This is a genomic window from Streptomyces sp. TP-A0356, from assembly GCF_001417775.1.
Lineage (GTDB): Bacteria > Actinomycetota > Actinomycetes > Streptomycetales > Streptomycetaceae > Streptomyces.
Genome location: NZ_BBZJ01000017.1, coordinates 1 through 55610, shown reverse-complemented (window position 1 = coordinate 55610; position 55610 = coordinate 1). Strand labels below are relative to the sequence as shown.

The window sequence follows — 55610 nt, the reverse complement described above, 5'->3', positions numbered from 1 at the left end:
GGTTCCAGCTCGCCCTCGCCTGTGACCTGCGGGTCGTCGCGGACGACGTGCAGTTCGCCATGCGCGAGACCGCCCTGGGGCTGGTACCGGATCTCACGGGCACGCATCCGCTGGTGGCGCTGGTCGGATACGCCCGCGCGCTGGAGATCTGCGCGACGGGCCGTTTCGTCCTGGCCGAGGAGGCCGTGACCACCGGGCTCGCCAACATCGCCGTGCCCGCCGGGCAACTCGACGACACGGTACGGGACCTGGCGTCCGCCCTGCTCGCGGCGCCCCGGGACGCCGTGGTCGAGACCAAGGCGCTGTTGCGCGGGGCGCAGGAGCGGTCGTACGAGGAGCAGCGCGCCGCGGAGCGGGCCGCGCAGGCCCGACGGCTGCGCGACCTGGCCGGGGTCGGCGACTGAGGGGCGTTCCGTAGGCGTGTCCCCGAGGGATCCGGAGGCGTGTTCCAGCGGGTTCCAGAGGCGTGTTCCAGCGGGGTTGCAGAGACGTGTTCCCTCGGGGGCGGGCACGACGGCCGTCACCGGCACGGCGACCGACGGGCGGTCCGGCACGGCCTGCGCCACCTCCGCCACCTACGCCGAGCCGCACCCCGGCGAGTCCGTCCGCGGCCCGCAGCAGTGCCGAGCGGGCCGCCTCCTCCGCGATCCGCGTCCTCGCGCGGGCCGCCCAGCGGCAGCGGTCGCCCCAGCCGGACCTGTTCTCGTGCCGTCCGCGTCCACCGCTGCGACGTCATTCCACCAGCCTGCCGCATCCCCGGCGCGCGACCGTGGAAGCGCCCTTACGGTGGGTGAGGGAGGACGACCGGAAGGGACGCACGGCGATGACCGACATGACGGGGCGGAACGGGCCGGAGACGACCTCCGAGGGAACACGGGAGACGACGATCCCGGAGGGAGCCGAAGCAGCGCAGAGACGCAAGCCCACCCGGCGGGGCGGCGGCGCCCCCGGGACGCGGGGACGAACGAGCATCTCCGACGGTGTGGTGGAGAAGATCGCCGCGGTGGCGGCGCGCGATGTGCCCGGTGTCTACGCCCTGGGCAGCGCCCGCACCCTGGGTGCCGTGCGCGACCGGGTGCCCGGCGGTTCCAAGGCCGCCACCCGCGGGGTGAAGGTCGAGGTCGGTGAGGTCCAGACCGCGATCGACCTGGAGATCATCGTCGAGTACGGCGTGAACATCGCCGAGGTCGCACACGCCGTGCGCGAGAACGTCATCGCGGCCATCGAGCGTATGACCGGACTCGAGGTCGTCGAGGTCAATGTCTCCGTCGTCGACGTCAAGCTGCCGGAGGACGAGGCCGAGGAGCAGGAGTCGCGGCTGCAGTAGCCGGGGCCGCGAGCTGAGGAGCGCAGCATGAGCTTGCCCGTGATCGGCATGATCGCCGGGATGGCGCTGGGCTTCGCCGGGTACTTCGGCGGATTCGGCGCATTCCTGCTGGTGGCCGCCCTCGGCGCCGTCGGCCTGGTCGTCGGCCGCTTCCTGGAGGGGGATCTGGACCTGGGGGACTTCTTCCGCACCCGAGACGACCGGCGGCGATGACGCATGGCCGGCCCGACCAGCGAGCGTGAGCAGCGCGGCGAGCTCCGGCCGAACCCGGTCGTGGTGGCGCCGGGCGAGCGCGGCGCCACCCGGATCGCCGACCGGGTCGTCGGGAAGATCGCCGCACAGGCGGCGCGCGAGGCGCTCGGTCCGCTGCCGCCGGACGCCGTGCCGCCGTATGCCACGGTCGTCGTCCTTCAGGCTCCCGGCTCCGCGCGGGCCGGGGGGACACCGACCGGCACCGCGTGCGTGCGCGTCAGCGTCGAACTCGGCTACCCCTGCGACATCGGTGGCCAGTGCCGTGCGGTGCGTCGCCGGGTCGCCGAGCGGGTAGGCGCATTGACGGGGATGGACGTCCCCGAGGTCGCCGTCCAGGTGGAGCGGCTGCATCCGGTCCCGGCACACGGGAGGGCGCAATGAGCGAGTCCCAGGGCTACGAGAGCACCCGGAGACTCCCCGTCATCGAGAAGGCGGACGGCGGACTCGGGCAGTCCTCGTCCGCGGCGGCGTACGAGCCGGTCCACGGTGCGGACGGCGCGGGCCGCCGCTTCTGGTCGGTGCGCCGCGTCCCCGCCGGCATCGTCGCCGTGCTCCTGCTGATCGGCGCGGGCCTGTTCCTCTACGACATCGTGGCCGTCCGGGCCCATCGGCCCGCCATGCACTGGCGCAGGGCCCTGGCCCGCCAACTCGCCGAGCGGCCCCTCGACGACACCTGGGTGCTGGTCGGCGCCGCGGTGGTGGCGCTCCTCGGCGTCTGGCTGTTGCTGCTCGCCGGGACCCCCGGACTGCGGGACGTGCTGCGGATGCGCCCGGCGCACACCGACGTACGGGCCGGGCTGCACCGGGGCGCCGCCGCGACGGTGCTGCGCGACCGGGCGATGGAGGTCGCCGGGGTGCGGTCCGTACGCGTCCGCCTGGGACGCAGGAGGGCGGACGTGCGGGCGGTGTCGCACTTCCGTGAACTCGACGACGTACGCGCCGATCTGGACACGGTGCTCGGCGACGCCATCCGGGGCCTCGGACTGGTCCGGCCGCCCTCGCTGTCCGTGCATGTGCGGCGGCCCGGACGGAAGGGGTGAGGCGGATGCTGCGGATCGTCAACCGCGTGCTGATCGGGCTCGTCGGCCTGCTCCTGGTCGTCCTCGGCGGCTCCGTGCTGGCCGTCGGCCTGGGCATGACCCCGCCCTCGTGGTGGATCCACCAGGGCCCGCACGACGTCCTGCTCGGCAACGCCGAGCGGACCCGGTGGCGGGACCACGGCTGGTGGTGGCCGACCGTCCTCGCCGTGCTCGCCGTTCTCGTGCTGCTCGCCCTGTGGTGGCTGTCGGCGGTGCTGCGTCGGCGCCGGCTCGCGGAGGTGCTCGTCGACACCGGCGACGGCGAGGGTGCCTTGCTGCGCGGACCGGCCCTGGAGGGTGTACTCGCCGACGAGGCGGGGCGGTTGGACGGCGTCGAGCGGGCACAGGTGCTGCTGACCGGGCGGCGCGGCGCGCCCGAGGCACGGGTGCAGCTCCTGCTGGCACCGCACGTGGACCCGCGGGACGCGCTGGACCGCCTCACCACCGGGGCGCTGACCCAGGCCCGCGACTCCGCGGGACTCGCGGCGCTGCCCGCGGAGGTACGGCTGCGCGGGGTCAGGCACCGGCCGGAACGCGTGAGCTGACGGCCGGACGGGACCGGGGATCGGTTCCGTCCGGCCAGGAATCGTCCCTCACCCCTGGAACCCGTGACCCCTGGAACCCGCGCCGTGCGCCTAGAACCCGTGCCGTGCGCCGCCGTCCACCGGCAGCATGATGCCCGTCAGATACGACGCCGCGGGCGACAGCACGAACGCGGCGGTACGGCCGAACTCCTCCGGCGTCCCGTAGCGGCGCAGCGGGATGCGGGCCTCGTTCGCCGCGCGCGTCGCCTCCGGGTCGGCGGACAGGCCGTCCAGTTCGCGCACCCGGTCCGTGTCGATGCGGGCCGGGAGCAGGCCCACGACGCGGATGCCGCGCGGGCCCAGCTCGTCCGCGATGGACTTGGCGAAGCCCGCGAGGCCGGGGCGCAGACCGTTGGAGATGGTCAGGCCCGGAATCGGCTCGTGCACGGAAGCGGACAGCACGAACCCGATGACGCCGCCCTCGGCCAGTTCCGCGGCGGCCGCGCGGGCCAGTCGCACCGCGCCCAGGAACACCGACTCGAACGCGGTCCCCCACTGTTCGTCCGTGTTGTCCGCGAGATAGCCGGGGGGTGGGCCGCCGACGCTGATGAGGATGCCGTCGAAGCCGCCGAAGTGCTCGTGCGCCGCCGCGATCAGCCGGGCCGGTGCCCCGGGGTCCGCGTTGTCGACGGCCACGCCCACCGCGTTGTCACCCAGCTCGGCCGCGGCCTCGGTGGCACGCCGCTCGTCGCGGCCCGTGAGGACCACCTTCGCTCCGTCGGCGACGAGTTCCCGCGCGGCCGCGTTGCCCAGCCCGCGCGTGGCGCCGGTGACGACGTACACACGGTCCTTCAGTCCAAGATCCATGGCCCCTATCTTGCCGTCTCGGTCCCGTAGAGGACCAGGGCGGTCCCCACCAGGCCGAGATGGCTGAAGGCCTGCGGGAAGTTCCCGAGCAGGGTGCCGGTCTCCGGGTCGTACTCCTCGGCGAGCAGGCCGACGTCGTTGCAGAGACCCACCAGCCGTTCGAACAGCTCGCGGGCCTCCTCCGTCCGGCCGGTGAGATGCAGGGCCTGAGCGAGCCAGAACGAACAGACCAGGAAGGCGCCCTCGCTGCCCGGCAGCGGGTCCACGTCGGAACCGTCCGTGGAGTACCGCCGCAGGAAGCCGTCGTACGCCAGCTCCTCGCGCACCGCGTCGATCGTGCCGGTCACCCGTGGGTCGTCCGGCGGCAGGAAGCCCACCCGGGGGATCAGCAGCAGCGACGCGTCGAGCGTCCGCGAGCCGTAGTACTGGGTGAAGGTGTTCCGCTCGGCGTCGTAGCCGCGCTCGCACACCTCCCGGTGGACCTCGTCGCGCATGGCACGCCAGCCTTCGAGATTCCCTTCGAGGCCCGGGTCGCTCTCCAGGACGCGGACGGCACGATCGGCCGCCACCCACGCCATCACCTTCGAGTACACGAAGTGGCGGCGCTGGCCGCGCACCTCCCACAGCCCGGCGTCCGGCTGCCGCCAGGCCGACCGCAGGAATTCCATCAGCGCGCACTGCACCCGCCACATGTGTGGCCTGACCGGCAGGCCCGAACGGCGTGCCAGTGACAGCGAGTCGATGACTTCGCCGTACACGTCCAGCTGGAGCTGCTTCACCGCCTCGTTGCCGATGCGGACCGGCGCCGAGCCCTGGAAGCCAGGCAGCCAGGGCACCTCGTACTCGGGCAGTCGCCGCTCGCCCGACAGGCCGTACATGATCTGCAGGTCCGCCGGGTCACCGGCGACCGCGCGCAGCAGCCAGTCGCGCCAGGCCTCGGCCTCCTCGTGGTACCCGACCGCCAGCAGGGCCTCCAGGGTGAGCGTCGAGTCGCGCAGCCAGCTGTAGCGGTAGTCCCAGTTCCGGACGCCGCCCAGCTTCTCCGGCAGTGAGGTGGTGGGGGCGGCGACGATGCCGCCGGTGGGCGCGTAGGTGAGGGCCTTCAGGGTGATCAGGGAGCGGACGACGGCGTCACGGTAAGGCCCCTGGTAACGGCACTGCGCGGCCCATGCGCGCCAGTCCTCCACGCTGGTTTCCAGTGCCTGGAAGGGATCGCCGAACGGGGGATGGGGCCGGTGCGAGGGATGCCAGGTCAGGACGAAGCCGACCTTCTCGCCCTTGCCGACCGTGAACTCGGAGTGGGTGGCGAAGTCCTTGCCCCAGGTGCGCACCTGGGGGTGGCTGCGCAGCCAGGCCGCGTCGGGTCCCGCGACGGCCACGCGGTGGCTCTCGGTCCGCCGCATCCACGGCACGATCGAGCCGTAGTCGAAGCGGAGCCGGAGCTCGCCGCGCATGGTGACGCGGCCGTCGAGGCCCTCGATGACGCGTACGAGGTCGGGAGCGCGGTCGCGCTGGGGCATGAAGTCGGTGACGCGGACCGTGCCGTCCGGGGTGTCCCACTCGGAATCGAGGACGAGGGTGTCGGGGCGGTAGGCACGGCGGGTGCACAGATGCGCGCCCTTCGGCGCGATCCGCCAGTGACCGTGGTCCTCCGTGCCCAGCAGCTTGGCGAAGCAGGAGGGCGAGTCGAAGCGGGGCAGGCACAGCCAGTCGACGGAGCCGTCCCGGCCGACCAGGGCGGCGGTCTGCTCGTCGCCGATGAGCGCGTAGTCCTCGATGCGCGGGTGCACGGAGATCCCGGTTCCCGGTGGGCGGACGAGGCAATCAGGGGCGCGGCCGGGGGAGTGACGGTCGCCCGCCCACGCCGCTGCCCGAGATCGTGGCGCCGGTGCCCGAGAAGATCACCCCGGGCCCGACGGGGTCTGGATGAGGACCCGCCTGCCGATCGGCGCGGCCAGGGCGAAGACGACCGCGACCGGCACGGCGAGCACGACCGCGCGCGCCGGCGTCGCTGAACCAGGCCTACGTCAGGCCGCGGCCGGTGCCGGTTCCTGGCTCGGCTGCTCCGCGGCCTTCGCGCGGTCCCGTGCCTCCCGGCGGGCCAGGATCACCCAGCCGACCGGGACGCCCGCGGAGAACAGCCACCACTGGATCGCGTATGCCATGTGGGGCCCGATGTCGCTGTGCTCGGGGGCCGCGATCAGCTGGGGGGAGTCGCCCTTGGGGGCGGGGGCGGTCAGCTCTATGTAGCCGCCCAGAACCTGCTCGCCGAGGCTCTTCGCCTGCTGCCCGCTGCTGATCAGCATGATCTGGCGGGGCGGCAGTCCCCGGACGTTCTTGATGCCGCTCTCGGCGGTCGTCTCGTCCGGCATCAGCCGCCCGGTGACCGTGATCTCACCGCCCGAGGGAGCCGGGATCCTCGGGAACTCCGTCTGCGCGAGGTCCGCCGGGATCCAGCCCCGGTTGACCAGGAGCACCTTGCCGTCGTCCAGCACGAACGGGGTCAGGACGTGGTAGCCGACGTCGCCGTTGGCGTTCGTACGGCGACGCACCACGACCTCGTGGGCCGTGTCGAAGCGGCCCTGCGCGGTCACCCGCCGGTACAGGTCGTCGTGCTTGACGGTGGCGCCGGGGGAGGTGAGCGTCTCGGCCGGCACCGGCTTCGCGGCCAGCGAGTCGCCGATCACCTTGTTCAGCGCGACCTTGTGCTCGTGGCGGTGCAGCTGCCAGAAGCCCAGCTCGATCATCGTGGGGATGAGCGCGAGCATCACGAGGGTGAGGATCACCCACTGCCGGGACAACAGGAAGCGGTACACCCCACGACGGTACAACCGGGGCGCGGGGCGCATTCAGGCGGGTACCGGGAGGGCTGCCGGGAGCCGGCTCAGACGCTGTCGACGATCCCCACCTGCCCCTCGGCGCGCGCGCAGTGGGCACCGCAGTACCAGTGGCCGTCGGCCTCGACGCCCTGGCCGATGATCTGGACGCGACAGTGCTCGCAGATGGGTGCCATGCGGTGGATGGCGCAGGCGAAACAGTCGAAGACGTGCACCGCGCCCTGTGCGTGCACCTCGAACGTCATGCCGTAGTCGTTTCCGCAGACCTCGCAACGTGCCATGCGCCACAGGGTGAGCCGTCGCCGTGGCCCGGGCGAGCGGGCGCCGGGCGAGTCGCCCGGCAATCACCCGTCCGTACGGGCACTCGTCCACACGGGCAACCGTCCGTACGGGCACCCGTCTGTACGGGCACCCGCCCGTCCGGATCAGTCCCCCGACGCCGGCTCCACGTCCCTGAGCAGCTGTCCGAACGCCGCCTCGTCGATCACCGGTGTGCCGTACTGCCGTGCCTTGACCGTCTTCGACGTGCCGGAATCGGGGTCGTTGGTGACGAGCAGGCTGGTCAGCCGGGACAGGCTGCTCGCGACGTGCAGGCCGGCCTCGACGGCCCGGTCCTCCAGCAGCTCGCGGTCGACCGACGTGTCCCCGGAGAAGGCCACCCGCATGCCCTGCTTGAGCCGTTTGCCCTCTTCGTACCGCCCCGGGTTGGGGTACGGGCAGGCGGGGCGCCTGCGTGAGGGGCGCCAACTGGCCGGACGGTAGCCCCCGGACGCCTGCCGGCCGATCGTCGGGCCCGCGGACCACTCGGTCAGCGGGCGGCACTCCAGCAGTGGCAGCCGCACGCCGTCCCGTGCCGCGGTGAGCAGGCTCGGCCGGAACGCCTCCGCCAGCACGCGCGCGTCGTCCAGCGCGTGGTGCGCCCGCTGCTGGACGACGCCGAAGTGGGCGGCCAGGGTCTCCAGCTTGTGGTTGGCCAGCGGCAGGCCCAGCTCCTTGGAGAGCGCGATGGTGCACAGCCGCTGACGAACCGGTGCCTCGCGCTCCGCGCGCGCGTACTCCCGGGCGATCATCGACCAGTCGAAGACCGCGTTGTGAGCGACCAGTACGCGACCGGCGAGGCGGGCCGCGAACTCCTCCGCGATGTCCCGGAAGAGCGGCGCGCCTTCGAGTACCTCGCTCGTCAGGCCGTGGATCCACACCGGGCCGGGATCGCGCTGCGGGTTGACCAGCGTGTACCAGTGGTCCTCGACCGCACCGCGCGCGTCCAGCCGGTAGACGGCCGCCGAGATGATCCGGTCGTCCCGGGCCAGACCGGTGGTCTCCACGTCGACGACCGCGTACCCCTCGGGATACGCGGCCGGCCAGGGTGCCGGGGGCGCTGCGATCGTACGGTCTTCGAGCATGGTCACTGAGGATACGGGCCGCGACCGACACTCCCGCGCGCGACCGCAGCCGACGGCCGCCCCGCGCCGCCCGCACGCCGGGGCGCGCACAACCCGGCGGCGATGCAGGAGAGTTCGCCTCGACCTCGCGGACCAGGCGCCGCTCATTGTCCTGATTGTTCCTCTCCAAGGCTTTCGCGATGGATATGTGGCGGGTTCTCAGAAGCCATGAGCAGGGTGTGCACCAACGCCCTCACCGACGTGACGAACAGTCGCTCCGTGTCCACCGGACCCGCCAGCGCACGGGCGAGGTCCGGGTCGTCTCCGGGCGCTTCGCTCCACAGTTCCTCCTCTCCCGGGTGCTGCACCGGGGCGCGTTCGCGGTTGCGCTCCACCAGGACGTGTCCGACGACCTGGAACTGCACGGCGCGGACGAGGTCGGCGGCCGGGGCGCCGCGCAGGCCCGCCGCGTGGGCCTCGCGCACCAGCGCCTGCTGGGCGGGCAGGAACATCCGTTCCGTCAGACCCCGTTCGTGGACCATCGCGATGAGATGGGGGTGGTCGCGCAGTCGCCGGCGCAGGGCGCGTGCGACGGAGAGGATGCGCTGCGCGGGCGTGCGCCCCGAGGGGCGGATCTCACCGAGGTCGGCGACGGTCCGCTCGACGAGCGCGTCGAGCAGCGACTCACGGTTGCCGACGTGCCAGTAGATCGAGGTGACGGCGGTGCCCAGCTCGGCGGCGAGCTTGCGCATGGTCAGCGCGCCCGGGCCGTGCTGCTTCACCAGGTTCCCGGCGGCCTCCAGGACCTCTCCCCGGTTCAGTGCCGCTCTCGCCATGATCCCCCCAAGTTCACTTCGTGCAGCCCTGTTTACCCCGCCCCGGGTCTGCTGTAACTGTGTTACAGGTGACGGCCCATCAGAAGAAGGGCGGTACGACATGACACGAGTGCGCTACGGCGCGCGGACCGGGGCGGAGACAGCCGCCGCGCGCGCCACGCAGGCGAAGCTCCCCGACATCTGGTCCACGGGTGTGGTGGCCGTCTGGGAGAGCGACCCGGACGCGGTCGCGGCGGTGCTGCCGCCTCCTCTCGAGCCCACCGGGCGCCCCCTCGTGCGGGTGAACATCAGCAAGGTGGACCTGCCCGGATACCCCCTGGGCGCGGGCTCGTTCGCGGTAGCCGCCGCGCACGGCGGTATCGAGGGCTGGTATCCGCTCGTCATGCCGATGACCCACGAACGCGCCCTCACCGGGGGCCGCGAGGTCTTCGGCGAGCCGAAGAAGCTCGGCGAGGTGACCATCGAGCGCGACGGCCCCGCCGTCCGCGCCTGTCTGGCCCGGCACGGCATCGCGTTCGTGGAGGTGCGCGGCGCGGTGAGCGGGGAGCTGCCCCCGCCGGCGCCGAGCCGGAGGACCGACTTCTACTTCAAGTTCCTTCCGGCGGTGGACGGTTCCGGCTTCGACACCGACCCGCTCCTCGTGCACTGCGTACGCGGGGAGAAGGTGCGCCGCCTGGAGCGGGTCGCGGGGGACGTGATCCTGCGCGAGTCGCCCTACGACCCCGTCGCCGACCTCCCGGTACGCCGGCTCGTCGGGATCACCCTCGGGGAGAAGACCAGCGATCAGCGGGGCACCGTGGTCGAACGGGTCAGCGCCGAGGCCCTGCTGCCCTACGTCCACCAGCGCTACGACGATCCCCAGCAGATCCTGGACGGGCCCCCCGAAGGGAGCGCGTGATGCGGCTGAGCGGTGGACAGGTCGCCGTCGTCACGGGTGCGGCGAGCGGCATCGGGCTCGCGATGGCGCGGCGGTTCGCCGCCGAGGGCCTGCGGGTCGTCCTCGTGGACGTGGAGGAGGGCGCCCTGGAGAAGGCGGCGGCCCTGCTGCGCGAAGAGGAAGCCGTCGTGCACACGCGCGTGGTGGACGTCGGCGAGCGCGCCGAGGTCCTCGCGCTCGCCGACGACGTGTACGAGCGCTTCGGCGCCGTCCATGTGCTGTGCAACAACGCGGGCGTCGGCTCGGGCGCCGAGGGCCGTATGTGGGAGCACGACCCGAACGACTGGGCGTGGGCCTTCGCGGTCAACGTGTGGGGCGTCTTCCACGGCATCCAGGCGTTCGTGCCGCGCATGATCGCCGGCGGCGAGCCGGGTCACGTCGTCAACACCTCGTCGGGCGACGGCGGCATCGCACCACTGCCGACGGCCTCGGTGTACGCCGTCACCAAGGCGGCCGTCGTGACGATGACCGAGTCCCTGTACGCCCACCTGAAGGCGGAGCACGCGCGCGTGGGCGCCTCCGTGCTCTTCCCGGGGCCGCACATGCTGCGGACGGGACTGTGGGAGTCGCACCGCAACAGGCCCGGACGGTACGCCAAACAGAAGCCCCGCAGGACCCCCTACCGCAGCCTCGCGCAGTGGGAGGCCGCGATGAGGGCGGCGGGCCACGAGGTGCGGTTCACCCCGGTCGAGGAGGTCGCCGGCCTGGTGGTGGAGGGCATCCGCGCGGACCGCTTCTGGTTGCTGCCCGACAGCGAGCACAGCGACGCACAGATCCGGGCGCGGGCGCGGTCGATGCTCGACCGCGCGAACCCGTCGTACCTCGAAAGCTTCATTCTGGACTGACAGGGGCTGCCGTGACCGACCACCAGGACCCGTATCTGATCATCTCCTCCGACTGTCACGCCGGGCTGCCCACCGAGGAGTACCGGCCCTATCTGGAGAGCCGTCACCACCGGGACTTCGACGAGTTCCTCGCGGGGCGCGAGCGCCGCCGCGAGGAGATGACCCGGCTCGGCATCCGTAACGAGGCGTTCGCGACCCGGTGGTTCAAGGACAACGAGGAGGGCCTGCGCGGAGGATGGGAGACCGCGCGACGGCTCAAGGAACTGGACGGCGACGGAGTGGCCGCCGAGGTGGTCTTCCCGGACGCCGACGCGGTCGACAGCCGGACGGCGGCGCCCTTCGGCGTGGGCCTCGGCCTCTCCGGCGACCAGGACCCGGAGCTGGGCCTGGCGGGCGCGCGGGCGCACAACCGCTGGCTCGCGGACTTCGTCGCCCACCACCCCGAACGCCACTGCGGGGTGGCCCTGCTGCCCGTCACGGCGGACACCGACCGCGTCGTCACGGAGGTGCGCCGCGCCCGGGAGTCGGGCCTGCGCGCGCTGATGATTCCCTCCCTGTGGGTCGACAAGGAGCCGTACCACGACCGCCGTTACGACCCGGTGTGGGCGGCGGCGGCCGAGTGCGGCATGCCGGTCCTCACCCACTCGGGAGCGGCACCCCGGCACGAGTACGGCGACCACCTGGGGATCTATGTGAGCGAAGTGACCTGGTGGCCCGCTCGCCCCCTCTGGTTCCTGCTGTGGTCGGGCGTCTTCGAGCGCCATCCCGGTCTGAGGTTCGGCGTGGCGGAGTCGGGCTGCTGGTGGCTGCCGAACCTGCTGTGGTTCATGGACCGCCTGTACCTGGGCGCGCACGGCGGCAAGAAGCTCTCCCCCTTCGCGGAGCTGAAGCATCCGCCGCACGAGTACCTGGACCGCCAGGTCTTCATCTGCGCGACCAACACCAAACGGCGCGAACTGGCGCAGCGGTACGAGATCGGCGTGGACAACATCCTCTGGGGCAGCGACTTCCCGCACCCCGAAGGCACCTGGCCCGACACGCGCGCGTGGCTGAAGCGGACCTTCCATGACATCCCGGTGGCGGAGACGCGCCGCATGCTGGGCCTGGCCGCGGCGGAGGTCTTCGGATTCGACGTGGCGAAGCTGACCCCGCTCGCCCGGCGCATCGGCCCGACCCCGGCGGACCTCGGCCAGAGCGACGACCAGGCGGCCGTGGAGGCATCCTGGGCCCGCTCGCGGGAGGTGGGCCGCCACTGGCTGACGGGCGAGGACTTCCCGGTGCTGGGAGTGACCCCGTGAGCGAGGACCGGTACACCGTGATCTCGGCGGACTGTCATGCCGGGGCCGACCTCCTGGACTACAAGCCGTACCTGGAGAAGCGGTACCACGACGACTTCGACGCGTGGGCGGCCACGTACGTCAATCCCTACGAGGACCTGCTCGCCGACACGGCCGACCGGAACTGGAACTCGGCCAGGCGCCTTGCGGAACTGGAGGCGGACGGGATCGTCGCGGAGGTCGTCTTCCCGAACACGATCCCGCCCTTCTTCCCGTCCGGGTCGCTGGTGGCGCCGCCGCCGCGGGAGGAGTTCGAGCGGCGGTGGGCGGGCCTGCGGGCGCACAACCGCTGGCTGGCGGACTTCTGTTCCGCGGCCCCCGACCGCCGGGCGGGCGTCTTCCAGATCCTCCTGAACGACGTCGAGGAGGCGGTGCGGGAGATCGGCTGGGCGGTCGGGGCGGGTCTGCGGGGCGGTCTGCTGCTGCCCGGCACACCGCCGGGCTCGGGCCTGCCCGAGTTGTACTCGTCGTCGTACGACCCGATCTGGGCGGTGTGCGAGGAGCTGGACGTCCCCGTCAACCACCACGCGGGCTCGGCGTCGCCGCCGCTCGGCGACGAACCGGCGGCGCGGGCCGTGTTCATGGTCGAGACGACATGGTTCTCGCACCGCGCGCTCTGGCACCTCGTGTTCGGGGGTGCCTTCCGCCGCCATCCCGGGCTGAAGCTCGTGCTGACCGAGCAGGGCTCCGGCTGGATCCCCGGCGTGCTCGACATGCTGGACTACTACCACGGCCGACTGGTGGCGGCGGCGACGAAGGCGTCCGCGGTGGCGACGGCGGAGTCGAAGTTCGGGGCGGGCCTGGCGGCCTCCATGGGCCGGGCGCCCTCGGAGGTGTGGCGCTCGAACTGCTTCGTCGGCGCGAGCTTCATGCGCCCGCACGAGGTGCCGCTGCGGGACCGCATCGGCCTGGACAAGATCATGTGGGGGAGCGACTACCCGCACGACGAGGGCACCCATCCGTACTCGCGCGAGGGCCTGCGCCTCGCGTACGCGGGCGTGCCGCGCGAGGAGGTGGCGGCGATGGTCGGCGGCAACGCGGCGCGGGTGTACGGCTTCGACCTGTCCGTCCTCGACCCGCTCGCGGCGAAGGTGGGTCCGACGGTGCAGGAGATCGCCGAACCGCTCCCGCAACCTCCGGCGGACGCGACGAGTCCGGTGTTCGCGCGGGCAGGGTCGGTGCGCGTCTGGTGACCGCCGGCGGGCCGAGTCGGTACGGCGATGACCCCGCCCGGGGTGCCATCCTCACCGTGTGACGGAACCCACGCACGACGAGGCCCACGGAGGCGCGCTCGGCTCCCGGCTGAACTGGCTGCGGGCCGCCGTCCTCGGCGCGAACGACGGCATCGTCTCCACCGCGGGCCTCGTGGTCGGCGTCGCAGGTGCGACGACCGACCGCTCGACCCTGCTGACGGCGGGGCTGGCCGGGCTGCTGGCCGGATCCATGTCGATGGCGACGGGCGAGTACGTGTCGGTGTCGACCCAGCGGGACTCGGAGAGGGCGGCGCTGGCCCTGGAGAGGCGGGAGCTGAGGGAGCAGCCGGAGGAGGAGCTGCAGGAGCTGACGGAACTGCTGGAGCAGCGGGGCCTGTCGCGGGAGGTGGCCCATGAGGCGGCGGCGCAGCTGACGGAGCGGGACGCGCTGCGCGCCCACGCGCGCGTGGAACTCGGCATCGACCCCGATGAGCTGTCCGATCCGTGGCACGCGGCATGGGCGAGCTTCCTGGCCTTCACGGTGGGGGCACTGCTGCCCCTGCTGGCCATCGTGCTGCCGCCCGCGGGCCTGCGGCTCCCGGTGACGGTGCTGTCCGTGCTGGCCGCGCTCGTCCTCACCGGCTGGACCAGCGCACGGCTGGGCGCGGCGACGCCGGGGCGTGCGGTGCTGCGGAACGTGGCGGGCGGGGCGTTGGCCATGGGCATCACCTATGCGGCGGGCACCCTGCTGGGGGCGGCGGGGGTGTGACTGCGCGAGCAGCGTCAGTGGGACGGTCCACCACAGGACGGCACGCGCACCGGCGTCAGCTCGTGGATCTGAACGGGCTTCCGGGCGCGGCCGCCTCTCCCCATTCTGTTCGGAGCTCTCAGCCCCCGAGCGAGGTCCCTGCCCACCGCGCCGGATCCTGCCCCCAACGCCCCGGCGGCCGGGCCCAGTCGGCCGGCCCGCCCGCGAGACGGACCGGCGGCAGCGCGTACCGCAGTCGGCCCAGCGCGCTGTCGGTCTCCGTGAGCCAGGGGTCCGGACCGTCGTACGCGGCCCGCGCCCTCCCGGTGTCCCGCACGGCCCCGTCCATCAGCCAGGCCGCCGTCCGCGCCAGCGCCAGCCGTACGACCCGGGTCCCGCCCTCCTCCGTCTGCTCGGTGAGGGACCTCAGGACCGCCGCGGCCAGCAGATAGCCCGTCCCGTGGTCGAGGGCCTGCGCGGGCAGCGCGCCCGGCCGCTCCACCGATCCCTCGGTCGCCGCTATGCCGGTGGCGACCTGCACCAGGCTGTCGAACCCCCGCCGCCCGCCCCACGGCCCGTTTGCGCCCCACGCCGACAACTGCGCCATCACCAGCCCGGGCCGCCGCTCGGCCAGGTGCTCGGGAGACAGCCCGAACCGGTCCAGGGCGCCGGGGCGGTAGCCGGTGACGACGACATGCGCACGCGCCAGCAGGTCGTCGAAGGTCCGCCGGTCCGCGGGCGCCGTCAGGTCGAGCACGGTGGACCGCTTGCCGATGTCCATGTCCGCGTGCTGATCGGGGATCTCCGGCAGGTGAGGGCTGTCGATCCGCAGGACGTCCGCACCGAGCAGCGCCAGCGTGCGGGTGGCCACCGGGCCCGCGATGACCCGGGTGAGGTCCAGGACGCGAAGGCCCGCGGCGGGCAGCAGCGGCTCACCGGCCAGTGGCGGCAGCGGCCGCGGGGGCGAGGTGTCGAGCCGCTCACGGGCCACCAGCGGATATGCGGCGACCGCGCGCCCCTGCTCGTGCGCCGCCCACTCCTCGGGCGTGCGCAGCGCGACCGCGAGACCTCCCGCGGCGTACACGCTCTCCTCCACCTCGGCCGCCGACCGCTCGGCGAGCACGGCGGCCACGGTCTCCACGGGCGCGTCCGCGGCCAGCCCGAGAGCGCCGAGGAGCCGCTCGCGGTGGTGAGGATAGTTCGCGTGCGTGCGCACCCAGCCGTCCGCGGTGCGCCAGAAACGGGACAGCGGAGCGAAGGTGACCGGTTCGCGGCCGTCGACCCGCAGATGCCGCTCGCTGTGGAAGGCGGTGGCCACCGCCCCGTCGTCGATCCGGACCTCGGGCACGGCCGGCAGCCCGGCCCGCAGTGCGCACCACTCGGCGGCGGCCAGCGCACACGCTCCGGCACAGGCCCGTGCCACCTCCCGTACGGGCAGGCGCGAGGGCAGTGCGCCGTCCCGTACCACGGTCGAGATCCTCGGCACCAGCGCGGGGTCCCCGCCGAGTGCCGCCCATGCCACGTCGGTATCCGTCCTGAGTGTCATGACGGCACTATGCAGTGTGTACGGAATCACCATGGCGTGAGGGGGTCGGGTGACCGCCCGGCCCCCTCACGCTCAGCACCCGGTGCGAGCCGTACGCGGGCTCGACGGGTGGGCCGAACCCCCTACTTGACCGCGCGCAGGGCGTTGACGATGCCGAAGCCGTAGAAGCCGTTCACGCGCTTGCCGCCCACACAGGTCGCGTCCACGATGCCGTCGCCGTTGCCGTCGTACGGCTCGGTCGGGCAGCCCGGGTTGTCCGCCTGTGCCTTGAGGAGGGCCTGGAGCTGCGCCGGACCCGCCCACGGATGGGCGGACTTCAGCAGCGCGGCCACGCCCGCCACGTGCGGCGAGGCCATCGAGGTGCCCTGCAGGAAGGCGTACTGGCCGTTCGGCATCGTGGAGAGGATGCGGCCGTTCTTCGACGGTGTGTCCGGGATCTTGTACTTGTCACCGCCCGGAGCCGCCACGTCGATCACGCCGTCGCCGTAGCTGGAGTAGTACGACTTGGCGCCGGTGACGCCCGTCGCGCTGACCGTGACGACGCCCGGCAGCTGGGTCGGCACGTCGAAGCACTCGTGCGGGTCGACCGTGCGGGTCACCGCGGTCGAGTCGTCGGGGCTGGAGGCGTCGACGAGGGCGTGGGAGTCGAGGTCGTCGTTGGAGTTGCCCGCCGAGGCGACGTTGAGGGTGCCCTCGCGCTGGGCGTACAGCTGTGCCCGGTCGACCGCGTCGACGATGGCCCGCTGGTCCGGGTCGTCCATGCAGTTGTAGAGCCAGGGGTCCACGTAGTAGCTGTTGTTCGTGATCGCGACGCCGTGGTCGGCGGCGAACACGAACGCGCACACGACGCTCTCGGGGTAGAAGAGCTCGTTGACCGGGTCGGCCACCTTGATGGCGGAGACCCTGACGTTCGGGGCGACACCGGCGACTCCGATGCCGTTGCGGGCCGCCGCGATCTCACCGGCGACATGGGTGCCGTGGTAGTGCTCGGGCTTCGCGGGCCGCCAGGCGCCGTACGAGGTGTCCGCCTTGCCGCCGACGCAGTTCGCGGACTGGGATGCGGAGAAGTTCGGGGCGAGGTCCGGGTGGGTGTCGTCGACGCCGGTGTCGATGACGGCGACCGTGACATTGCGGCTGCCCGGGTTGATCTTCGCGGCCTTGTCGGCGCCGATCGCGCGCAGGTCCCACTGGTCCGCCTCGAGCGGCTCGCTCTCGCCCGCGGCGGCCGAGGCTCCCGCGATCCTCGCCGTCTGCGCCTTCGTCAGGTACTGCGCGGCGCCCTCGTCCGTCGTACCCGCCGCAGCCAGCGGCGCGGTCCGGGTCGCGCCCGCGGACTGCACCCCGCGGACGGTGCGGAGGGTCTTGGCGAAGTCCGGGTTCGAGGAGTGGACGACGAACACGCCGATCCTGTCGTACGTCACCACGGTCGTGCCGCCGGCCGCGGCGATCGCCTGCTGCACCGTCGCGAGCGTGTGACGGTCCGTCCGGGTGTTGACGACGTAGGCGAGTTCGGGACCGTCGGCGGTCCGGGTGGCGGTGGCGGCGGTGGTGCGCGGGGCGGCCGAGGCGGCACTCGGCAGGAAGCCCAGGGAGGCGGTGAGCGACAGCACCACCGGCACCGCGAGAGCGAGCCGGCGTCTGGAACGCAGATGAGCCATGGGGTCTCCACATCATCCGGAAACGTGAACCAGCCGGAACACGGTGGCATCCGGCAGGTACATGACGGGTGGTGCAGGGTGAAGCTATCTGCCGCCCGGCCGGCCAGCAATGACTTCCGGCGACTACGTAAAAAAGAAACCAAGGGAGTTGAACCGGTCCGTGCGCGGCGCCGTGACCCTGGGCAGGGAGCACGAGGACGATCGAGGCCCCCTGTCGGATCACGCATCAGGGCGCTACCGTCACCCCCTGTGATGTGATCCATGTCACTGCGAGGTCGACCTCGTATGTCCGCACCCGACCCGTCCCCGTCCCCGCCGGCCGTCGTCGTCGGCGCACCCGCAACGCGAGGAGACACCGTGGCCACCGACGCACCTCCCCCCTCCAGCGCCGAACGCGTCCTGCCGTCCACCGAGGAGTTCACCGCGGTCCAGGAGAGTGCCGAGTTCCGTGAACTGCGCCGTTCCCACCGCTCGTTCGCCTTCCCGCTGACCGTGGCGTTCATCGCCTGGTACCTCGTCTACGTCCTGCTGTCGAACTACGCGGGCGGCTTCATGGGCACCAAGCTCTTCGGCAACGTCAACGTCGCCCTGGTGCTCGGCCTCGCCCAGTTCCTCACCACCTTCCTCATCGCCTGGTGGTACTCGCGGCACGCGGCCGCCGAACTCGACCCCAAGGCCGAGGCCATCAAGTCCCGGATGGAGGGCGGCGCATGAGCCCGGCACTCGTCCTGGCCGCCGGTGAGGCGAGCAAGCACCGGCCGCTGATCATCACCCTGTTCGCGGTGTTCGTCGCCGCGACCCTCGTCATCACCGTCTGGGCGGGTCGCCAGACCAGGAGCGCCGCCGACTTCTACGCGGGCGGCCGCCAGTTCACCGCCTTCCAGAACGGTCTCGCCGTCTCCGGCGACTACATGTCCGCGGCGTCCTTCCTCGGCATCGCGGGCGCCATCGCCCTCTTCGGCTACGACGGCTTCCTGTACTCCATCGGCTTCCTGGTCGCCTGGCTGGTGGCCCTGCTGCTGGTCGCCGAGCCACTGCGCAACTCCGGCCGCTACACGATGGGCGACGTACTGGCCTACCGCATGCGCCAGCGCCCGGTCCGCACCGCGGCCGGCACCTCCACGATCGTCGTGTCGATCTTCTACCTGCTCGCCCAGATGGCGGGCGCGGGCGTCCTGGTCTCACTCCTGCTCGGCATCACCAGCGACGGCGGCAAGATCGGCATCGTCGCCCTGGTGGGCCTTCTGATGATCGTGTACGTCACCATCGGCGGCATGAAGGGCACCACCTGGGTGCAGATGGTCAAGGCGGTCCTGCTGATCGCGGGCGCCCTGCTGCTGACCTTCCTGGTCCTGCTGAAGTTCCACTTCAACCTCTCGGACCTGCTGGGCAAGGCGTCCGCGAACAGCGGCAAGGGCTCGGCCTTCCTGGAGCCCGGCCTGAAGTACGGCGCCACCGGCACGACCAAGCTGGACTTCATCTCCCTGGGCATCGCCCTGGTCCTGGGCACCGCCGGTCTGCCCCACATCCTGATCCGCTTCTACACCGTGCCCACCGCCAAGGCCGCCCGGAAGTCGGTGAACTGGGCGATCGGCCTCATCGGCGCCTTCTACCTGATGACCCTCGCCCTCGGCTTCGGCGCCGCCGCGCTGATCAAACCGGACGAGATCATCGCCTCCAACAAGGCGGGCAACACGGCCGCACCCCTGCTCGCCCTGCACCTCGGAGGCGTCGGCTCCAACTGGGGGGCGATCCTGCTGGCCACGATCTCGGCGGTCGCCTTCGCCACGATCCTCGCGGTCGTGGCGGGGCTGACCCTGGCCTCGTCCTCGTCGTTCGCGCACGACATCTACGCCAACGTCATCAAGAAGGGCCAGGCCGACGAGAAGCAGGAGGTGAACGCGGCCCGCTGGGCGACGGTCGGCATCGGCGCCGTGTCCATCGTGCTGGGCGCCCTGGCCCGTGACCTGAACGTCGCCGGCCTGGTTGCGCTGGCCTTCGCGGTCGCCGCCTCCGCCAACCTGCCGACGATCCTCTACAGCCTCTTCTGGAAGCGGTTCACCACCCAGGGCGCCCTGTGGTCGATCTACGGAGGCCTGGTCACGGCGGTCGGCCTGGTGCTGTTCTCACCCGTGGTCTCCGGCAAGCCCGCGTCGATGTTCCCGGACGTCGACTTCCACTGGTTCCCCCTGGAGAACCCGGGCATCATCTCCATCCCGGTCGGCTTCCTGCTGGGCTGGCTCGGGGCGCTCCTGTCGAAGGAGGAGCCGGACGCCGGCAAGTACGCGGAGCTGGAGGTGCGGTCCCTGACCGGCACCGGCGCGCACTGAGAGAGGACCCGTTCGCGGCCACGTCGTAGGGATCTACGACGCGGCCGCGGGCCACCTCGTGGGATCTGGCCGCTGTCGTTGTCAGCGGGGTCACGTAGGCTCGCAGGTGACGGAAACGCATGTGATCCGCGACGAGGGAGGGGGCCCACGTGCTCATCGACACCTACGGCCGGGTGGCCACCGACCTGAGAGTCTCGCTGACCGACCGCTGCAATCTGAGGTGCACCTACTGCATGCCCGAGGAGGGCCTGGAGTGGCTGGCCAAGCCCGACCTGCTGAGCGACGACGAGATCGTCCGCCTGATCGGCATCGCCGTCACCTCCCTCGGCATCGAGGAGGTCCGCTTCACAGGAGGCGAGCCGCTGCTGCGCCCCGGCCTGGTCGGCATCGTGGAGCGGGTCGCCGCGCTGACCCCCCGCCCCCAGATGTCCCTCACCACGAACGGCATCGGCCTGAAGCGCACGGCCGAGGCCCTGAAGGCGGCGGGCCTGGACCGGGTGAACGTCTCGCTGGACACCCTGCGCCCCGACGTCTTCAAGGCCCTCACCCGCCGGGACCGCCACAAGGACGTCCTGGAGGGCCTGCGTGCCGCCCGGGACGCGGGCCTGACCCCCGTCAAGGTCAACTCCGTCCTGATGCCGGGACTGAACGACGACGAGGCCCCGGACCTGCTCGCCTGGGCCGTCGAACACGAGTACGAGCTCCGCTTCATCGAGCAGATGCCGCTGGACGCACAGCACGGCTGGAAGCGCGAGGGCATGGTCACGGCGGGGGACATCCTGGCCTCGCTGCGCAGCCGCTTCGAGCTGGCCCCCGAGGACGCCGCGGAGCGCGGCGCCGCCCCCGCCGAGCGCTGGATCGTCGACGGCGGACCGCACCGCGTCGGAGTGATCGCCTCGGTCACCCGCCCGTTCTGCGCGGCCTGCGACCGTACACGGCTGACGGCCGACGGGCAGATACGGACGTGCCTGTTCGCCACCGAGGAGACCGACCTGCGCGGTGCGCTCCGCTCGGGCGCCCCCGACGAGGAGATCGCCCGCATCTGGCGGCTCGCGATGTGGGGCAAGAAGGCGGGGTCGGGACTGGACGATCCGTCCTTCCTGCAGCCGGAGCGGCCGATGTCGGCGATCGGGGGATGAGCGCGCCCCTACCGTCCCCTCAGGCCTCCGGGGCTTGCCAGTCCCGCAGACTGACGACGTCCTTGAGAAATCCCCGCACGCCGAGGAACTTCGACAGGTACTCGCGATGCTCCTCGCACGCCAGCCATGTCTTGCGGCGCTCCGGCGTGTGCAGCTTCGGGTTGTTCCAGGCGAGCACCCACACGGCGTCGGCACGGCAGCCCTTGGCGGAACACATGGGCGAGTCAGGATCAGGGCCAATCACATCCACGACCCTAGCCTGCTCACCAAAGGCGACGCCGAGCAGCCACGGGGGGAGCTGCCCGGCGTCGGTCTGTCGCTCCGACGGGGGATGCGGAGCGCGTACGCAGTATGTCACGGGTAACCCGCTGCCCGGCACCGGAACAACATGATTGATCTGAGCTTTTCTTGAGCTTGGTGCGGGGTGCGATTCCGTGTCCCGACGACCGATCGGGGTCAGGTCCGCTCGTGCGGCTCACCGCGGACGCCCGCCGCGGACTCGGACGGGATGTCTTCCGGGACGGCTTCCGTGAAGCCCCCGCCACTCCCCGCTTCGCTGGAGCTGGAGGTGCCCCCGCCCGGAGTCGGCGCGATCATCGGACGCATCGGAGTGGTGACGAACGTCGACGGGAGCGAGGGCGCGTTCTCACGCCCGGCGTTGGCGATGACGACGGCGATGTAGGGGAGGGCGGCTCCCAGGACCAGCGCGATGACGGCCACGGGCCGCTCCACGTTCCACAGGGTGGCCGCGAGGATCACCGACACCGTGCGCACGCTCATCGAGATGACATAGCGGCGCTGCCGGCCGCGCACGTCCGCCGCGAGGCCCTGCCGGGCGCCGGTGATCCGGAACACCTGGGCGTGACCGCCGCTGTTCAGCTTCCGCATCACATTCCACCACCCGCCTGCTTCGGACGCTCCCCGGCCCGTACCCTGCCCGCACCCGGTCAGCAGCCGGGTCCGGAACACTCACCACGTTACGCCGTGCCTCCGCCGCCTACGAGACCGGGGCGCCCGCTGCCTGGGCGAATGCCCTGCGCACTCCCACGTAAGGGCGCACCCGACGTGCGCCGTACGGCGGGCCGCCCGAGACTGGGCCTACTGCTCGCGTCGAGCCGTACGAGGAGGCCGCCATGGGCTGGTTGTGGGCGATCATCGTGGGATTCATCCTTGGCCTGCTGGCCAAGCTCATCCTGCCGGGCAAGCAGCACAGTCCGATCTGGCTGACCACCCTCATGGGCATGATCGGCGGCATCGTCGGCAACGCGATCGCCCGCGCCATCGGCATCGCATCGACGCCGGGCATCGACTGGGGCCGCCATGGACTCCAGCTCGCCGCCGCGGTCGTCCTCGTCTTCCTAGGCGAGATGGCCTACATGTCGATGAAGGGCGGCGAACAGAAGGCGTGAGGATACGAGGAAGGGGGCGGCCCTCTACGGGACCGCCCCCTTCCGCACCCGTACCCGAGTGCCTCGGCCACCCACGCCGGCGGGCGTCAGTCAGGCGCTCATGACCTGACCGCCGGGTGTGTCAGGCGCTCGTGACCTCCACCGCGGCGAGGTTCTTCTTGCCGCGGCGCAGCACCAGCCAGCGCCCGTGCAACAGGTCCTCCCTGGCGGGGACGGCGTCCTCGGCGGTCACCTTGACGTTGTTCACGTAGGCGCCGCCCTCCTTCACCGTGCGCCGCGCGGCCGACTTGCTGGGCACCAGGCCGACCTCGGCGAACAGGTCGGCCACCGGGGGGAACTCGGTGACCTGGATGTGCGGCACCTCGGAGAGGGCCGCCGTCAGCGTCTTGTCGTCGAGGTCCGACAGCTCGCCCTGACCGAAGAGCGCCTTGGAGGCGGCGATGACGGCGGCCGTCTGCTCCGCGCCGTGCACCAGCGTCGTCAGCTCCTCGGCGAGCGCCCGCTGCGCCGCGCGGGCCTGCGGACGCTCCTCGGTCTGCTCCTCCAGCTCCTCCAGCTCCTCACGGGACTTGAAGGACAGTATCCGCATGTACGTGGAGATATCCCGGTCGTCCACGTTCAGCCAGAACTGGTAGAACGCGTACGGCGTCGTCATCTCCGGGTCGAGCCAGATGGCGCCGCCCTCGGTCTTGCCGAACTTGGTGCCGTCCGCCCTCGTCATCAGCGGAGTGGCCAGCGCGTGCACCTCGGCGTGCGGCTCCAGCCTGTGGATCAGGTCCAGACCAGCCGTGAGATTGCCCCACTGGTCGCTGCCGCCCTGCTGGAGGGTGCAGCCGTACCGCCGGTAGAGCTGCAGGAAGTCCATGCCCTGCAGGATCTGGTAGCTGAACTCCGTGTAGCTGATGCCCTCGGAGGACTCCAGACGCCGGGCGACGGAGTCCTTCGTCAGCATCTTGTTGACGCGGAAGTGCTTGCCGATGTCCCGCAGGAACTCGATCGCGGACAGGCCCTCGGTCCAGTCGAGGTTGTTGACCATCACGGCCGCGTTCTCCCCCTCGAAGGAGAGGAACGGCTCGATCTGGCGGCGCAGCTTCTCCACCCAGCCGGCCACCGTCTCCGGGTCGTTCAGCGTGCGCTCCGCGGTCGGGCGCGGGTCGCCGATCAGACCCGTCGCACCGCCCACCAGCGCCAGCGGCCGGTGGCCGGCCTGCTGGAGCCGGCGCACGGTGAGCATCTGCACCAGATGCCCCACGTGCAGGGACGGCGCGGTCGGGTCGAAACCGCAATAGAACGTGACGGGACCGTCCGCGAGCGCCTTGCGCAAAGCGTCCTCGTCGGTGGACAGGGCGAACAGCCCACGCCACTTCAGCTCGTCGACGATGTCCGTCACGGTTCTCGCATCTCCTCGGATGGTCTCGGGCAGTCGGGTGACAGCCGACTACGAGGTTATACGCCCTGACTGACAGAGCTCATGTTGAAATCCGGCACCCGCACGGGAGGCATCGAGGCGCGGGTGAACCAGTCGCTCCACTCACGCGGCAGGGTCTTCTCCGTGAAGCCGGCCTCGGTGGCCCGGCCCAGCAGGTCGACCGGGGACTCGTTGAAGCGGAAGTTGTTGACCTCGCCGGTGACCTCGCCGTTCTCGACGAGATAGACGCCGTCCCGGGTCAGGCCGGTGAGCAACAGGGTCGCCGGATCGACCTCGCGGATGTACCAGAGGCAGGTCAGCAGCAGCCCGCGCTCGGTGTTCGCGACCATCTCCTCGAGGGAGCCGGCCCCGCCGCCGTCCAGGATCAGGTTCCCGATCGACGGCGCGAGCGGCAGACCGGTCAGGGCCGCGCTGTGCCGGGTGGTCGTCAGATGCCTGAGCTCTCCCTCACCGATCCACTCGGTGGCCTTCAGCGGCAGCCCGTTGTCGAAGACCGACGCGTCGTCGCCTGAGGAGTGCGCGATGACGAAGGGGGCCGTCTCCAGGCCGGGCTCGTTCGGATCGCTGCGCAGGGTCAGCGGCAGCCCGGACAGCTTCTCGCCGACGCGGGTGCCGCCCCCGGGCTTGCTGAACACCGTGCGGCCCTCGGCCGCGTTCCGGCCCGCCGCCGACCACATCTGGTAGATCAGCAGGTCGGCGACCGCGGTGGGCGGCAGCAGCGTCTCGTACCGGCCCGCGGGCAGCTCCACCCTGCGCTCCGCCCACGCCAGCCGCCGGGCCAGCTCCGCGTCCAGCACGGCGGGGTCGACGTCCTTGAAGTCCCGGGTCGAACGTCCCGCCCAGGCCGAGCGCGTACGGTCGGGGGACTTCGCGTTGAGCTCCAGGGTGCCGCCGGGCTGGTCGTGTCGCAGGCGCAGCCCGGTCGACGTGCCGACGTACGTCGAGACCATCTCGTGGTTGGCGAAGCCGTACAGCTCGCGGCCGCCCGCACGCGCGCGTGCGAACGACTCGCCGAGCGCGGGCGCGAAGTCCGCGAAGACGGCGGACGACGTCTCGGCGGGCCCGTCCGTGAAGTCCGGCGACTGCGGTACCCCCGTCACCAGCGGCTGCGCGTCCTCGGCCGGCCCCGCGCCACGGGCAGCGGTCTCCGCCGCCCGTACGAGCGACTCCAGGTCGTCGGAGGTGACGGCCGAGCGGGAGACGACCCCGGACGCCGTGCCCTCCTTGCCGTCGACGGTCGCGATGACGGTGAGGGTGCGCCCGCGCGTCACACCGTTCGTGGTCAGCGCGTTGCCCGCCCACCGCAGATTGGCGGTGGAGTGCTCGTCGGCGATGACGACGCACCCGTCCGCACGCGACAGCTGGAGGGCCCGTTCGACGATCTCGTGCGGCTTGCTGGTACGGGCGCTCATCGGCCGGCCTCCTGGGTGGTGTTCAGAATGTTGACGCCCTTGAAGAGGGCCGACGGGCAGCCGTGCGACACCGCCGCGACCTGGCTCCAGATCGGATCAGAGACTACCCACCGGCCGTCCTGACAGGGGATGCGAATATCGCCGTGACCTTGGCTCTCCCCGCCCGATGGAGGGCGCTGCCTGCAGCGATGACGAACGAGGGAAGCCGCACGAATGGGCGGTGGGCACCGTACCGGCTTCCGCCTCCGCCTCGGCCCCGGCGGCCCGGCGAAACCGGCATCGCCGTCACGGATTCGTCACGGACTCAGGCCTCCAGCAGTGGTAGGCCGGGCAGCACCTTCTCGATGGTGATGGGGAAGTCGCGCACGCGCACGCCGGTGGCGTTGAACACCGCGTTCGCGACCGCCGCGCCGGCCCCGCAGATGCCCAGCTCACCCACGCCCTTCGCGCCAAGGACGTTGGCCTTGTCGTCGAACCCGTCAAGGACGATGGCGTCGACGTCCGGGACGTCGGCGTTGACCGGCACCAGGTACTGCGCGAAATCGCGGTTGACGAAGGCGCCGGATCGCGGGTCGACGACGGCCTCTTCCTCGAGGGCCGCGCCGAGTCCCCAGATCATGCCGCCGATCAGCTGCGAGCGGGCGGTCTTCGGGTTGAACACGCGGCCCACCGAGAACACGCCGAGCATCCGCCTCAGACGGATCTCGGCGGTGTCCGCGTCGACCCCCACTTCGGCGAAATGGGCCCCGTAGGTGTTGATCGAGTAGGCCGTGTAGTTCGGATCATCGCCCATGAAGCGGGTCCCGCCCTCCGCTTCCACGCCTTCGGGATGGTTGCGTGCGACGATCTCGCTCACCGCCTCGGACGCGCCGCCGATACTCACGTTGCCATCGGAGAACACGGCGTCTGCCGGGTCGAGGCCGTACAGCGGAGAGCGCGTGTCGCCGCCCGCCGCGACCAGCACCTTCTCGCGCAGGGCCAGGCACGCCCGATGCACCGCGGTGGACGAATTGGTGGCGCCCCACGAGCCTCCGGACCCCCAGCTGGAGGGAAAATCGGACCGCCCGAGCTCGATCCGCACCCGATCGGGCGAGAGCCCGAGGCCGTCCGCCGCGACCTGGGTCAGGATGGTGTACGTACCGGTGCCGAGGTCGGTCATGTCCGTCTGGACGACGGCGGTGCCGTCCGCCTCCCACCGCACCCGCGCCGCGGTCGGCCCCTGGAAGTGCCCGCGGATGGCGGCGGACATGCCGTAGCCGACCAGCCATCGCCCGTCGCGCACGCTCGCCGGGGCGGCGGGGCGGTGCTCCCAGCCGAACCGGCGCGCACCTTCGCGCAGACACTCGACCAGGTGCCGGTCGCTGTACGGCACGTCCCGCTCCGGATCGACGGTGGGCTCGTTGCGGATCCGCAGCTCGACCGGGTCCATGTCGAGCGCGTACGCCAACTCGTCCATCGCCGACTCGACCGCCAGCATGCCCGGCGCCTCGCCCGGTGCGCGGACGTCCGTCCCGCGCGGCAGGTCGAGGGGCGCCAGCCGGTGGCTGGTCAACCGGTGGGGCGCCGCGTAGAGGCTGCGGGTCGTGGCGGCGGTCTGCTCGGCGTACTCCACGTCGGGGTTGGTGTGCATGGTGACGTCATGGGCGATCGCGGCCAGCCGTCCGTCCTGTCCCGCGCCCAGCCGAACCCGCTGGCTGGATGTGGGGCGCATGCCGACGAGCTGGAAGATCTGCTGCCGGGTCATCGCGATCTTGACCGGTTGGCGCAACGCGCGAGCGGCGAGCGCTGCCAGGATCGTCTCGGAATGGATGCCCAGCTTGGAGCCGAATCCCCCGCCGACGAAGGGGGTGACGATGTGAACCCGCGCCGGGTCGATCCCCAGCGTGCTGGCGATCGAGGTCTGCGCCGCATCGACGATCTGGCAGCTGACGTAGACGATGAGGTCCTCGTCACGCGGTTCCACCAGACATGCGTGCGGTTCCATGGGCATCGAGAACTCGTACGGGGTCGTGTAGTACTGGTCGATCCTGACGTCCGCGCTGTCGAACCCGGCGTCGAAATCGCCCACCGCGGTGTCGGTGGGGAGACCGGCGTTGACCACCTTCGGGATGTACACCTCGTCGTCCTGCTCGTCGAAGGTGAAACGTCCCCGCCCGGTGGCGTACTCGACTTCGACGAGATCGGCCGCCGCACGGGCCTGCTCGAGGGTCGTGGCGACGACGAGTGCCACCGGCTCGCCGTAATGGTGAATGTCGGGTCCGGTCAGCACCGGCTGGGCGCGCCAGTACTCGAACGGAATGGACTCGTCGCGAGTGCCTTGCGGCGGGGCATTGAGATGGGTCATCACCATGTGCACGCCGGGGGCGCGTTCGGCGCTCTCCGTGTCGATCCGGGTGATACGGCCCTTGCCGATCGTCGCGCCGACGATGGAACCGTAGAGCGGCCGGCCGGCCTCCCATTGCTCGTAGGCATAGGTGGCCCGGCCGGCGACCTTCGACGGGCCGTCGACGCGGTTCAGGGCTTGCCCGATCATGCCGCCTCCTCAGCTCGCCCCGGCCACTTGCGCCAGCGTGCGGCACAGCGTGCGCTTGGCCAGCTCGATCTTGAAGTCGTTGTGCCCCTGCCCGACCGCGTCGCGCATCGCCGCCTCCGCGGCGGCCCGATAGGTGGCCATCGTGGCAGGACGGCCGGTCAACGCGGCCTCCGCCTCGACGGACCGCCACGGCTTGTGCGCGACACCGCCGAACGCCACCCGCGCCTCACTGATCGTTCCCTGATCGGTCGAGACGACAGCCGCCACGGAGACCAGCGCGAACTCGTACGACGCCCGGTCGCGCACCTTGCGGTACTTCTGCCGGCCCGGCGGAGGCGGGGGCAGGACCACGCTCGTGATCATCTCGTCGGGCCGCAGCACGGTCTCGATGTGCGGGGTGTCGCCCGGCAGCCGGTAGAAGTCCGTGATGGCGACGCGGCGTACCGCCTGGTCGGCGTCGAGCAGCTCGATCTCCGCTGCCAGCGCGGTCAACGCGACGGCCATGTCCGAGGGGTGGGTGGCGATGCAGGACTCGCTGGCGCCGAGGATCGCGTGTATCCGGTTGAACCCGCCGATCGCCGAGCATCCGGACCCGGGATCACGCTTGTTGCAGCCCGCGGCGGTGTCGTAGAAGTAGGGGCAGCGAGTGCGCTGCAACAGGTTTCCGCCGGTGGACGCCTTGTTGCGCAACTGTCCGGAGGCGCCGGACACCAGCGCCTCCGACAGCACCGGATAGCGGGTGCGCACCCGGGCGTCGGCGGCCACGTCGGAGTTCGCCGCCTGGGCGCCGATGCGCAGTCCGCCGTCCGGGAGCTCCTCGATGTCCCGCAACGGAAGCCGGCTGATGTCGACCAGATGGCTGGGCTGCTCGATGTCGAGCTTCATCAGGTCGAGCAGATTGGTGCCGCCGCTGATGAACTTCGCGCCGGTTCGGGACACCGCGGCGACGGCGGTCTGCGCGTCCGTCGCCCGCTCATAGGTGAACGACCTCATCCCGGCCCTCCCTGCGCGGTGCCGCGGATGGCCGCGACGATGTTCGGATAGGCGGCGCACCGGCAGATGTTGCCGCTCATCCGCTCGCGGATCTCCTCGTCGGTCAACGCGACCTGCGGCGCGGACACGTCGGCCGTGGCGTGGCTCGGCCAGCCCGCCTCCACCTCGGCGAGCATGCCGACGGCCGAACAGATCTGGCCGGGCGTGCAGTAGCCGCATTGGAAGCCGTCGCTCTCGACGAAGGCGCGTTGCATGGGGTGCAGGCCATCGGGATCGCCCAGGCCCTCGATCGTCACGATCTCGTCGTCCTCGTGCATGACGGCCAGCGTCAGGCAGGAGTTGACCCGCCGGCCGTTGATCAGCACGGTGCATGCTCCGCACTGCCCGTGGTCACACCCCTTCTTGGTGCCGCTCAGGCGCAGATGTTCGCGCAGCGCGTCGAGCAGCGAGGTTCGCGGATCCAGCTCGAGCTGCCGTACCTGATCGTTGACGCTCAGCCTGATCGCCGAGAGTCCGGCCGTCTCGCCCTGGCTCCGCCCCTTGGCGCCCGTATCCGAATCGCTCATCACGGCCCGCCTTCACAGCTAGGTGCGGGTTCCAGCTGGAATGCGCACCCCACTCTCGGGCGCGCTCCTCGCTCCCAGCGTCTCGCGAAAGCCCTCGCCCCGCGCGTCGGAAGGCGGACGCCGGGCTGCCCGCAAGGACCGAGGCGCACGACCCTGCACAACCGACTGGGGCTGCCCTCTCAGGCGCGGCCGGACTCGTTCGCGGTGTTCAGGATGTTCACACTCCGAAAAAGTGCGGACGGGCACCCGTGAGAGACGGAAGCAACCTGCCCCGGCTGGGCCTTTCCGCAGTTGAAGGCCCCTCCCAGGACGTAGGTCTGGGGGCCTCCGACGGCATCCATGGAGCCCCAGAACTGGGGGGTGACCCCCTGATATGCAAAGTCCTTGACCTGCCCCTCGAGGCGGCCGTTCCGGATCATGTACGCCCTCTGACCCGTGAATTGGAAGTTGTACCGCTGCATGTCGATCGACCAGGAGCGGTCCCCGACGACATAGATCCCTCGGTCCACACCACCGATCAGATCCTCGGTGGACAGCCCGCCCGGATCCGGCTGGAGCGAGACGTTGGCCATGCGCTGCACCGGCACGTGCGAGGGGGAGTCGGCGTACGCGCATCCGTTGGACCGCTCGAACCCGGTCAGCCTGGCGGTGCGCCGGTCCAGCTGGTACCCGACCAGCGTCCCGTCCTTGACCAGGTCCCAGGACTGGCCCTCGACGCCCTCGTCGTCGTACCCGATCGTCGCGAGCCCGTGCTCGGCGGTGCGGTCACCGGTGACGTTCATCAGCTCGGAGCCGTACCTCAGCTTGCCCAGCTTGTCGAAGGTGGCGAAGGACGTGCCGGCGTACGCGGCCTCGTAGCCCAGCGCGCGGTCCAGCTCGGTGGCGTGGCCGATGGACTCGTGGATGGTCAGCCACAGATTGGACGGGTCGACGACCAGGTCGTAGACGCCCGCCTCGACGCTCGGCGCGCGCATCTTCCCGGCGAGCAGCTCCGGGATCTGCTCCAGCTCCCAGTCCCAGTCCCAGCCGGTGCCCGTCAGGTACTCCCAGCCGCGGCCGACCGGCGGCGCGAGGGTGCGCATCGAGTCGAACTCACCGGTGGAGTCGTCGACCGAGACCGCGGTCAGCTGCGGGTGCAGCCGCACGCGCTGCTGGGTGGTCACGGTCCCCGCGGTGTCGGCGTAGAACTTGTTCTCGTGGACGGTCAGCAGCGAGGCGTCCACATGGTTGACGCCGTCGGCCGCGAGCAGCCGTGCGCTCCAGTCCGCCAGCAGCCCCGTCTTCTCCTCGGCGGGCACGCTGAAGGGATCGATCTCGTACGACGACACCCACGTCCTCTCGGCGTGCACCGGCTCGTCCGCCAGCTCCACCCGCTCGTCGGACCCGGCGGCCTTGATCACCTGCGCCGACAGCTTGGCCATCGACACGGCCTGGGACGCGACCTTGGCGGCGGCGTCCGGCGTCAGATCGACACCCGAGGCGAAACCCCAGGTCCCGCCGTGCACGACCCGTACCGCGTACCCCAGGTCGGTCGTGTCCGACGACCCGGAGGGCTGGCCGTCGCGCAGCCGCCAGGCGGCACTGCGCACCCGCTCGAACCGGAAGTCCGCGTGCTCGGCCCCCAGCGTCCGCGCGCGTGCCAGCGCGGCGTCGGCCAGAGCGCGTAGCGGAAGTGCCAGGAACGACTGATCGACGTCATGGGGCACGGGTGGGATCCCTTCGAGGCGCTCTCCTGTGATGACCATCGCAGGCAGTGAATCACGTCTCACTGTTCGGGTTCCCTGGAAGAGCGGGGACTCCTGCCGAGGCCTGCTGCACGGTGTCCTGCACCGGTCGCGGGAGGAGTCGCCCCGGCCCCGCAACGGTCCCTGCTGTGTGAGCACTGGCCATCGGCGAGGCACTCGACTGCCTGATCACACTCGACTGCCTGATCACATACGACAAACGCACGCCCGCTGCGGCTCACCGGCCCGGCCTGCCGCTTACGCTCCTGGTAAGGCGGACCGAATCCGGCCCTCGACTGTAGGGATCCGACAGTGAGTCCCCCACGCGACTGTCGGTGCCCGATTGTCCGCCCGAAGGGCGGGACCGATAGGTTTTCGACGAAGGCGCCTGTCCTGCAGGGGTTCCAGACCGCTATCGAAAGGGTGATCCGTTGAGCCGCTCGGTTCTCGTCACTGGAGGCAACCGGGGCATCGGCCTCGCCATCGCCCGCGCGTTCGCGGACGCAGGCGACAAGGTCGCCATCACATACCGCTCGGGTGAGCCGCCGGCCGGCTTCCTGGCGGTCAAGTGCGACATCACCGACACCGAGCAGGTGGAGCAGGCCTACAAGGAGATCGAGGCCGAGCACGGCCCGGTCGAGGTCCTCGTCGCCAACGCCGGCGTCACCAAGGACCAGCTCCTGATGCGGATGTCCGAGGAGGACTTCACCTCGGTCATCGACACCAACCTCGTCGGCGCCTACCGCGTCGTCAAGCGCGCCAACCGCGGCATGCTGCGCGCCAAGAAGGGCCGCGTGGTGCTGATCTCGTCGGTCGTGGGACTGCTCGGCTCCGCCGGCCAGGCGAACTACGCCGCGTCCAAGGCCGGCCTGGTCGGTCTCGCGCGCTCCCTCGCCCGTGAACTGGGCTCGCGCAACATCACCTTCAACGTCGTCGCGCCCGGCTTCGTCGACACCGACATGACCAAGGCGCTCACCGACGAGCAGCGCGAGAACATCGTGTCGCAGGTACCGCTCGGCCGGTACGCGCAGCCCGAGGAGATCGCCGCGACGGTGCGGTTCCTCGCCTCCGACGACGCCTCGTACATCACTGGAGCCGTCATCCCCGTTGACGGCGGACTGGGAATGGGTCACTGATCACCATGAGCGGAATTCTCGAGGGCAAGCGCGTCCTGATCACCGGCGTGCTGATGGAGTCCTCCATCGCGTTCCACACCGCGAAGCTGGCCCAGGAGCAGGGCGCCGAGATCATCCTGACCGCGTTCCCGCGGCCCACGCTGACCGAGCGCATCGCCAAGAAGCTCCCCAAGCCCACCAAGGTCGTCGAGCTCGACGTCACCAACGACGAGCACCTCGGGCGCCTGGCCGACATCGTCGGCGAGGAGCTGGGCGGCCTCGACGGTGTGGTCCACTCCATCGGCTTCGCCCCGCAGGACGCCCTGGGCGGCAACTTCCTCAACACGCCGTTCGAGTCCGTGGCCACCGCCATGCACGTCTCGGCGTTCTCCCTGAAGTCGCTGACCATGGCCTGCCTGCCGCTGATGCAGAACGGCGGCTCGGTCGTCGGCCTCACCTTCGACGCCCAGTACGCCTGGCCGCAGTACGACTGGATGGGCCCCGCCAAGGCGGCCCTGGAGGCCACCAACCGTTACATGGCGCGCGACCTCGGCAAGCAGAACATCCGCTGCAACCTGATCTCCGCGGGCCCCATCGGCTCCATGGCCGCCAAGTCCATCCCCGGCTTCGGCGAACTGGCCTCCGTCTGGGACAGCCGCTCCCCGCTGGAGTGGGACCTCAAGGACCCGGAGCCGGCCGGCCGTGGCGTCGTCGCCCTGCTCAGCGACTGGTTCCCGAAGACCACCGGTGAGATCATCCACGTGGACGGCGGTCTGCACGCCATCGGCGCCTGAGCGTCCACGGACGGAGCTCTGAGCGATTGCGCAAGCGCTTACGTCCCGGTGTGGGCCTGATGGCGTACGAGTCCGACGCCCCGTTTCCCGCAAGCGCGGGGAGCGGGGCGTCGCCCGTTCGGAGCAACTGGCACAGCTGCCCGGGGCCCGCGGCGCGCACGCTGGGAGTACGCACCGCCCCGCAGCCGAACGGCCGAGGAGGTTTGCCTGTGCGCTCACCCCGCCGCTTCGCCCCGGCCTTCCTCGCCATCGCGCTGGTGACCGCTCTGCCCTACGACGCCATGCCGCACGCGCGCGGGAAGCACTCCATCTCACGCGCACGCATGAAGCCCGGACAGCCCGCCGACCCGGGGCCCTTCGGGTCGGAGTGCCGTGTCCACGTCACCGGCTCGCACGTCGTCGCGTACTGCCACAACCCGTACCCCGAGACCGATCACGTCGGCCTGCACATCGAATGCGACCCCTGGTGGGACCTCGACACCGACAGCGCCCCGGCCGACGCCGGGCCGGCGATGACCGTACGGCTGACCGGCAGGTGCTGGCAGCAGGTCCGCTCGGCGTGGGTCAGCCACGCTCGGTGAGCCGCCGTCAGCGGCCCGTGGACTTCCGGCGGCCCGGGCGGCACATGAACGGATAGCTCGCCGCTTCCGCGGCCGCCGCCGCGGCGTCGCCCGCACGGATCGCCTCCACGAGCCCGGTGTGGTCCATGTACGTCTCCGGCGTCAGCTCCCCGCCGACGTCGTCGCGCAGCCAGTCCCGCAGCACCTCACCGAGATCCGCGTACATCGCCGTCATCACGTCGTTGTGGGACGCCGCCACCACCGCCATGTGGAACGTCGCGTCGGCGGTCACGAACGCCTCGGTGTCCCCGGACGCCCAGGCCTCCTCGCGGCGTGCCAGGAGCGCGTCCAGCTGCTTGAGGTCGCGCTCGGTGCGCCGCTCGGCGGCCAGCTGCGCGGCGCCCGACTCCAGGGTGGAGCGCAGTTCGGCGATGTGGTCCGGCTCGGCGTCGGCGAACCGGCGGTGCATCACCCCCGCCAGTTCGCTGGTCGCCACCACGTAGGTGCCGGACCCCTGGCGGATGTCCAGCAGCCCGTTGTGCGCGAGCGCGCGGACGGCCTCGCGGACCGTGTTGCGGGCGACCCCGAGCTGTTCGACCAGCTCGGGTTCGGTGGGGATGCGGGAGCCCACCGGCCATTCGCCCGAGGTGATCTGGGTGCGCAGTTCGGCGATGACCTGTTCGGACAGCGCGGATCGGCGCGGGTGGCTCAGCGGCATGGCGGTCCTTCGTGCGGTCCTGAGTGCGGGGCCGGAGAGTCCGGAGCGTAACGCAACGAAATTGGACAACCAATCATCCCATGATTCTATGATGGCCTCATGCCAAGCGAGGAGACCAGGACGGCGACGTCCGCAGTCATGGACGGTTCGGCGGAGCCGGGGACGGAGCCTGGGACGGGATCGGGCACGGAACCGGGGACGGCGACAGGGCCGCGGGGCGGGTCGCTCGCCACGCGCGCGTGGCGGACGCGTCTGCTGGTCGTCGGCATCGTCCTCACCGCGCTCAACCTGCGGCCCGCCATCACCAGCCTCGGCGCCCTCCTCGAAGAGGTGCGCGACGGTCTCGGGATGAGCGGCAGCGTCGCGGGACTGCTCACCTCGGTGCCACCCCTCTGCTTCGCCGTCTTCGGCGTCATGGCGCCACGGCTCGCCCGCCGCTTCGGACCCGGCGCCGTGGTCTGCGCCGGAATGGCCGCGATCACCGCCGGACTGGTGCTCCGCCCGTACACCGGGAACACCGCCGGGTTCCTGGCCGCCAGCGCGCTCGCCCTGATGGGCATCGCCGTCAGCAACGTCCTGATGCCGGTGATCGTCAAGCGCTGGTTCCCCGACCGGGTGGGCTCGATGACGGGCCTGTACTCGATGGCGCTCGCCCTGGGTACGTCCGCCGCGGCGGCGGCCACGGTGCCCATGACCGACGCGCTGGGCGGCAGTTGGCAGTCGGGGCTCGCCGTCTGGGCGGCACCGGCCGCGGCCGCCGTCCTGCCGTGGATCCCGTTCGTCCGCGCGAGGAACGCGGGTGCCGCGGAGAGCACCCCGGCCCGGGACTCCGGACGGGAGGGGCCCGACGGGCTTCGGATCACCCGGAGCCGTACCGCCTGGGCGCTGGCCGTCTTCTTCGGGCTCCAGGCGACGGCCGCGTACATCACGATGGGCTGGATGGCACAGATCTTCCGCGACGCGGGGGTACCCGCCGACACGGCCGGCCTGCTCCTGGCGGTCACGATGGTGATGGGCGTGCCCCTCGCCTTCGTCATCCCGCGGCTGGCCACACGGCTGCCGCGGCAGGGGCCGATCGTGGTCGCCCTCGGCGTGTGCGGTCTCGCCGGGTACGCGGGCCTGTACTGGGCCCCGGCGAGTGGCGCCTGGGCATGGGCCCTGCTGCTCGGCGTCTCCAACTGCGCCTTCCCGCTGGCGCTCACCATGGTGGGGATGCGGGCGCGGACCGGTGCGGGCGTGGCCAAGCTGTCGGCGTTCGCGCAGAGCACCGGGTATCTGCTGTCGATCCCGGGGCCGCTGCTGGTCGGCGTCCTCTACCAGCACAGCGGCGGCTGGGGCCTGCCGCTCGCCCTGATGGCCGCCCTGATGGTCCCGCAGGTCATGGTGGGCATCCTGGCGGGCCGCAACCGGACCGTGGAGGACGAGGCGGCGCGCTGACCCCGCGACTGGGCCGCCCGGGTGTCCCCGGCGGACCCCGCCGGGGCCGGGGCGGGGGAGGGGTGCGAAACTGACCGTATGCCCGTGCTCGACCCGAATCCCCAGAACGGCCAGAAGAAGATGCTGCTCGTCTTCGGCACGTTCTTCGCCATCTTCGTGATCATCGCCGTCATCGCGACGCTCGCCTCACCCTGACGGACCGCGCCCGGCACCGGGGTGGGGCTGCCCCCACCATCCCCTAGGGGGCCAGTGTCAGGGTCAAGTGGGTGGATCACCGGATGGGTTGAGGGCCCCGTGGTCCCTACCTTCGAGATGTGGCCGCGAGGCGCGGACCACGGACCACTCGAGGACCCACGGAGGCAGTCATGCCGGCCCGCACGCACACCCGGCCCCACCCGGCGACCACGGGCGGCGTCGACATCCGGCTGCCCTGGTGGGCCCTCGCTCTGCCCACGCTGGCCTTCGTCGTCCTGCTGGCGCTGATACTCAATCCGGCGGACGCGCACGCGGGCGGTGACCCCGCCCTCAGCCATCTCGTCGAGCGCATCCAGCAGACGCTGACCCACCAAGCGCCGTGAGCCACGCGCCGTGAGCCACGCGCCGTGCGCCACGTGCCGTGCGCCACGTGCCGTGCGCCAGGCGCCGTGCGCCACGTGCCGTGCGCCAGGCGCCGTGCCCCACGTGCCGTGCGCCAGGCGCCGTGCCCCACGTGCCGTGCGCCAGGCGCCGTGTGCCACGTGCCGTGACCCAAGTGCCGTGACCCACGTGGCGTGATCCACCCGCCTGCGCGGGGACGCGCCCCCGGCGCCGCCAACTCCCTGCGCCCGTTGGCCTGTTTCATGCGAAGCTGGGTCGCATGAGCTCCGCAGAACCCCGCAGGATTGTCCTCTTCCGGCACGCGAAGGCCGACTGGCCACAGGTCCCCGACCATGAGCGTCCGCTCTCCGACCGGGGCCGTAAGGACGCGGTCGTCGCCGGACGCAAGCTGGCCGACACCGGCATCCACTTCGACCTGGCCCTCTGCTCCACCGCGACCCGCACCCGCGAGACCTGGAAGCTCGCGGTCCAGGAGCTCCCTCATCGGCCGAAAACCGTCTATGAGGAGAGGCTGTACGAGGCCTCGCCCGGCGAGCTGATCACCGTGCTCAACGAAACACCGGACGACGTGCACAACGTGATCCTGATCGGTCACAACCCGGGCCTCCACGGCCTCGCCGAGATCCTTCCCGGCGCGGCCGAGGGCGACGCCCGCGAGCACATGAGCCGACGGGGATTCCCGGCCGCCGCCTTCACCGTGCTCGGCTTCGAGGGTTCCTGGAAGTCGCTGGAGCCGGGTACGGCCACCCTGATCGACTACTGGGCGCCGAGCGAGTAACCCCACGGCGAGGAATCCCTACGGAACGGAACGGGACGGGCCTGGCACCCGCATGGTGCGGGCCCGTCCATGTACGCACACGTACGCGTACGTACGTGCGAGCGGTCCGCGGACTCAGGGCATGTCGTCGTGCGTGTCCGCCGCCTCGACCTCTTCCCGGGTGACGCCCAGCAGATAGAGGACGGTGTCCAGGAAGGGGAAGTTCACCGCGGTGTGCGCGGCCTCGCGAACGACCGGCTTGGCGTTGAAGGCGACGCCCAGACCGGCCGCGTTCAGCATGTCGAGGTCGTTGGCCCCGTCACCGATCGCCACGGTCTGCGCCAGCGGTACGCCCGCCTCGGCGGCGAACCGGCGCAGCAGCCGGGCCTTGCCCGCCCGGTCCACGATCTCGCCGACGACCTTGCCGGTCAGCTTCCCGTCGACGATCTCCAGCGTGTTGGCCTGAGCGAAGTCGAGCCCGAGCCGCTCCTTCAGATCGTCCGTCACGTGGGTGAAACCGCCGGAGACGACACCGACCTGGAAGCCGAGTCGTTTCAGCGTCCGGATCAGGGTGCGCGCGCCGGGAGTGAGCCGGACCTCGGCACGCACCTTGTCCACCACCGACGCGTCGAGCCCCTTGAGCAGCGCCACGCGCGCGTGCAGCGACTGCTCGAAGTCCAGCTCGCCGCGCATGGCGGCCGCGGTCACCTCGGCGACCTCCGCCTCGCAGCCGGCGTGCGCGGCGAACAGTTCGATGACCTCGTCCTGGATGAGCGTCGAGTCCACGTCCATGACGACCAGACGCTGGGCCCGCCGGTGCAGACCGGCCGCGACGACGGCGACGTCGACACCCAGTGCCGCGGCGTCGGTCACCAGGGCGGTGCGCAGCGGCTCGGTCTCCACACCGGAGACCGCGAACTCGACGGCGGTCACGGGGTACTTGGCGAGCCGGAAGATACGGTCGATGTTGCCGCCGGCCGCGGCGATACGGGCGGCGATGGCGGCCGTCGACTCGGCGGTGAGCGGGTGCCCGAGGACGGTGACGAGGGAGCGCCCGAGACCGCGCGGACGGTTGTCGCCGAGACCGGAGATGATCTCCGCCTGCATCTTCATGGACTCCGCCCAGCTGTGGACGGTGGCCCGCAGATCACCCTCGAGCCCGGACGGGGGCACGGTCACAAGGGCGCACAGCACCATCCGGCCCCGGGTGACGACCTGCTCGATGTCCACGACGTCGACGTTGTAGGCGGCCAGGGTGTCGAACAGGCCGGCGGTCAGGCCGGGCCGGTCCTTGCCGAAGATCTTGACAAGGAGAGTGGGGGCGTCGGAGGTCTGCGAAGCGCTCATGGTGCTTCCACCGTATCCGGCACCCAGTGCCTTCCGCGTGCCCGGTCCGTCTAGCGGACGGGGAACAGTGGGTGGCGGGCACATGACGTATGTCTTGATCGGCGACGAAGACGCAGAGGCGGGGCCCGGCAGGGCCGCCTCCGCGAGGACCTCCGCGAGGACCTCCGCGAGGACCTTCGCGGGCCGGCCTCCACGGCCTCTGCCCCGCGCCTACGCGAACCGCATGCTCGCAAGCCCCCAACGGCGCGGCCCGCGGGCGGCCACTCGTCCTCGTCAGTCACGCCTCCGGGGCCTGACCGACGGCGGATGCGGGGGCGGGGGAGGCGGCGGGGGCGGGCCCTCGTCCGAGGACGACGGCGTCCGCCCGCGCGGCGACCGGGACGGTGGCTCGATGGGCCCGACCACGGTGGGGGCGCCGTACACGTCACCCCGATCGGGCGGCCCGGGCACGCCGGGCGGCGGCGGTGCGCCCGCGTCGGTGGGGGTCCGCGGATGTCCGGGGCTGCGGGGTGGTGGTGGGCCCGCGTCGGTGGGGGTCTGCGGATCTCCGGGGTCGCGCGGCGGTGGTGCGTCCGCGCGGCGGGCTGTCCGCGGGTGTCCGGGGTCGCGGTCCAGGTACGCGTCCGCGTCGGCGGGTGTCTGCCGGTGTCCGGGGTCGTTCAGCCCCTCCGGCAGTCGCAGATACGGGTTCGTCGCGGGGTTCGGCGGGCGGTACGGCCTGCTCGGCGTATAGGGACCCGCCTCCTGCGGCACCGGCCCGTACGGCCCCGGAGCCGTCGGCCACCCCGCGTCACCCCGTGCCGCCGGCGCCACCCGGCTCCCGGCCGCCCCGGTCGCATACGCGAGGAGCGCCCCCACCGCCCCGGCTCCCGCGCCCCACGCGGCCCCCAGCAGCAGTGCCATGGCGAGGCGCCCGTGCAGTGCGATGCCCGCACCGAACGCGTCGAATCCGAACACGGACAGCGAGGCGTCCACCGACACGTCCGTCAGCCAGGCCAGCAGCGGCAGTGCCGACGCCGTCGCGATCCCGAGCCGCAGGGCACAGCGCCCTGCGAAGCCGAGGGGACCCGGATCCCGTACGGCAGCGGGGGGCGAGCCCGGTACGGCAGCGGCATCCCGGGCTCGTACGAGAGGCGTACGTGCCGCCGTCAGTACGCCCGCGAAGAGCATCATGAGCGCGGCGGCGACCGCCAGCAGCCATACCTTGCCGTCCAGTTCGGCCAGGCGGCCCAGCGTGACCGGCCGGCTCGTTCGCACGCTCAGCAGCCGGTCCAGCGGGTCGGGCAGCAGTTTCGCCAGCTCACCGGAGGCCTTGCCGTCCCAGGGTACGAACAGCCCGATCGCGACGCCCAGCCACACCCCGTTGGGCGCGCCGAGCAGCGCCGACCCCGCGATCCGCGCCGGATGGTCGTCGCCGATCGCCGCGTACAGCGCCGCCGCGAAGCCGGCCGCCACGGCGACCAGCACCACGCTCACCAGCGCGGACACGGCCGGCCGTACCACCCGGTGCACCGCCTCCCAGCCGCGCGGCAGGGGAGTGCGCCGTGCCGCGAGCAGCGCGATCACCAGCACACCGGCCGCCCACGCGGCGCCCCCGAGCAGCGTGGGCACCGCATCGACGGTGAAGCCGACCGCGGCCTTCGCCTGGACGAGGTCGCCGATCCGGCTCGGCAGCAGCCCCCCGATGTCGCCGAGTCCGGGGATGTCGAGTCCGCCGCTGCCGCTGCCGCCGCCGCTCCCGCCTCCACCGGGCAGCTTGCCGAGTCCGAGCGCGTTCCCGTCGAGGGTGATCACGTCGTGGCCGACCCAGGCGAGACCGCCCAGCACCGCCACGAACAGCACGACCACCGCGCCCGCGCGCACGAGGAGTTCGGCGGGCGTGATCTCAACTCCCCGCGCGCGTAAGGAACGTAGGAAGAACCAGCAGAGCAGCAGCGCGCCCACCAGCGAGACGCCCAGTGGCGCGATCTCTATGGCGGTCGTCGCCTGCGCTCCCTTCAGACCGAACGCGGACACGTCCCCGGACGGCGTGACCGATCCGTTCGCCCCCAGGGCCACCATCGCCGCCGTCATGGGCCCGAGCGAACCCGCCGTGTCCGCCTGGAGCAGATGCAGACCGAGCGCCGCCGTCCCCGCCATTCCGATCAACGCCCAGCTCACCGAGGCGATCGCGGACAGCACCACGTCCGTCCACGGCAGCCTGCCGCCGTCCCCCGCGGTCCCGATGCCCATGCCAGCCCCCGATCCGCGCCGCGGCGAGCCACCGCGGATGTCCCCCTCGCGTGGATTACCACTCTCCGGGCCGTTTTCAACCCCGTCAACGGGGACGTGTCCGGGGGCCCTACGCACTCTTCACAAGGCCCGACTTTTGGTCAGAGGGCTCAGCCTGAAATAGTTCCCCACGATGTTCGACATCCCTAGACTCCCTGCGATGGGGGTAACTCGGGGGACAACTCAGTGGGGCATGGAGTGCCTGAACTCGTACTCGAATTGAACGGACGCACCTGGACGCTCGACGCGTCCAGGTCATACACCCTCGGACGCGATCCGCAGGGGGACATCGTGCTCGACGACGCCAGGGTCTCCTGGCGGCACGCCACGATCAGCTGGAACGGCCGAAGTTGGGTCATCGAGGACCACGGCAGTACCAACGGCACGTTCGTGCAGGGGCAGCGGATCCAACAGCTGGAGATCGGCCCGGGGGCGGCCGTGCACCTGGGCAACGCGACCGACGGGCCGCGTGTGAGCCTGTCCGGCGCCGCGGCCGCGGTCGCCGCCCCGCGGGCCCAGCCCCAGCAGCAGCCGTACGCGGCACAGGGCGCGAACGCCGGCTGGGCGCAGCAGGCCCCGCAGCAGCAGGCTGCCCAGCCGGGCTGGCAGCAGCCGCAGCAGGCCGCTGCCCAGATTCCGCAGCAGCAGGGCTCCGGTGGTGGCGCGGGGGCGCCGCCGGTCTACGGCGACCGCAGCCCCACCACGTTCCACCAGCTCGCCCTCGGCCGAGTGATGCGCATCGGCCGTGCGCTGGAGAACGAGCTGGTCGTCTCCGACCTCCAGGTCTCCCGGCACCACGCGGAGTTCCACGCCACGCCGGACGGCCGGTTCGAGATCCGTGACCTGGGCTCGCACAACGGCACGTTCGTCAACGGCATGCCTATCGGCAAGGGCGGCTCGGCGCTGCTCGGCCCGAACGACATCGTCGGCGTCGGCCACTCGACGTTCCGTCTGGTCGGCGACCGCCTCGAGGAGTTCGTCGACACCGGTGAGGTCTCCTTCTCCGCCCGTCACCTCACCGTCACGGTGGACGGCGGCAAGCAGATCCTCAAGGACGTCTCCTTCGGCGTCCCGGAGAAGTCGCTGATCGCGGTCATCGGCCCGTCCGGCTCCGGCAAGTCGACGCTGCTGAAGGCGCTCACCGGTTACCGCCCGGCCAACCAGGGCGACGTCCTCTACGACAACCGGAACCTCTACAAGCAGTTCGCCGAGCTGCGCCAGCGCATCGGTCTCGTCCCGCAGGACGACATCCTGCACAAGGAACTGAGCGTCAAGAAGGCCCTCAAGTACGCGGCCAAGCTGCGCTTCCCCGCCGACACCACGGCCGCGGAGCGCGAGGCCCGCATCGACGAGGTGCTGCGCGAGCTGAAGCTGGACATCCACAAGGACAAGAAGGTCACCTCCCTCTCCGGCGGCCAGCGCAAGCGTGTGTCGGTGGCCCTGGAACTGCTCACCAAGCCGTCGCTGATCTTCCTGGACGAGCCGACGTCCGGTCTCGACCCGGGCATGGACCGCGACGTCATGCAGCTGCTGCGTGGTCTGGCCGACGACGGCCGTACGGTGCTGGTCGTCACCCACTCCGTGGCCGAGCTGGCGCTGTGCGACAAGCTCCTGGTGATGGCGCCCGGCGGGTCCGTCGCCTACTTCGGCCCGCCGGAGGAGGCGCTGAACTTCTTCGGCTACGAGACCTGGGCCGATGTCTTCTCCGCCTTCGAGAACTACCGCGACTACGACTGGGCGGGTCGCTGGAAGGGCTCGCAGCACTACCAGATGTACGCCGCGGACATCGACGCCGTCGCCCCGCAGTCGATCCACATGCCGCCGCCGCAAGCGATCAAGCCGCCCAAGCCGCAGGGCTGGCTCTCCCAGCTCGGCACCCTGATCCGGCGGTACGTCTCGGTCATCGTCTCCGACAAGGGCTTCCTGGCGCTGACGGTGATCCTCCCGGCGGTGCTCGGCGCGGTGAGCCTGCTCATCGACCACAAGAGGGGTCTGCTGGTCAACCCGATCAACCCCAGGACCGGCATGCACATCCCCAACGGCACGGCCACCACGGTCCTGCTGATCCTCGCGGTCGGCGCGTGCTTCGCGGGCGCCGCCAACTCCGTGCGCGAGCTGATCAAGGAACGGGTCATCTACGAACGGGAACGCGCCACCGGCCTGTCCCGTTCCGCGTATCTGATGTCGAAGGTGATCGTCCTCGGCGCCGTCACCGTGCTACAGGGCCTGATGGTCGGCGTGATCGGCTTCTCCAGCCGGGAGATCCCTCAGGAGGGCGTCGTCCTGGGCAGCGCCACGCTGTTCGAGCTGTGCCTGCCGATCATGGCGCTGGGCTTCACGTCGATGATGTTCGGCCTGGTCATCTCGGCGCTGGTGAAGACGGCCGAGAAGACCATGCCGCTGCTGGTCATGTTCGCGATCATCCAGGTGGTCTTCACCGGCTGCCTCTTCACCCTGCACGGCACGGTCGGTGTCAACGAGTTCTCGTATCTGATGCCGTCGCGTTGGGCGGTCGCCGCCGCCGGTGCGACGCTGGACTTCAACAACATCGCCCCGAACACGGACGACCCGACCAGCACGGACCCGCTGTGGAACCACACGGCGGGGGTCTGGACCATGGACATGGCCGCCCTGATCGCCCTGGGTGTGATCTGTGGCTTCCTCGTGGCCAGGTTCCTGCGCCGCCACGAGCCGGAGGTCATGCGGAAGTAGCAGGCCGGCTCTCGGCCGAGCCGGAACGCCGTCGTACGACGCCGAAGGGCGGCACCCAGCAGGGTGCCGCCCTTCGGCGTGCGTGAAGAGGCCCGTCCGCCTCAGTAAGCGCTGTTGACGTTGTCGATCGAACCGTACCGGTGGGCCGCGTAGTTGGCGGCAGCGGTGATGTTCGCGACCGGGTCGTAGATGTTCGACGAGGTGCCGGCCACGTGGTACGCGTTGAACGTCGGGTCGATCACCTGGAGCAGGCCCTTGGACGGGATGCCGTTGACGGCGTTGACGTCCCAGTTGTTGATGGCCATCGGGTTGCCCGAGGACTCACGCATGATGTTGCGGTACAGGCCGTTGTACGAACCCGGGATCCCCTTCTGCGCCATGATGTCGAGGGACTGGTGGATCCAGCCGTCGAGGTTGTTGGCGTAGCTGTTGGTGCCGGCCGGCTGCACCTGGGGGCGCTGCGCGGAGCGGCTCGCGGCCTCCTGCACGGTGCGCTGCTGAGCGGCCTTCTGCGCCGCGTCCTGCCGAGCCTTGTCGGCCGCCTGCTGCGCGGCGCGCTGCTTGGCGACGGCCTCGCCGGCGGCCTTCTGCTTCGCGGCGATGGCCTCGGCCTTCAGGGCGGAGGCGGCCAGCTGGTCGGTGACGCTGACCTTGATCTCCTTGACCGGCTGGTTGCCGAGCACCACCGGGACGGAGGCGACGGCGGCCGTGTGGGCCGGGGTCTCCGCCTGGCTCGGGGCGGCGGTGAGCGCGAGGGTGGCGACTCCCAGGGCGGCCGCACCGGCGACGGAGATCTTCTGGGCCTTGGTCAGCGCACGACTGCGATCACGAAGGTTCTTGGGCAGGCGAAAATTCTGGGGCATGGGTGAATGGACCTCTTCGAATTGCACGGAGGTCGCTCTGATGCCGGCGGGACGGGGTTTCCAGCACAAGCGCCGCGGGTTCGAGACCGCGGCGCCGAGCGACGGCAGCAATTCTTAACGGCCGCAAAAACTCCAGGCAAAGGTGTGACGTACTATCCGCGATAGTCCGACCAGGTAGGGCGAAACGGGGCAGATCGACCCGTCTGCCCCGCTCATAAGGAACTTCTTTACCTCCTATCGGGCTTCGTACGTGACCTGCGCCCTATGCGCGGCCTCACATCCAGCCCCCGGCGTTTTCACAAACAGTTGCTGGAGCAATGCTCTGTGTGATGGCCTTCCTGCGGCAGGATGAGATGGGCGTCACCGAACTCGTGCCACAGGTACCGCCCGGCCAGCGCCTCCTCGTAGCCGCGGTCGATCGCCGCTCGCCCCGCGACCGCCTCCAGCATCAGCAGATGCGACGCCTCGGGCTCGTGCAGCCCCGTCAGCAGCCCGTCCACCACTCGCACCCCGCGCTCCGGCGTCACCACCAGATCGGTCCAGCCCTTCCGCGCCCGTACGGCACCGTCGGCGCCCGCGGCCGACTCCACCGCCCGCACGGCCGTCGTGCCCACCGCGACGACCCGGCCGTCTCCGGCTCTGACCGCATTGATCAGCCGCGCCGACGTCTCCGGCACCGCGAACCGCTCCGGATACGGCGGCTCGTGCGCCTCGGCCGACGCCACCCCCGTGTGCAGTGTGATCGGTGCGAACTGCACTCCCCGGCTCACCAGCTCCGCCACCATCCGTGAGGTGAAGGGCCGCGCCGCGCTCGGCATCTCCGCACTGCCCGCGCCGTCGGCGGACGGCAGCGCGAACACCGTCTGGTACACGGACAGCGGCTGGTCCCTGTCGGTGTAGGAGTAACGGATGGGTCGCCCATGCCGGCCCAGCAGCCCCACCACGTCCGGATCCGACGGACGGCCCCACCACAGCCGCTCACTCCGCCGCGACAGCGGCTCCTCCAGGACGAGCCGTCCCCCGCCCGCAAGCCGCACCTCTGTCCCCGCGTGCCCGCCCGCACGCGCGCGCGTGGTGCCCCGTCCGTCCGGATCCCGTAGCTCGACGGCCCACCGTCCGTCGTCCCCGCGCGTGGAGAAGTGCACCACCACGCGCGCGTGCCCGATCCGGCCGTCCACCGCGGCCGCCCGCGTGGGCGACGTGTTGACGACCAGCAGGTCCCCGGCACGCAGCAGCCGCGGCAGCTCGACGAACGCGTGGTGCGACACCTCGGTGCCGCGCGAGACCAGCAGCCGCACGGCGTCCCGGCCAAGCCCCGGCCCGCGCTGCTCGACCGGGACCCGCGCCGACAGCTCCGGCGGAACCTCGATCCGCATCTCGGTGGTCATCGCCCCTCCAGCAGGGACGGCGCACCGTAGCGGCCGCTCGCCGGACGCTCGTCCAGCAACTTGAGGAAGGCGGGCACCACGCTCTGCGGCGCGGGCCGCGGAGCGTCGTCGTCCGGTACGGCCGCCGCATACAGGTCCGTGGCCATGTCCCCGGGGTCGACCGCCCACACCCGAAGCCCGGGTTCCTCCTCGCCTAGCACCGCCGCCAGATGGTCGAGCGCCGCCTTGGACGCGCCGTACCCGCCCCATGTCTCGTACGCCTCGGCCGCCGCGTCCGAACTGACGGTGATCACCGCGCCGGCACCCGACCGCCGCAGCAGCGGCAGCCCCTCCTGGACGAGACCCAGGGCGGCGACCGTGTTCACCTCCAGCGCCCGCCGCAGCCCCTCCAGCGACAGCCCCTCCAGCCGCACCAGCGGCTCGGCGCCCAGCGCGCTCGCGTTGTGCACCAGCAGGTCGAGCCCGCCCAGCTTCCGGGCCGCCGCCACCAGGTCGGCACGATGCGCGGCGTCCGTGACGTCCCCGGGCAGGGCCTCCACACGCGTCCCGTACCCGGACAGGGCCTCGGCCGTCTCCGCCAGGACCCGCTCGGTCCTGGCGTCCAGCACCAGGTCCCAGCCGCGCTCCGCCAGAGCCGCGCCCAGTGCCCGCCCCAGCCCCTTGGAAGCCCCCGTGATGATCGCAACCGGCATGACTACCGTCCCCTCGTCCGTCCGCCGCCGGTGGTCGGCGGTGACCTCAACGTAGGGACGGCACCGGTCCGGCCGCCTCGGACGGGGGCCGCAAAGAGCCGGGACCCTTCGCCCTAGGGCCAGGGGACCAGGCACGGCCGCCACAGGTCGGATACGCCCTGTCACACCTCGCCGGTACGGTGAGGTCATGAGCCATGGACCCCGGTCGGGCCTGTACGCGGTGAGCTCCGCGCTGCTGGCCATGAGCAGGCACCTGGAGGTGCGCGACGTCCTCAAGACGATCGTCGCCTCGGCCCGCGAACTGCTCGACGCCGAGTACGCGGCGCTGGGCGTCCCGGACGACCACGGAGGCTTCGCCCAGTTCGTCGTCGACGGCGTCAGCGACGAACAGTGGAAGGCCATCGGCCCGCTCCCGCGCCAGCACGGCATCCTGGCCGCCATGCTGCACGAGGCGAAGCCCGAGCGGCTCGCCGACGTCCGCCGGGACCCCCGCTTCGAGGGCTGGCCGAGCGCCCACCCCGAGATGTCCGACTTCCTGGGCCTGCCCATCCGCGACGGCGACGAGACCATCGGCGCGCTGTTCCTCGCCAACAAGCGGTGCCCGGAGCCGCACAGCGGCTGCGGCTTCACCGAGGACGACGAGGAACTGCTCTCGATCCTCGCCCAGCACGCCGCGATCGCCCTCACCAACGCCCGGCTGTACGAGCGCAGCCGGGAGCTGACCATCGCCGAGGAGCGCTCCCGGCTGGCCCACGAGCTGCACGACGCGGTCAACCAGAAGCTCTTCTCCCTGCGGCTCACCGCCCAGGCCGCGGCCGCCCTGGTCGACCGGGATCCGGGCCGGGCCAAGGGCGAGCTGCAGCAGGTGGCGGCGCTCGCCGCGGAGGCGGCCGACGAACTGCGCGCCGCCGTCGTCGAGCTGCGCCCCGCGGCCCTGGACGAGGACGGTCTGGTGGCCACGCTGCGCACCCAGGCGCAGGTGCTCGACCGCGCCCACACCGCGCGAGTGACCTTCACCAGCTGTGGCGTCCGCGCGCTCCCGGCCGCCCAGGAGGAGGCACTCCTGCGCGTCGCCCAGGAGGCCCTGCACAACGCTCTGCGACACTCCGGCGCCGAACGGGTCTACGTCACCCTGGAAAGGCGCGGACCGGGCGCCGTCCTGCGCGTGGCGGACGACGGCAGCGGATTCGAACCCGGGGCGATACGCCGCGCGGGGCGCCACCTCGGTCTGGTCTCCATGCGCGACCGGGCGAGCGGGGTCGGCGGCAGCCTGACCGTGGAATCGGCGCCCGGCAAGGGCACCATGATCGAGATGGAGGTCCCTGGTGGCTGACGCAATCAAGGTGCTGCTCGTCGACGACCACCAGGTGGTCCGCCGCGGTCTGCGCACCTTCCTGGAGGTGCAGGACGACATCCAGGTCGTCGGAGAGGCCTCCGACGGCGCGGAGGGCGTCGCCCGTGCCGAGGAGCTGAAGCCCGACGTCGTCCTCATGGACGTCAGGATGCCGGGCATGGACGGTATCGACGCGCTGCGCAAGCTCCGCGAACTCGACAACCCCGCGCGCGTGCTCATCGTCACCAGCTTCACCGAGCAGCGCACGGTGGTTCCCGCCCTGCGCGCGGGCGCCGCCGGTTACGTCTACAAGGACGTGGACCCCGACGCGCTCGCCGGAGCCATCCGCTCGGTGCACGCGGGGCACATCCTGCTCCAGCCGGAGGTCGCGGGCGCGCTGCTGTCCCAGGAGGAGGCCAACCCGGGCCAGGGGAGAGCCGGTTCGCTCACCGAGCGCGAGCGGGAGGTACTGGGCCTGATCGCGGACGGCCGGTCGAACCGGGAGATCGCCCGCGCGCTGGTGCTGTCGGAGAAGACGGTGAAGACCCATGTCTCCAACATCCTGATGAAGCTCGACCTGGCGGACCGCACCCAGGCCGCCCTGTGGGCCGTACGCCACGGGGTGGACGGCTGACGGGATCCGGGCGCCCCGTGGAAGGTTTCGCACCGGGCTGAGATTCATACCGTCGGGTGTATGTCCCTCGTACGGCGCATCCTCGGTCGGACCCAGGCGTTCTCCAAGGCGTGCTGCGGCGCCTGCCGCAGTGATCGTAAGGAGAGGGCTCAGAAGTGAAGAACCTGAAGAAGGCCGTAGCCGTCACGATGGTGGCCGGTGGTCTGGTCGCCGCCAGTGCCGGTCTCGCCTCCGCCACCGAGGGGGCGCACGCCGACGGCAAAGCCGTGGGCTCCCCGGGTGTCGTCTCGGGCAACGTCATCCAGGCCCCGGTCCACGTCCCCGTGAACGCGGTCGGCAACACCGTGAACGTGATCGGCGTCCTGAACCCGGCCTTCGGCAACCTGGGCATCAACCACTGACGCGTCGAGGCCGCACCCTTGACCACACCGGCCTCCCAGGCACTCCTGGGAGGCCGGTCAGTCGTACATGTCAGTCCAGTCCAGGTGTCTCCAGCCCGTCCGGCGTTCGCGGACGAGGCCGTCAGGCCGACAAGACGAGGCCGTCAGCCCGACCAGGACGTCTGGGGGCGCAGCCCCAGGGACGGTGACCTCACCCCCGGGCAACGCGAACCCCCGGTCACCCCATCTCCCGCCGCTCCACCACGGAGTTGTACGCCGCGACCTGCGCCCGCCGAGCCGTCCGCTCCACCGGCCGCAGCGCCTGCGCCCGCGCGGCCATCTCGGAGGCGCTCACCGCACCCCCGTGCCCGTTCTCGTACGCCACCGAGATCAGCAACCCCACCCGCTGCGCCAGCTCCAGCACCCGCGCGGCCCGTGGCGGATACCCCGGAGCGAGCAGCTCCTGCCCCCGCTCGGCCCGCGCCCGGTACGCGTCGATCGCCGCCTCCGCCGCCGGCCCCGACCCGGCCACGTCCAGCCGCGCCAGCATCTCGGTCGCCTCGCGCAGCGCCTCCGCCAGCTCCCGCTCGGCCTCCCCCAGCGACGGCACATCGGCGGGCGGCGCCTCCCGCACGGGCAGACAGTGCCAGACGACCTCGACATGCACATCGCCGTCCGGCCCGGCCTCGTACACCTCCGGCACCAGCCCGAACGCGGCCCCGTGGCAGACCACCGCCTCCTCGGCGTCGATCGCCCGCGCGTTGAACTCCGGCGGACCGCTCAGACCCAGCGGATGTCCCGGCGCCGGCAGCGCGACCCGCAGCCCACTCACCCCGAGCCTGCGCAGCCGCCCCAGCGCGAGCGTGAGACCGACGGGCACTGACTCACCCGGCAGCCCCTCGACCCGGTGCACGGCATCCTCCCCGACAATGGCGGACGCGGCGTCGTCCGGCGAAACAAGTCCGGCCAGCAAGGCGTTCCCCCATGCGGCCAGCCGTCCTGAGCGTGGTTCCGAGAGCATGCCCCCCACCCTAAGAGCTCCGAACAGAATGGGAGTCCGATCAGCTCGCGGCGTCTGGTGCGTGCGATCGCAAGGCGCCGGAAGGTCCTCGTGGCGGAGCGACCAGGGCCTTCCGGCAACGCGGCTGGGGGTCCCCTCTGCTCGAAGAGCTCGGGGAGTGCGTGCCAGGCGCCGCGAGCCGGGCGCCCATTCTGTTCGGAGCTCCAAGGACCGGACCTTCGGAGCTCTGAGGACCGGACCTATGGAATGGACCGGGCGACCGGTGGCGTAGATTTCTTGGGGGGCTGCGCCCACCGGCGTGGCGGACCGCGCCCACAGGCGTACGCGAGAGCCGACACTGGCCACACTGCAAGGGGAGACAACGCGCTCATGAGCGATGTTCTGGAGCTGGAGGACGTATCCGTGGTCCGCGAGGGCCGGGCTCTGGTGGAGGAGGTCTCCTGGTCGGTCAAGGAGGGCGAGCGCTGGGTGATCCTCGGCCCCAACGGCGCCGGCAAGACGACCCTCCTGAACGTCGCCTCCAGCTACCTCTTCCCCACCAAGGGCACCGCCACCATCCTCGGCGAGACCCTCGGCAAGCCCGGCACCGACGTCTTCGAGCTGCGCCCCCGCATCGGCATGGCCGGCATCGCCATGGCGGAGAAGCTCCCCAAGCGCCAGACCGTCCTGCAGACCGTGCTGACCGCCGCGTACGGCATGACGGCCGGCTGGCAGGAGGAGTACGAGGACGTCGACGAGCAGCGCGCCCGTGCCTTCCTCGACCGCCTCGGCATGAACGAGTACCTCGACCGCAGGTTCGGCACCCTCTCCGAGGGCGAGCGCAAGCGCACCCTCATCGCCCGCGCCCTGATGTCCGACCCCGAGCTGCTGCTGCTCGACGAGCCCGCCGCCGGCCTCGACCTCGGTGGCCGCGAGGACCTCGTACGCCGTCTCGGCCGCCTCGCCCGGGACCCGATCGCCCCCTCCATGATCATGGTCACCCACCATGTCGAGGAGATCGCCCCCGGCTTCACCCACGTCCTGATGATCCGCCAGGGCAAAGTGCTCGCCGCGGGCCCGCTGGAGCTGGAGCTGACCTCGCGCAACCTCTCCCTCTGCTTCGGCCTCCCGCTCGTCGTCGAGCAGGTCGGCGAGCGCTGGACGGCCCAGGGACTGCCCCTGTCCTGACGCCGGGACCACCGGGGCCCACGGGGCGCGCCCGCGGGACATCCGTCAACCCGTGCGCCGGCGAAGCCGATAGGGAGTCCCTCGCGTCCGGTCGGCGCCCTGTCCGCGACCGTACCCGCGGTCCTACCATGACCATGTGAACATCGACGCGTGGGTGTGGTGGCTGATCGGCGCGGCAGGGCTCGGCATCGGGCTCGTGATCACCACGCTGCCGGAGCTCGGCATGCTCGCGGCGGGCGCCGTCGCGGCCGCGGTCGTCGGGGGCATGGGCGGTGGCGCCGTCCTCCAGGTCGTGGTCTTCGCGGTCGTCTCGGTCGCGCTCATCGCCGTGGTCCGACCCATCGCCGCCCGGCACGGCGCACAGCGGCCCCGACTCGCCACGGGAATCGATGCGTTGAAGGGCAAGCAGGCCGTCGTCCTGGAACGCGTCGACGGCAACGGCGGCCGGATCAAACTCGCCGGAGAGATCTGGTCGGCGCGCGCCCTCAACACCGAACTCGCCTATGAAGTAGGCCAGGAAGTGGACGTCGTGGACATCGAGGGCGCCACGGCGATCGTCATGTGACCTCGTAGGACGCAACTGGACCGAACAGCCCACGAGGAGTGCGAGGGTCTGTCAGACTCGACCAGCAAGATCTTGAAGCACCATAAGATCTTCCACACGGTTCCAAGGCGGAGAAGGGGTACGGGGAGTCACGATGGGCTCGATCATCATCGTCCTGATCATTCTGGTGGTGTTGGTCTTCATCGCCCTGATCAAGACGATCCAGGTCATTCCACAGGCGAGCGCGGCCATCGTCGAGCGCTTCGGCCGCTACACACGGACGCTGAACGCGGGCCTGAACATCGTGGTCCCGTTCATCGACTCCATCCGCAACCGCATCGACCTGCGCGAACAGGTCGTGCCGTTCCCGCCACAGCCGGTGATCACCCAGGACAACCTGGTCGTCAACATCGACACCGTCATCTACTACCAGGTGACCGACGCACGGGCCGCCACCTACGAGGTCGCCAGCTACATCCAGGCGATCGAGCAGCTCACCGTCACCACGCTCCGCAACATCATCGGCGGCATGGACCTGGAGCGCACCCTGACCTCCCGCGAGGAGATCAACGCGGCGCTGCGCGGCGTCCTCGACGAGGCCACCGGCAAGTGGGGCATCCGCGTCAACCGCGTCGAACTGAAGGCCATCGAGCCGCCCACCTCCATCCAGGACTCGATGGAGAAGCAGATGCGCGCCGACCGTGACAAGCGCGCCGCGATCCTCACGGCCGAAGGTACGCGCCAGGCCGCCATCCTCACCGCCGAGGGTGAGAAGCAGTCCCAGATCCTGCGGGCCGAGGGTGAGGCGAAGGCCGCGGCCCTGCGCGCCGAGGGCGAGGCCCAGGCGATCCGTACGGTCTTCGAGTCCATCCACGCCGGCGACCCCGACCAGAAGCTGCTCTCCTACCAGTACCTCCAGATGCTCCCGAAGATCGCCGAGGGCGACGCCAACAAGCTCTGGATCGTCCCGAGCGAGATCGGCGACGCCCTGAAGGGCCTCTCCGGCGCGATCGGCAACTTCGGCCCGATGGGCGGCGGTTCGGGCAGCAGCGGCTCCGGGTCCTCCGGCACCAACGGCGGCACGAGCACGGAGCGCCGCGAGCGGCCGTCCATCGACTGACAGGACAGCGAGCGTACGACACTGGGGCCCGCCTCCCGAAGGAGGGCAGGCCCCAGTCCCACGTCGGTGCGCGTGGCCTCTGCACGGCCGTACGAGGAGCTCTCCTCTGCACGGCCGTACGAGGAGCTCTTAGGCGGCCGACTGTGCCAGCCACTCCGGCAGCGCCTCGAACTCGTCGTGCCCCAGCGCCAGCAGCATCGCATCCGCGGGCGTCGGCTCGAAGGGCTGCCGCAGCAGCGGCATCCCCGCCTGCTCCGGAGTACGGTTCGCTTTGCGGTGATTGTCCTCGGCGCACGAGGCCACCGTGTTCAGCCAGGAGTCGGCACCACCCTGCGACCGCGGCACCACGTGGTCCACGGTCGTCGCCCGCCGCCCGCAGTACGCGCACCTGTGCCGGTCCCGCACCAGGACACCCCGCCTCGACCACGGAGCTTGTCTTCGGAAGGGCACCCGTACATATCTGCAGAGCCTGATGACCCTGGGCGCCGGTATGTCGACATCGGCGCCCCTCATACGCAGTTCGGGGTGGGCCTGCTCCACGACGGCCTTGGCCTGCAGCACCAGAACGACGGCTCGATTCAGCGTCACCGTCGACAGCGGCTCGAAGCTCGCGTTCAGCACAAGCGTGTCACGCATCCAGCCCACCTCCCGTGTGCACCTGCCCACCCCCTGGCGGGCTTGGATCAACTCTGGACGGGCGCGCCGAGATGGACAACGCAATAAAAACTGCCCGCCTCTGATCAATTCCAAGACCAGAGGCGGGCAAACGTTCGGTGAACGTCAGTCTTCCGAGCGCGTACGTCAGCCCGCGGCCGGGTTCTCGTACTCACCGATGAGCTGGGTGCGCGCCAGCGTGTGGAAGCGCAGATTGAAGCCGACCACCGCGGGAGAGGCGTCCGAGTCCGGACCGAGCTTCTCCCGGTCCACCGCGTACACCGTGAACACATACCGGTGCGGCCCGTCGCCGGGCGGCGGCGCGGCACCGCCGAAGTCCTTCGTCCCGTAGTCGTTGCGCGCGTGGACCGCACCCTCGGGCAGTCCCTCGAACTTCCCGCTGCCCGCACCGGCGGGCAGCTCCGTCACCGAGGCCGGGATGTCGAACAGGACCCAGTGCCAGAACCCGCTGCCCGTCGGGGCGTCCGGGTCGTAGCAGGTCACGGCGAAGCTCTTCGTCTCCGGCGGGAAGCCTTCCCAGCGCAGCTGCGGCGAGGTGTTCCCGGCGGCGTGGACCTGAGCCTCCTTGAGCCTGGCGCCCGGCTCGACGTCCTCGCTCGTGACCGTGAACGACGGCACGGGCGGATGGAAGTCGTGGGGCAGTGGCCGCCTCTTGGACTCGGTCACCTCGGTACCTCCAAGTCAGTGGATCAACTGGTTCCAGTCGCTCCCGAGCCTAGAACCAGCTGCGCTTGCTGCCGACCTCCGACAGCCACTGATGGAGGTATGCGGCCCAGTCCGTGCCCTGGAAGTCGTTCAGACCGACCTGGAAGGCGCGGTAGGAGTCGCTGCCCTCGCTGAACAGACCCGGCTTCTTGTCCATCTCCAGAACCACGTCCATCGCGTGCTCGTCCGCGACGAAGCTCAACTCCACCTGGTTCAGGCCACGGTACTGCGACGGCGGGTAGAACTCGATCTCCTGGTAGAACGGCAGCCGTTGCCGCGTCCCCCGGATGTGACCGCGTTCCATGTCCGCGGTCTTGAAGCGGAAGCCCAGCTGGACGAAGGCGTCCAGGATCGCCTTCTGCGCCGGCAGCGGGTGCACATTGATCGGGTCCAGATCGCCGGAGTCGACGGCACGCGCGATCTCCAGCTCCGTCGTCACGCCGATGTGCATCCCGCGCAGCGCCTGCCCGTCGATCATGGTGACCGGGGTCTCCCAGGGGATGTCGAGCCCGAACGGTACGGCGTGCACGGCCCCCGCCCGGAGCTCGAAGGCACCGCCGAGCCGGACCTTGGAGAACTCGATGTCCTGCTTGTACTCCGTGTCGTCGTGCCCCTCGACCTCGACCTTGGCCTGCAGACCGACGTTCAGGCCCTGGATCGCCTGGTTCACGGACCCGCCCTGGATCCGCACCTCGCCCTGGACGACACCGCCCGGCACGACATTGACCTCGGTCAGTACGGTCTCGACCGAAGCCCCGCCGGCTCCCAGACTGGCGAGCAGCCGCTTGAACCCCATGAATCTTCCTTCCCGGGCGACGCCGTGATGCGCACGTGATGCTGGATGTCCTAGATACGCGAACCGGCCCGTGGCCGGTTCCGCGCCTCACCCTTCCAAGGGGGAGGACTCTTGACCACCCTTTGACACACACCCGTCTGGACTACGCTCGTACGCCATGATCGTGACCCCCGACCGTACGCCGCTCCCCAGGGAGTTCTTCGACCGCCCTGTACTGGAGGTCGCCCCCGATCTGCTGGGGCGCCTCCTCGTCCGTACCACCCCGGACGGTCCGATCGAACTGCGCCTCACGGAGGTCGAGGCGTACGAGGGCCCGGACGACCCCGGCTCCCACGCCTATCGCGGTCGCACAGCCCGCAACGACGTGATGTTCGGTCCGCCCGGCCATGTGTACGTCTACTTCACCTATGGCATGTGGCACTGCATGAATCTGGTGTGCGGTCCGGAAGGACGGGCGAGCGCCGTACTGCTGCGGGCCGGCGAGATCACCGAGGGCGCCGAACTCGCCCGCACACGTCGGCTCTCGGCCCGGAACGACAAGGAACTGGCCAAAGGCCCGGCACGGCTGGCCACGGCGCTGGACGTGGACCGCGCCCTCGACGGCACGGACGCGTGTGCGCTGGGCGAGACGCCGTTGCGTGTCCTGACCGGTGCGGCGGTGCCGTCCGACCAGGTACGCAGCGGCCCGCGCACGGGGGTGGCCGGGGACGGAGGCGTCCACCCGTGGCGCTTCTGGATCGCCCATGATCCGACGGTGAGTCCCTACCGGGCCCACACGCCGAGGCGGCGCCGAACTTGACGCGTCCCTGGAAGGTGCGTAATGTACTCCGAGCCGCTTGAACCGGGTACGGCGTTCTGCCAGCAGCCGGAAGCGGCAAACCCACTATTACGACTCCCTCCCAGAGGGCGATTTCGACGTGTCCGCACGTCCGAATTCGAACTCCCGGAACTCGATTATGAGCTGCGGCGGGAATCGGCTAACGTAGTGAATGTCGAAAGGCCGCGAGGCGAATAGCCCCGGGTCCGAGACGAATCCCGCCGGCCGGGAATCGGATCGAGAAGATCTGATAGAGTCGGAAAC

The 55610-nt window shown here is 71.2% G+C and carries 56 protein-coding genes (1 of these 56 running past the window's edge); 30 read left to right on the top strand and 26 right to left on the bottom strand.

Annotated elements, in window-relative coordinates:
- The 6 genes from ASC56_RS13345 to amaP form a co-directional block, all read left to right on the top strand.
- Positions 1–404, top strand: partial view of an enoyl-CoA hydratase/isomerase family protein gene (locus ASC56_RS13345; RefSeq protein ID WP_055491579.1) — the 3' portion only. 388 nt of this gene lie to the left of the window's left edge; the window shows 404 of its 792 coding nt (coding positions 389–792); its start codon lies beyond the left edge, outside the window; it ends in the stop codon at positions 402–404.
- Positions 405–823: 419 nt separating this feature from the next.
- Entirely contained in the window at positions 824–1327 is a 504-nt protein-coding gene (locus tag ASC56_RS13340) for an Asp23/Gls24 family envelope stress response protein (RefSeq protein ID WP_055491915.1), read from the top strand.
- Positions 1328–1354: 27 nt separating this feature from the next.
- Positions 1355–1540, top strand: coding sequence for a hypothetical protein (locus ASC56_RS13335; RefSeq protein WP_055491578.1), 186 nt, complete (start codon positions 1355–1357; stop codon positions 1538–1540).
- Between the two features lie 3 nt (positions 1541–1543).
- Positions 1544–1960 carry an Asp23/Gls24 family envelope stress response protein gene (locus ASC56_RS13330; RefSeq protein ID WP_055491577.1) on the top strand — a complete coding sequence of 139 codons (417 nt, stop codon included), beginning with the start codon at positions 1544–1546 and terminating at the stop codon, positions 1958–1960.
- Positions 1957–2619 carry a DUF6286 domain-containing protein gene (locus ASC56_RS13325; protein ID WP_055491576.1) on the top strand — a complete coding sequence of 221 codons (663 nt, stop codon included), beginning with the start codon at positions 1957–1959 and terminating at the stop codon, positions 2617–2619. Before ASC56_RS13330 ends, ASC56_RS13325 begins: the two co-directional genes overlap by 4 nt.
- Before the next feature lie 5 nt (positions 2620–2624).
- The gene (gene amaP, locus ASC56_RS13320; RefSeq protein ID WP_055491575.1) at positions 2625–3203 is read left to right on the top strand and encodes an alkaline shock response membrane anchor protein AmaP; all 579 of its coding nucleotides are present in this window, start codon (positions 2625–2627) and stop codon (positions 3201–3203) included.
- Positions 3204–3293: 90 nt separating this feature from the next.
- On the opposite strand, the gene ASC56_RS13315 is transcribed toward amaP, so the two are convergent.
- The 6 genes from ASC56_RS13315 to ASC56_RS13290 all read right to left on the bottom strand — a co-directional run bounded on the left by ASC56_RS13315 (position 3294) and on the right by ASC56_RS13290 (position 9104).
- Complete coding sequence (locus ASC56_RS13315; RefSeq protein WP_055491574.1) at positions 3294–4049, bottom strand: SDR family oxidoreductase; 756 nt, start codon at positions 4047–4049, stop codon at positions 3294–3296.
- A 5-nt stretch (positions 4050–4054) separates the two neighbouring features.
- Positions 4055–5839, bottom strand: coding sequence for a glycoside hydrolase family 15 protein (locus tag ASC56_RS13310; RefSeq protein WP_055491573.1), 1785 nt, complete (start codon positions 5837–5839; stop codon positions 4055–4057).
- A 237-nt stretch (positions 5840–6076) separates the two neighbouring features.
- Positions 6077–6865, bottom strand: a complete 789-nt coding sequence (locus tag ASC56_RS13305; protein ID WP_055491572.1) for an SURF1 family protein — start codon at positions 6863–6865, stop codon at positions 6077–6079.
- Between the two features lie 68 nt (positions 6866–6933).
- Positions 6934–7167 carry a hypothetical protein gene (locus ASC56_RS13300; RefSeq protein WP_079102484.1) on the bottom strand — a complete coding sequence of 78 codons (234 nt, stop codon included), beginning with the start codon at positions 7165–7167 and terminating at the stop codon, positions 6934–6936.
- A 144-nt stretch (positions 7168–7311) separates the two neighbouring features.
- Positions 7312–8289, bottom strand: coding sequence for a DEDDh family exonuclease (locus tag ASC56_RS13295; protein WP_055491570.1), 978 nt, complete (start codon positions 8287–8289; stop codon positions 7312–7314).
- A 143-nt stretch (positions 8290–8432) separates the two neighbouring features.
- A complete protein-coding gene (locus ASC56_RS13290; protein ID WP_055491569.1) occupies positions 8433–9104 on the bottom strand; it encodes a TetR/AcrR family transcriptional regulator in 672 nt (223 codons plus the stop codon).
- A gap of 100 nt (positions 9105–9204) precedes the next feature.
- Between ASC56_RS13290 and ASC56_RS13285 the strand changes: the two genes are divergently transcribed.
- The 5 genes from ASC56_RS13285 to ASC56_RS13265 are packed head-to-tail and all read left to right on the top strand — an operon-like array spanning position 9205 to position 14185.
- On the top strand, positions 9205–10002 hold the full coding sequence (locus ASC56_RS13285) for an acetoacetate decarboxylase family protein (protein WP_055491568.1): 798 nt from the start codon (positions 9205–9207) through the stop codon (positions 10000–10002).
- Positions 10002–10886: an SDR family NAD(P)-dependent oxidoreductase gene (locus ASC56_RS13280; RefSeq protein ID WP_055491567.1), complete on the top strand. Its 885-nt coding sequence runs from the start codon at positions 10002–10004 to the stop codon at positions 10884–10886. Before ASC56_RS13285 ends, ASC56_RS13280 begins: the two co-directional genes overlap by 1 nt.
- 11 nt (positions 10887–10897) lie before the next feature.
- Entirely contained in the window at positions 10898–12184 is a 1287-nt protein-coding gene (locus ASC56_RS13275) for an amidohydrolase family protein (protein WP_055491566.1), read from the top strand.
- Positions 12181–13416, top strand: a complete 1236-nt coding sequence (locus ASC56_RS13270) for an amidohydrolase family protein (RefSeq protein ID WP_055491565.1) — start codon at positions 12181–12183, stop codon at positions 13414–13416. Before ASC56_RS13275 ends, ASC56_RS13270 begins: the two co-directional genes overlap by 4 nt.
- 58 nt (positions 13417–13474) lie before the next feature.
- Positions 13475–14185 carry a VIT family protein gene (locus ASC56_RS13265; RefSeq protein ID WP_055491564.1) on the top strand — a complete coding sequence of 237 codons (711 nt, stop codon included), beginning with the start codon at positions 13475–13477 and terminating at the stop codon, positions 14183–14185.
- Between the two features lie 118 nt (positions 14186–14303).
- Here ASC56_RS13265 and ASC56_RS13260 read toward each other — a convergent pair whose 3' ends face one another.
- On the bottom strand, positions 14304–15710 hold the full coding sequence (locus ASC56_RS13260) for a CoA transferase (protein ID WP_055491563.1): 1407 nt from the start codon (positions 15708–15710) through the stop codon (positions 14304–14306).
- Positions 15711–15832: 122 nt separating this feature from the next.
- Complete coding sequence (locus ASC56_RS13255) at positions 15833–17368, bottom strand: S8 family serine peptidase (protein WP_055491562.1); 1536 nt, start codon at positions 17366–17368, stop codon at positions 15833–15835.
- A gap of 357 nt (positions 17369–17725) precedes the next feature.
- Here ASC56_RS13255 and ASC56_RS13250 point away from each other — a divergent pair, with 357 nt between their 5' ends.
- From ASC56_RS13250 to moaA, 3 genes are all read left to right on the top strand, one after another.
- The gene (locus tag ASC56_RS13250; protein WP_055491561.1) at positions 17726–18082 is read left to right on the top strand and encodes a DUF485 domain-containing protein; all 357 of its coding nucleotides are present in this window, start codon (positions 17726–17728) and stop codon (positions 18080–18082) included.
- Entirely contained in the window at positions 18079–19698 is a 1620-nt protein-coding gene (locus tag ASC56_RS13245; protein WP_055491560.1) for a cation acetate symporter, read from the top strand. The genes ASC56_RS13250 and ASC56_RS13245 overlap by 4 nt, the downstream gene beginning before the upstream one ends.
- A gap of 149 nt (positions 19699–19847) precedes the next feature.
- Complete coding sequence (moaA, locus tag ASC56_RS13240) at positions 19848–20837, top strand: GTP 3',8-cyclase MoaA (protein WP_055491559.1); 990 nt, start codon at positions 19848–19850, stop codon at positions 20835–20837.
- 19 nt (positions 20838–20856) lie between these two features.
- Here the strand turns inward: moaA and ASC56_RS13235 are convergent, their stop codons facing one another.
- Positions 20857–21054 (bottom strand): hypothetical protein, encoded by a 198-nt coding sequence (locus ASC56_RS13235; RefSeq protein WP_055491558.1) that lies wholly within the window; start codon positions 21052–21054, stop codon positions 20857–20859.
- 239 nt (positions 21055–21293) lie between these two features.
- Positions 21294–21725: a DUF3099 domain-containing protein gene (locus ASC56_RS13230; protein ID WP_055491557.1), complete on the bottom strand. Its 432-nt coding sequence runs from the start codon at positions 21723–21725 to the stop codon at positions 21294–21296.
- A 245-nt stretch (positions 21726–21970) separates the two neighbouring features.
- Here ASC56_RS13230 and ASC56_RS13225 point away from each other — a divergent pair, with 245 nt between their 5' ends.
- Positions 21971–22246 (top strand): GlsB/YeaQ/YmgE family stress response membrane protein, encoded by a 276-nt coding sequence (locus tag ASC56_RS13225; RefSeq protein ID WP_055491556.1) that lies wholly within the window; start codon positions 21971–21973, stop codon positions 22244–22246.
- A 121-nt stretch (positions 22247–22367) separates the two neighbouring features.
- Here ASC56_RS13225 and tyrS read toward each other — a convergent pair whose 3' ends face one another.
- The 6 genes from tyrS to ASC56_RS13195 form a co-directional block, all read right to left on the bottom strand.
- Positions 22368–23636, bottom strand: a complete 1269-nt coding sequence (tyrS, locus tag ASC56_RS13220; RefSeq protein WP_055491555.1) for a tyrosine--tRNA ligase — start codon at positions 23634–23636, stop codon at positions 22368–22370.
- A 56-nt stretch (positions 23637–23692) separates the two neighbouring features.
- Positions 23693–25087, bottom strand: a complete 1395-nt coding sequence (locus tag ASC56_RS13215) for a TldD/PmbA family protein (RefSeq protein WP_055491554.1) — start codon at positions 25085–25087, stop codon at positions 23693–23695.
- 304 nt (positions 25088–25391) lie between these two features.
- Entirely contained in the window at positions 25392–27620 is a 2229-nt protein-coding gene (locus tag ASC56_RS13210; RefSeq protein ID WP_055491553.1) for a xanthine dehydrogenase family protein molybdopterin-binding subunit, read from the bottom strand.
- Positions 27621–27629: 9 nt separating this feature from the next.
- Positions 27630–28613, bottom strand: coding sequence for a xanthine dehydrogenase family protein subunit M (locus tag ASC56_RS13205; RefSeq protein ID WP_055491552.1), 984 nt, complete (start codon positions 28611–28613; stop codon positions 27630–27632).
- Positions 28610–29179 carry a 2Fe-2S iron-sulfur cluster-binding protein gene (locus ASC56_RS13200; protein WP_079102483.1) on the bottom strand — a complete coding sequence of 190 codons (570 nt, stop codon included), beginning with the start codon at positions 29177–29179 and terminating at the stop codon, positions 28610–28612. Before ASC56_RS13200 ends, ASC56_RS13205 begins: the two co-directional genes overlap by 4 nt.
- Before the next feature lie 179 nt (positions 29180–29358).
- Entirely contained in the window at positions 29359–30885 is a 1527-nt protein-coding gene (locus ASC56_RS13195; RefSeq protein ID WP_055491914.1) for a TldD/PmbA family protein, read from the bottom strand.
- A gap of 449 nt (positions 30886–31334) precedes the next feature.
- Between ASC56_RS13195 and fabG the strand changes: the two genes are divergently transcribed.
- The 3 genes from fabG (at position 31335) to ASC56_RS13180 (ending at position 33393) form a co-directional block, all read left to right on the top strand.
- A complete protein-coding gene (gene fabG, locus ASC56_RS13190; RefSeq protein ID WP_055491551.1) occupies positions 31335–32039 on the top strand; it encodes a 3-oxoacyl-[acyl-carrier-protein] reductase in 705 nt (234 codons plus the stop codon).
- Positions 32040–32044: 5 nt separating this feature from the next.
- Entirely contained in the window at positions 32045–32812 is a 768-nt protein-coding gene (gene fabI, locus ASC56_RS13185) for an enoyl-ACP reductase FabI (protein WP_055491550.1), read from the top strand.
- 209 nt (positions 32813–33021) lie between these two features.
- A complete protein-coding gene (locus ASC56_RS13180; RefSeq protein ID WP_055491549.1) occupies positions 33022–33393 on the top strand; it encodes a hypothetical protein in 372 nt (123 codons plus the stop codon).
- A gap of 7 nt (positions 33394–33400) precedes the next feature.
- On the opposite strand, the gene ASC56_RS13175 is transcribed toward ASC56_RS13180, so the two are convergent.
- Positions 33401–34090, bottom strand: coding sequence for a FadR/GntR family transcriptional regulator (locus ASC56_RS13175; protein ID WP_055491548.1), 690 nt, complete (start codon positions 34088–34090; stop codon positions 33401–33403).
- Positions 34091–34228: 138 nt separating this feature from the next.
- Between ASC56_RS13175 and ASC56_RS13170 the strand changes: the two genes are divergently transcribed.
- The 4 genes from ASC56_RS13170 (at position 34229) to ASC56_RS13160 (ending at position 36902) form a co-directional block, all read left to right on the top strand.
- Positions 34229–35527 carry a CynX/NimT family MFS transporter gene (locus ASC56_RS13170; RefSeq protein WP_055491547.1) on the top strand — a complete coding sequence of 433 codons (1299 nt, stop codon included), beginning with the start codon at positions 34229–34231 and terminating at the stop codon, positions 35525–35527.
- A 78-nt stretch (positions 35528–35605) separates the two neighbouring features.
- Positions 35606–35722, top strand: coding sequence for an SGM_5486 family transporter-associated protein (locus ASC56_RS42785; RefSeq protein ID WP_107309247.1), 117 nt, complete (start codon positions 35606–35608; stop codon positions 35720–35722).
- Positions 35723–35892: 170 nt separating this feature from the next.
- Positions 35893–36105: a hypothetical protein gene (locus ASC56_RS13165; RefSeq protein ID WP_055491546.1), complete on the top strand. Its 213-nt coding sequence runs from the start codon at positions 35893–35895 to the stop codon at positions 36103–36105.
- A gap of 278 nt (positions 36106–36383) precedes the next feature.
- Positions 36384–36902, top strand: a complete 519-nt coding sequence (locus ASC56_RS13160; RefSeq protein WP_055491545.1) for a histidine phosphatase family protein — start codon at positions 36384–36386, stop codon at positions 36900–36902.
- A 114-nt stretch (positions 36903–37016) separates the two neighbouring features.
- On the opposite strand, the gene serB is transcribed toward ASC56_RS13160, so the two are convergent.
- Together serB and ASC56_RS13150 are read right to left on the bottom strand one after the other, a co-directional pair.
- Positions 37017–38228 (bottom strand): phosphoserine phosphatase SerB, encoded by a 1212-nt coding sequence (serB, locus tag ASC56_RS13155; protein WP_055491544.1) that lies wholly within the window; start codon positions 38226–38228, stop codon positions 37017–37019.
- Between the two features lie 273 nt (positions 38229–38501).
- Positions 38502–40460, bottom strand: a complete 1959-nt coding sequence (locus ASC56_RS13150) for a streptophobe family protein (RefSeq protein ID WP_055491543.1) — start codon at positions 40458–40460, stop codon at positions 38502–38504.
- A 237-nt stretch (positions 40461–40697) separates the two neighbouring features.
- On the opposite strand from ASC56_RS13150, the gene ASC56_RS13145 reads away from it, so the two are divergent.
- Complete coding sequence (locus ASC56_RS13145; protein WP_055491542.1) at positions 40698–43211, top strand: FHA domain-containing protein; 2514 nt, start codon at positions 40698–40700, stop codon at positions 43209–43211.
- A gap of 101 nt (positions 43212–43312) precedes the next feature.
- Here the strand turns inward: ASC56_RS13145 and ASC56_RS13140 are convergent, their stop codons facing one another.
- The 3 genes from ASC56_RS13140 to ASC56_RS13130 all read right to left on the bottom strand — a co-directional run bounded on the left by ASC56_RS13140 (position 43313) and on the right by ASC56_RS13130 (position 46154).
- A complete protein-coding gene (locus ASC56_RS13140) occupies positions 43313–44074 on the bottom strand; it encodes a transglycosylase SLT domain-containing protein (protein WP_199835980.1) in 762 nt (253 codons plus the stop codon).
- Between the two features lie 296 nt (positions 44075–44370).
- The gene (locus tag ASC56_RS13135) at positions 44371–45462 is read right to left on the bottom strand and encodes an S-adenosylmethionine:tRNA ribosyltransferase-isomerase (protein ID WP_055491541.1); all 1092 of its coding nucleotides are present in this window, start codon (positions 45460–45462) and stop codon (positions 44371–44373) included.
- Complete coding sequence (locus ASC56_RS13130; RefSeq protein WP_055491540.1) at positions 45459–46154, bottom strand: SDR family oxidoreductase; 696 nt, start codon at positions 46152–46154, stop codon at positions 45459–45461. The genes ASC56_RS13135 and ASC56_RS13130 overlap by 4 nt, the downstream gene beginning before the upstream one ends.
- Before the next feature lie 187 nt (positions 46155–46341).
- Here ASC56_RS13130 and ASC56_RS13125 point away from each other — a divergent pair, with 187 nt between their 5' ends.
- From ASC56_RS13125 to ASC56_RS13115, 3 genes are all read left to right on the top strand, one after another.
- Complete coding sequence (locus tag ASC56_RS13125; protein WP_055491539.1) at positions 46342–47487, top strand: GAF domain-containing sensor histidine kinase; 1146 nt, start codon at positions 46342–46344, stop codon at positions 47485–47487.
- Positions 47480–48121: a response regulator transcription factor gene (locus tag ASC56_RS13120; protein WP_055491538.1), complete on the top strand. Its 642-nt coding sequence runs from the start codon at positions 47480–47482 to the stop codon at positions 48119–48121. The genes ASC56_RS13125 and ASC56_RS13120 overlap by 8 nt, the downstream gene beginning before the upstream one ends.
- Positions 48122–48276: 155 nt before the next feature.
- Entirely contained in the window at positions 48277–48522 is a 246-nt protein-coding gene (locus ASC56_RS13115; RefSeq protein WP_055491537.1) for a chaplin, read from the top strand.
- A 217-nt stretch (positions 48523–48739) separates the two neighbouring features.
- Here the strand turns inward: ASC56_RS13115 and ASC56_RS13110 are convergent, their stop codons facing one another.
- Positions 48740–49522: a hypothetical protein gene (locus tag ASC56_RS13110; RefSeq protein WP_079102482.1), complete on the bottom strand. Its 783-nt coding sequence runs from the start codon at positions 49520–49522 to the stop codon at positions 48740–48742.
- 369 nt (positions 49523–49891) lie between these two features.
- On the opposite strand from ASC56_RS13110, the gene ASC56_RS13105 reads away from it, so the two are divergent.
- The 3 genes from ASC56_RS13105 (at position 49892) to ASC56_RS13095 (ending at position 52353) form a co-directional block, all read left to right on the top strand.
- The gene (locus ASC56_RS13105; protein ID WP_055491536.1) at positions 49892–50689 is read left to right on the top strand and encodes an ABC transporter ATP-binding protein; all 798 of its coding nucleotides are present in this window, start codon (positions 49892–49894) and stop codon (positions 50687–50689) included.
- A gap of 136 nt (positions 50690–50825) precedes the next feature.
- Complete coding sequence (locus ASC56_RS13100) at positions 50826–51254, top strand: NfeD family protein (protein WP_055491535.1); 429 nt, start codon at positions 50826–50828, stop codon at positions 51252–51254.
- A gap of 133 nt (positions 51255–51387) precedes the next feature.
- Positions 51388–52353, top strand: coding sequence for an SPFH domain-containing protein (locus tag ASC56_RS13095; RefSeq protein WP_055491534.1), 966 nt, complete (start codon positions 51388–51390; stop codon positions 52351–52353).
- Positions 52354–52482: 129 nt separating this feature from the next.
- Here ASC56_RS13095 and ASC56_RS13090 read toward each other — a convergent pair whose 3' ends face one another.
- The 3 genes from ASC56_RS13090 to ASC56_RS13080 all read right to left on the bottom strand — a co-directional run bounded on the left by ASC56_RS13090 (position 52483) and on the right by ASC56_RS13080 (position 54529).
- A complete protein-coding gene (locus tag ASC56_RS13090) occupies positions 52483–52989 on the bottom strand; it encodes an HNH endonuclease (protein WP_055491911.1) in 507 nt (168 codons plus the stop codon).
- Positions 52990–53154: 165 nt separating this feature from the next.
- On the bottom strand, positions 53155–53694 hold the full coding sequence (locus ASC56_RS13085; RefSeq protein ID WP_055491533.1) for a YbhB/YbcL family Raf kinase inhibitor-like protein: 540 nt from the start codon (positions 53692–53694) through the stop codon (positions 53155–53157).
- Between the two features lie 49 nt (positions 53695–53743).
- Positions 53744–54529 carry a sporulation protein gene (locus tag ASC56_RS13080; RefSeq protein ID WP_055491532.1) on the bottom strand — a complete coding sequence of 262 codons (786 nt, stop codon included), beginning with the start codon at positions 54527–54529 and terminating at the stop codon, positions 53744–53746.
- A 157-nt stretch (positions 54530–54686) separates the two neighbouring features.
- Between ASC56_RS13080 and ASC56_RS13075 the strand changes: the two genes are divergently transcribed.
- Positions 54687–55328: a DNA-3-methyladenine glycosylase gene (locus ASC56_RS13075; RefSeq protein WP_055491531.1), complete on the top strand. Its 642-nt coding sequence runs from the start codon at positions 54687–54689 to the stop codon at positions 55326–55328.
- Positions 55329–55610 lie beyond the last annotated feature (282 nt).

Excerpts from the sequence above, each read along its gene's own strand:
- ASC56_RS13295 (WP_055491570.1), bottom strand. The coding sequence starts at position 8,289 with ATGCTCGAAGACCGTACGATCGCAGCGCCCCCGGCACCCTGGCCGGCC.
- ASC56_RS13160 (WP_055491545.1), top strand. The coding sequence starts at position 36,384 with ATGAGCTCCGCAGAACCCCGCAGGATTGTCCTCTTCCGGCACGCGAAG.
- ASC56_RS13335 (WP_055491578.1), top strand. The coding sequence starts at position 1,355 with ATGAGCTTGCCCGTGATCGGCATGATCGCCGGGATGGCGCTGGGCTTC.
- ASC56_RS13340 (WP_055491915.1), top strand. The coding sequence starts at position 824 with ATGACCGACATGACGGGGCGGAACGGGCCGGAGACGACCTCCGAGGGA.
- ASC56_RS13150 (WP_055491543.1), bottom strand. The coding sequence starts at position 40,460 with ATGGGCATCGGGACCGCGGGGGACGGCGGCAGGCTGCCGTGGACGGAC.
- ASC56_RS13200 (WP_079102483.1), bottom strand. The coding sequence starts at position 29,179 with ATGAGCGATTCGGATACGGGCGCCAAGGGGCGGAGCCAGGGCGAGACG.
- ASC56_RS13090 (WP_055491911.1), bottom strand. The coding sequence starts at position 52,989 with ATGCGTGACACGCTTGTGCTGAACGCGAGCTTCGAGCCGCTGTCGACG.
- ASC56_RS13290 (WP_055491569.1), bottom strand. The coding sequence starts at position 9,104 with ATGGCGAGAGCGGCACTGAACCGGGGAGAGGTCCTGGAGGCCGCCGGG.
- ASC56_RS13140 (WP_199835980.1), bottom strand. The coding sequence starts at position 44,074 with ATGCCCCAGAATTTTCGCCTGCCCAAGAACCTTCGTGATCGCAGTCGT.
- fabI (WP_055491550.1), top strand. The coding sequence starts at position 32,045 with ATGAGCGGAATTCTCGAGGGCAAGCGCGTCCTGATCACCGGCGTGCTG.
- ASC56_RS13280 (WP_055491567.1), top strand. The coding sequence starts at position 10,002 with ATGCGGCTGAGCGGTGGACAGGTCGCCGTCGTCACGGGTGCGGCGAGC.
- ASC56_RS13300 (WP_079102484.1), bottom strand. The coding sequence starts at position 7,167 with ATGGCACGTTGCGAGGTCTGCGGAAACGACTACGGCATGACGTTCGAG.
- ASC56_RS13260 (WP_055491563.1), bottom strand. The coding sequence starts at position 15,710 with ATGACACTCAGGACGGATACCGACGTGGCATGGGCGGCACTCGGCGGG.
- ASC56_RS13315 (WP_055491574.1), bottom strand. The coding sequence starts at position 4,049 with ATGGATCTTGGACTGAAGGACCGTGTGTACGTCGTCACCGGCGCCACG.
- ASC56_RS13175 (WP_055491548.1), bottom strand. The coding sequence starts at position 34,090 with ATGCCGCTGAGCCACCCGCGCCGATCCGCGCTGTCCGAACAGGTCATC.
- serB (WP_055491544.1), bottom strand. The coding sequence starts at position 38,228 with ATGAGCGCTTCGCAGACCTCCGACGCCCCCACTCTCCTTGTCAAGATC.
- amaP (WP_055491575.1), top strand. The coding sequence starts at position 2,625 with ATGCTGCGGATCGTCAACCGCGTGCTGATCGGGCTCGTCGGCCTGCTC.
- ASC56_RS13095 (WP_055491534.1), top strand. The coding sequence starts at position 51,388 with ATGGGCTCGATCATCATCGTCCTGATCATTCTGGTGGTGTTGGTCTTC.
- ASC56_RS13210 (WP_055491553.1), bottom strand. The coding sequence starts at position 27,620 with ATGATCGGGCAAGCCCTGAACCGCGTCGACGGCCCGTCGAAGGTCGCC.
- ASC56_RS13325 (WP_055491576.1), top strand. The coding sequence starts at position 1,957 with ATGAGCGAGTCCCAGGGCTACGAGAGCACCCGGAGACTCCCCGTCATC.
- ASC56_RS13285 (WP_055491568.1), top strand. The coding sequence starts at position 9,205 with ATGACACGAGTGCGCTACGGCGCGCGGACCGGGGCGGAGACAGCCGCC.
- ASC56_RS13330 (WP_055491577.1), top strand. The coding sequence starts at position 1,544 with ATGGCCGGCCCGACCAGCGAGCGTGAGCAGCGCGGCGAGCTCCGGCCG.
- ASC56_RS13075 (WP_055491531.1), top strand. The coding sequence starts at position 54,687 with ATGATCGTGACCCCCGACCGTACGCCGCTCCCCAGGGAGTTCTTCGAC.
- ASC56_RS13170 (WP_055491547.1), top strand. The coding sequence starts at position 34,229 with ATGGACGGTTCGGCGGAGCCGGGGACGGAGCCTGGGACGGGATCGGGC.
- ASC56_RS13125 (WP_055491539.1), top strand. The coding sequence starts at position 46,342 with ATGAGCCATGGACCCCGGTCGGGCCTGTACGCGGTGAGCTCCGCGCTG.
- ASC56_RS13230 (WP_055491557.1), bottom strand. The coding sequence starts at position 21,725 with ATGCGGAAGCTGAACAGCGGCGGTCACGCCCAGGTGTTCCGGATCACC.
- ASC56_RS13215 (WP_055491554.1), bottom strand. The coding sequence starts at position 25,087 with ATGAGCGCCCGTACCAGCAAGCCGCACGAGATCGTCGAACGGGCCCTC.
- ASC56_RS13245 (WP_055491560.1), top strand. The coding sequence starts at position 18,079 with ATGAGCCCGGCACTCGTCCTGGCCGCCGGTGAGGCGAGCAAGCACCGG.
- ASC56_RS13225 (WP_055491556.1), top strand. The coding sequence starts at position 21,971 with ATGGGCTGGTTGTGGGCGATCATCGTGGGATTCATCCTTGGCCTGCTG.
- ASC56_RS13205 (WP_055491552.1), bottom strand. The coding sequence starts at position 28,613 with ATGAGGTCGTTCACCTATGAGCGGGCGACGGACGCGCAGACCGCCGTC.
- ASC56_RS42785 (WP_107309247.1), top strand. The coding sequence starts at position 35,606 with ATGCCCGTGCTCGACCCGAATCCCCAGAACGGCCAGAAGAAGATGCTG.
- ASC56_RS13130 (WP_055491540.1), bottom strand. The coding sequence starts at position 46,154 with ATGCCGGTTGCGATCATCACGGGGGCTTCCAAGGGGCTGGGGCGGGCA.
- ASC56_RS13080 (WP_055491532.1), bottom strand. The coding sequence starts at position 54,529 with ATGGGGTTCAAGCGGCTGCTCGCCAGTCTGGGAGCCGGCGGGGCTTCG.
- ASC56_RS13110 (WP_079102482.1), bottom strand. The coding sequence starts at position 49,522 with ATGCTCTCGGAACCACGCTCAGGACGGCTGGCCGCATGGGGGAACGCC.
- ASC56_RS13105 (WP_055491536.1), top strand. The coding sequence starts at position 49,892 with ATGAGCGATGTTCTGGAGCTGGAGGACGTATCCGTGGTCCGCGAGGGC.
- ASC56_RS13135 (WP_055491541.1), bottom strand. The coding sequence starts at position 45,462 with ATGACCACCGAGATGCGGATCGAGGTTCCGCCGGAGCTGTCGGCGCGG.
- ASC56_RS13235 (WP_055491558.1), bottom strand. The coding sequence starts at position 21,054 with ATGTGTTCCGCCAAGGGCTGCCGTGCCGACGCCGTGTGGGTGCTCGCC.
- ASC56_RS13165 (WP_055491546.1), top strand. The coding sequence starts at position 35,893 with ATGCCGGCCCGCACGCACACCCGGCCCCACCCGGCGACCACGGGCGGC.
- ASC56_RS13255 (WP_055491562.1), bottom strand. The coding sequence starts at position 17,368 with ATGGCTCATCTGCGTTCCAGACGCCGGCTCGCTCTCGCGGTGCCGGTG.